Annotated in this window: 53 protein-coding genes and 2 pseudogenes (1 of these 55 running past the window's edge); 33 read left to right on the top strand and 22 right to left on the bottom strand. The window is 71.8% G+C overall.

From position 1 onward, the window contains the following. Positions 1–8: 8 nt before the first annotated feature. From JO379_RS03380 to JO379_RS03370, 3 genes are all read right to left on the bottom strand, one after another. Complete coding sequence (locus tag JO379_RS03380; protein WP_209513765.1) at positions 9–563, bottom strand: hypothetical protein; 555 nt, start codon at positions 561–563, stop codon at positions 9–11. Between the two features lie 301 nt (positions 564–864). Further along, positions 865–2,253: a cytochrome P450 gene (locus JO379_RS03375; protein ID WP_281066568.1), complete on the bottom strand. Its 1,389-nt coding sequence runs from the start codon at positions 2,251–2,253 to the stop codon at positions 865–867. Between the two features lie 326 nt (positions 2,254–2,579). After that, positions 2,580–3,035, bottom strand: a complete 456-nt coding sequence (locus JO379_RS03370; protein ID WP_209513761.1) for a Crp/Fnr family transcriptional regulator — start codon at positions 3,033–3,035, stop codon at positions 2,580–2,582. Positions 3,036–3,426: 391 nt separating this feature from the next. Here JO379_RS03370 and JO379_RS03365 point away from each other — a divergent pair, with 391 nt between their 5' ends. Further along, on the top strand, positions 3,427–4,113 hold the full coding sequence (locus JO379_RS03365; protein ID WP_209513759.1) for a DUF4142 domain-containing protein: 687 nt from the start codon (positions 3,427–3,429) through the stop codon (positions 4,111–4,113). A 6-nt stretch (positions 4,114–4,119) separates the two neighbouring features. Then, positions 4,120–5,544, top strand: a complete 1,425-nt coding sequence (locus tag JO379_RS03360; protein ID WP_209513757.1) for a DUF1996 domain-containing protein — start codon at positions 4,120–4,122, stop codon at positions 5,542–5,544. Positions 5,545–5,669: 125 nt separating this feature from the next. Here the strand turns inward: JO379_RS03360 and JO379_RS03355 are convergent, their stop codons facing one another. After that, entirely contained in the window at positions 5,670–6,518 is an 849-nt protein-coding gene (locus tag JO379_RS03355; RefSeq protein ID WP_245381361.1) for a PucR family transcriptional regulator, read from the bottom strand. A gap of 605 nt (positions 6,519–7,123) precedes the next feature. Here JO379_RS03355 and JO379_RS03350 point away from each other — a divergent pair. The 3 genes from JO379_RS03350 to JO379_RS03340 all read left to right on the top strand — a co-directional run bounded on the left by JO379_RS03350 (position 7,124) and on the right by JO379_RS03340 (position 10,528). Further along, positions 7,124–7,870 carry a hypothetical protein gene (locus JO379_RS03350; RefSeq protein WP_245381360.1) on the top strand — a complete coding sequence of 249 codons (747 nt, stop codon included), beginning with the start codon at positions 7,124–7,126 and terminating at the stop codon, positions 7,868–7,870. Positions 7,871–7,878: 8 nt separating this feature from the next. Beyond that, complete coding sequence (locus JO379_RS03345; RefSeq protein WP_209513752.1) at positions 7,879–9,369, top strand: NADH-ubiquinone oxidoreductase-F iron-sulfur binding region domain-containing protein; 1,491 nt, start codon at positions 7,879–7,881, stop codon at positions 9,367–9,369. A gap of 139 nt (positions 9,370–9,508) precedes the next feature. After that, positions 9,509–10,528, top strand: a complete 1,020-nt coding sequence (locus JO379_RS03340; RefSeq protein WP_209513750.1) for an SCO0930 family lipoprotein — start codon at positions 9,509–9,511, stop codon at positions 10,526–10,528. A gap of 87 nt (positions 10,529–10,615) precedes the next feature. Here JO379_RS03340 and JO379_RS03335 read toward each other — a convergent pair whose 3' ends face one another. From JO379_RS03335 to JO379_RS03315, 5 genes are all read right to left on the bottom strand, one after another. Further along, on the bottom strand, positions 10,616–11,266 hold the full coding sequence (locus JO379_RS03335) for a DUF4360 domain-containing protein (protein WP_209513748.1): 651 nt from the start codon (positions 11,264–11,266) through the stop codon (positions 10,616–10,618). 93 nt (positions 11,267–11,359) lie between these two features. Continuing rightward, positions 11,360–12,001, bottom strand: a complete 642-nt coding sequence (locus JO379_RS03330) for a DUF4360 domain-containing protein (RefSeq protein WP_209513746.1) — start codon at positions 11,999–12,001, stop codon at positions 11,360–11,362. A gap of 113 nt (positions 12,002–12,114) precedes the next feature. Beyond that, complete coding sequence (locus tag JO379_RS03325) at positions 12,115–13,122, bottom strand: quinone oxidoreductase family protein (RefSeq protein WP_209513743.1); 1,008 nt, start codon at positions 13,120–13,122, stop codon at positions 12,115–12,117. A 100-nt stretch (positions 13,123–13,222) separates the two neighbouring features. Beyond that, a complete protein-coding gene (locus JO379_RS03320) occupies positions 13,223–13,660 on the bottom strand; it encodes an Rrf2 family transcriptional regulator (RefSeq protein WP_209513741.1) in 438 nt (145 codons plus the stop codon). 81 nt (positions 13,661–13,741) lie between these two features. Beyond that, positions 13,742–15,097 (bottom strand): aminotransferase-like domain-containing protein, encoded by a 1,356-nt coding sequence (locus JO379_RS03315; RefSeq protein ID WP_307841882.1) that lies wholly within the window; start codon positions 15,095–15,097, stop codon positions 13,742–13,744. An 89-nt stretch (positions 15,098–15,186) separates the two neighbouring features. Between JO379_RS03315 and JO379_RS03310 the strand changes: the two genes are divergently transcribed. Beyond that, positions 15,187–16,572 (top strand): pyridoxal phosphate-dependent decarboxylase family protein, encoded by a 1,386-nt coding sequence (locus tag JO379_RS03310; protein ID WP_209513737.1) that lies wholly within the window; start codon positions 15,187–15,189, stop codon positions 16,570–16,572. 32 nt (positions 16,573–16,604) lie between these two features. Here the strand turns inward: JO379_RS03310 and JO379_RS03305 are convergent, their stop codons facing one another. Continuing rightward, positions 16,605–17,735 carry a PP2C family protein-serine/threonine phosphatase gene (locus tag JO379_RS03305; RefSeq protein ID WP_307841881.1) on the bottom strand — a complete coding sequence of 377 codons (1,131 nt, stop codon included), beginning with the start codon at positions 17,733–17,735 and terminating at the stop codon, positions 16,605–16,607. Positions 17,736–17,874: 139 nt separating this feature from the next. On the opposite strand from JO379_RS03305, the gene JO379_RS03300 reads away from it, so the two are divergent. The 6 genes from JO379_RS03300 (at position 17,875) to JO379_RS03275 (ending at position 24,664) form a co-directional block, all read left to right on the top strand. Further along, a complete protein-coding gene (locus tag JO379_RS03300) occupies positions 17,875–19,020 on the top strand; it encodes a PP2C family protein-serine/threonine phosphatase (protein ID WP_209513734.1) in 1,146 nt (381 codons plus the stop codon). Between the two features lie 386 nt (positions 19,021–19,406). Further along, positions 19,407–21,443 (top strand): RICIN domain-containing protein, encoded by a 2,037-nt coding sequence (locus tag JO379_RS03295; RefSeq protein WP_245381359.1) that lies wholly within the window; start codon positions 19,407–19,409, stop codon positions 21,441–21,443. A gap of 71 nt (positions 21,444–21,514) precedes the next feature. Continuing rightward, entirely contained in the window at positions 21,515–22,108 is a 594-nt protein-coding gene (locus tag JO379_RS03290) for a hypothetical protein (RefSeq protein WP_209513732.1), read from the top strand. Between the two features lie 52 nt (positions 22,109–22,160). Beyond that, complete coding sequence (locus JO379_RS03285; protein ID WP_245381358.1) at positions 22,161–23,015, top strand: papain-like cysteine protease family protein; 855 nt, start codon at positions 22,161–22,163, stop codon at positions 23,013–23,015. A 32-nt stretch (positions 23,016–23,047) separates the two neighbouring features. Continuing rightward, a complete protein-coding gene (locus tag JO379_RS03280) occupies positions 23,048–23,932 on the top strand; it encodes a hypothetical protein (RefSeq protein WP_209513730.1) in 885 nt (294 codons plus the stop codon). A gap of 192 nt (positions 23,933–24,124) precedes the next feature. Further along, complete coding sequence (locus JO379_RS03275; RefSeq protein ID WP_209513728.1) at positions 24,125–24,664, top strand: hypothetical protein; 540 nt, start codon at positions 24,125–24,127, stop codon at positions 24,662–24,664. A gap of 29 nt (positions 24,665–24,693) precedes the next feature. Here JO379_RS03275 and JO379_RS03270 read toward each other — a convergent pair whose 3' ends face one another. Next, complete coding sequence (locus JO379_RS03270; protein ID WP_209513726.1) at positions 24,694–25,827, bottom strand: hypothetical protein; 1,134 nt, start codon at positions 25,825–25,827, stop codon at positions 24,694–24,696. Between the two features lie 128 nt (positions 25,828–25,955). On the opposite strand from JO379_RS03270, the gene JO379_RS03265 reads away from it, so the two are divergent. Further along, the gene (locus JO379_RS03265; protein WP_209513725.1) at positions 25,956–26,798 is read left to right on the top strand and encodes an alpha/beta fold hydrolase; all 843 of its coding nucleotides are present in this window, start codon (positions 25,956–25,958) and stop codon (positions 26,796–26,798) included. Positions 26,799–26,813: 15 nt separating this feature from the next. On the opposite strand, the gene JO379_RS03260 is transcribed toward JO379_RS03265, so the two are convergent. Continuing rightward, entirely contained in the window at positions 26,814–27,275 is a 462-nt protein-coding gene (locus JO379_RS03260) for a VOC family protein (RefSeq protein ID WP_209513724.1), read from the bottom strand. A gap of 290 nt (positions 27,276–27,565) precedes the next feature. Here JO379_RS03260 and JO379_RS03255 point away from each other — a divergent pair, with 290 nt between their 5' ends. The 4 genes from JO379_RS03255 (at position 27,566) to JO379_RS03240 (ending at position 32,063) form a co-directional block, all read left to right on the top strand. Then, positions 27,566–28,426 carry an ABC transporter ATP-binding protein gene (locus JO379_RS03255; protein WP_372449046.1) on the top strand — a complete coding sequence of 287 codons (861 nt, stop codon included), beginning with the start codon at positions 27,566–27,568 and terminating at the stop codon, positions 28,424–28,426. Further along, positions 28,423–29,406, top strand: coding sequence for an iron-siderophore ABC transporter substrate-binding protein (locus JO379_RS03250; protein WP_209513723.1), 984 nt, complete (start codon positions 28,423–28,425; stop codon positions 29,404–29,406). The genes JO379_RS03255 and JO379_RS03250 overlap by 4 nt, the downstream gene beginning before the upstream one ends. Before the next feature lie 4 nt (positions 29,407–29,410). Next, a complete protein-coding gene (locus JO379_RS03245) occupies positions 29,411–31,477 on the top strand; it encodes an iron ABC transporter permease (RefSeq protein ID WP_209513722.1) in 2,067 nt (688 codons plus the stop codon). 262 nt (positions 31,478–31,739) lie between these two features. Next, positions 31,740–32,063, top strand: coding sequence for a hypothetical protein (locus JO379_RS03240; RefSeq protein WP_209513721.1), 324 nt, complete (start codon positions 31,740–31,742; stop codon positions 32,061–32,063). A gap of 68 nt (positions 32,064–32,131) precedes the next feature. On the opposite strand, the gene JO379_RS03235 is transcribed toward JO379_RS03240, so the two are convergent. After that, positions 32,132–32,713, bottom strand: coding sequence for a TetR family transcriptional regulator (locus JO379_RS03235; RefSeq protein WP_209513720.1), 582 nt, complete (start codon positions 32,711–32,713; stop codon positions 32,132–32,134). 67 nt (positions 32,714–32,780) lie between these two features. Here JO379_RS03235 and JO379_RS03230 point away from each other — a divergent pair, with 67 nt between their 5' ends. Together JO379_RS03230 and JO379_RS03225 are read left to right on the top strand one after the other, a co-directional pair. Then, positions 32,781–33,263 carry an SRPBCC family protein gene (locus JO379_RS03230; RefSeq protein ID WP_209513719.1) on the top strand — a complete coding sequence of 161 codons (483 nt, stop codon included), beginning with the start codon at positions 32,781–32,783 and terminating at the stop codon, positions 33,261–33,263. 180 nt (positions 33,264–33,443) lie between these two features. Next, on the top strand, positions 33,444–34,076 hold the full coding sequence (locus JO379_RS03225) for a carbonic anhydrase (RefSeq protein WP_209513717.1): 633 nt from the start codon (positions 33,444–33,446) through the stop codon (positions 34,074–34,076). Positions 34,077–34,171: 95 nt separating this feature from the next. Here JO379_RS03225 and JO379_RS03220 read toward each other — a convergent pair whose 3' ends face one another. Further along, on the bottom strand, positions 34,172–35,257 hold the full coding sequence (locus tag JO379_RS03220; protein WP_209513716.1) for an alpha/beta hydrolase family protein: 1,086 nt from the start codon (positions 35,255–35,257) through the stop codon (positions 34,172–34,174). A 114-nt stretch (positions 35,258–35,371) separates the two neighbouring features. On the opposite strand from JO379_RS03220, the gene JO379_RS03215 reads away from it, so the two are divergent. Next, positions 35,372–36,013: a GNAT family N-acetyltransferase gene (locus JO379_RS03215; RefSeq protein WP_209513714.1), complete on the top strand. Its 642-nt coding sequence runs from the start codon at positions 35,372–35,374 to the stop codon at positions 36,011–36,013. A gap of 35 nt (positions 36,014–36,048) precedes the next feature. Then, positions 36,049–36,894, top strand: coding sequence for a PaaX family transcriptional regulator C-terminal domain-containing protein (locus JO379_RS03210; protein WP_209518468.1), 846 nt, complete (start codon positions 36,049–36,051; stop codon positions 36,892–36,894). 84 nt (positions 36,895–36,978) lie between these two features. Here JO379_RS03210 and JO379_RS33850 read toward each other — a convergent pair whose 3' ends face one another. Then, on the bottom strand, positions 36,979–38,223 hold the full coding sequence (locus JO379_RS33850; RefSeq protein ID WP_209513711.1) for a HEAT repeat domain-containing protein: 1,245 nt from the start codon (positions 38,221–38,223) through the stop codon (positions 36,979–36,981). 79 nt (positions 38,224–38,302) lie between these two features. Between JO379_RS33850 and JO379_RS03200 the strand changes: the two genes are divergently transcribed. From JO379_RS03200 to JO379_RS03165, 8 genes are all read left to right on the top strand, one after another. Beyond that, the gene (locus JO379_RS03200; protein ID WP_209513709.1) at positions 38,303–40,165 is read left to right on the top strand and encodes a right-handed parallel beta-helix repeat-containing protein; all 1,863 of its coding nucleotides are present in this window, start codon (positions 38,303–38,305) and stop codon (positions 40,163–40,165) included. Between the two features lie 46 nt (positions 40,166–40,211). Further along, entirely contained in the window at positions 40,212–40,718 is a 507-nt protein-coding gene (locus JO379_RS03195; RefSeq protein WP_209513707.1) for a hypothetical protein, read from the top strand. A gap of 152 nt (positions 40,719–40,870) precedes the next feature. After that, the gene (locus JO379_RS03190; RefSeq protein WP_209513704.1) at positions 40,871–41,239 is read left to right on the top strand and encodes a VOC family protein; all 369 of its coding nucleotides are present in this window, start codon (positions 40,871–40,873) and stop codon (positions 41,237–41,239) included. Positions 41,240–41,374: 135 nt separating this feature from the next. Continuing rightward, positions 41,375–43,060 carry an MFS transporter gene (locus tag JO379_RS03185; RefSeq protein WP_209513702.1) on the top strand — a complete coding sequence of 562 codons (1,686 nt, stop codon included), beginning with the start codon at positions 41,375–41,377 and terminating at the stop codon, positions 43,058–43,060. 52 nt (positions 43,061–43,112) lie between these two features. Further along, on the top strand, positions 43,113–43,619 hold the full coding sequence (locus tag JO379_RS03180; RefSeq protein ID WP_209513700.1) for a helix-turn-helix domain-containing protein: 507 nt from the start codon (positions 43,113–43,115) through the stop codon (positions 43,617–43,619). Then, a complete protein-coding gene (locus JO379_RS03175) occupies positions 43,616–44,023 on the top strand; it encodes a VOC family protein (RefSeq protein ID WP_209513698.1) in 408 nt (135 codons plus the stop codon). Before JO379_RS03180 ends, JO379_RS03175 begins: the two co-directional genes overlap by 4 nt. A gap of 40 nt (positions 44,024–44,063) precedes the next feature. After that, complete coding sequence (locus JO379_RS03170; protein WP_209513696.1) at positions 44,064–45,710, top strand: MFS transporter; 1,647 nt, start codon at positions 44,064–44,066, stop codon at positions 45,708–45,710. 14 nt (positions 45,711–45,724) lie between these two features. Further along, a complete protein-coding gene (locus JO379_RS03165) occupies positions 45,725–46,105 on the top strand; it encodes a VOC family protein (RefSeq protein WP_209513693.1) in 381 nt (126 codons plus the stop codon). A 68-nt stretch (positions 46,106–46,173) separates the two neighbouring features. On the opposite strand, the gene JO379_RS03160 is transcribed toward JO379_RS03165, so the two are convergent. Genes JO379_RS03160 through JO379_RS03145 form a run of 4 tightly spaced genes read right to left on the bottom strand, consistent with a single transcriptional unit; the run spans position 46,174 to position 49,641 of the window. Further along, on the bottom strand, positions 46,174–47,457 hold the full coding sequence (locus JO379_RS03160) for an ABC1 kinase family protein (RefSeq protein ID WP_209513692.1): 1,284 nt from the start codon (positions 47,455–47,457) through the stop codon (positions 46,174–46,176). Between the two features lie 28 nt (positions 47,458–47,485). After that, positions 47,486–48,646 (bottom strand): FAD-dependent monooxygenase, encoded by a 1,161-nt coding sequence (locus JO379_RS03155; protein ID WP_209513691.1) that lies wholly within the window; start codon positions 48,644–48,646, stop codon positions 47,486–47,488. Further along, positions 48,643–49,146 carry an ester cyclase gene (locus tag JO379_RS03150; protein ID WP_245381357.1) on the bottom strand — a complete coding sequence of 168 codons (504 nt, stop codon included), beginning with the start codon at positions 49,144–49,146 and terminating at the stop codon, positions 48,643–48,645. The genes JO379_RS03155 and JO379_RS03150 overlap by 4 nt, the downstream gene beginning before the upstream one ends. Before the next feature lie 42 nt (positions 49,147–49,188). Then, positions 49,189–49,641: an ester cyclase gene (locus JO379_RS03145; protein WP_209513689.1), complete on the bottom strand. Its 453-nt coding sequence runs from the start codon at positions 49,639–49,641 to the stop codon at positions 49,189–49,191. Here JO379_RS03145 and JO379_RS34070 point away from each other — a divergent pair. The 4 genes and pseudogenes from JO379_RS34070 to JO379_RS03135 form a co-directional block, all read left to right on the top strand. Continuing rightward, positions 49,523–50,041, top strand: a pseudogene (locus tag JO379_RS34070) (Rieske (2Fe-2S) protein); the annotation flags it as partial. The gene JO379_RS03145 and the pseudogene JO379_RS34070 overlap by 119 nt on opposite strands. 96 nt (positions 50,042–50,137) lie before the next feature. Further along, positions 50,138–50,785: a hypothetical protein gene (locus JO379_RS03140; RefSeq protein WP_245381356.1), complete on the top strand. Its 648-nt coding sequence runs from the start codon at positions 50,138–50,140 to the stop codon at positions 50,783–50,785. Between the two features lie 44 nt (positions 50,786–50,829). Next, positions 50,830–51,066: pseudogene (locus tag JO379_RS34065) on the top strand (Rieske (2Fe-2S) protein); the annotation flags it as partial. A gap of 96 nt (positions 51,067–51,162) precedes the next feature. Beyond that, positions 51,163–51,813 carry a hypothetical protein gene (locus JO379_RS03135; protein WP_245381355.1) on the top strand — a complete coding sequence of 217 codons (651 nt, stop codon included), beginning with the start codon at positions 51,163–51,165 and terminating at the stop codon, positions 51,811–51,813. Positions 51,814–51,825: 12 nt separating this feature from the next. On the opposite strand, the gene JO379_RS03130 is transcribed toward JO379_RS03135, so the two are convergent. The 3 genes in view from JO379_RS03130 to JO379_RS03120 are tightly spaced (at most 10 nt apart) and all read right to left on the bottom strand, a layout consistent with a single transcriptional unit that may run on beyond the window. Further along, positions 51,826–53,103, bottom strand: coding sequence for a cytochrome P450 family protein (locus JO379_RS03130; protein ID WP_209513686.1), 1,278 nt, complete (start codon positions 53,101–53,103; stop codon positions 51,826–51,828). A gap of 10 nt (positions 53,104–53,113) precedes the next feature. After that, positions 53,114–54,565 (bottom strand): alpha/beta fold hydrolase, encoded by a 1,452-nt coding sequence (locus JO379_RS03125; protein WP_209513684.1) that lies wholly within the window; start codon positions 54,563–54,565, stop codon positions 53,114–53,116. Beyond that, a protein-coding gene (locus JO379_RS03120; protein WP_209513682.1) for an alpha/beta fold hydrolase crosses the window boundary here: on the bottom strand, positions 54,562–55,148 show its 3' end. 811 nt of this gene lie beyond the right edge of the window; the window shows 587 of its 1,398 coding nt (coding positions 812–1,398); its start codon lies off the right edge, out of view; the stop codon is at positions 54,562–54,564. The genes JO379_RS03125 and JO379_RS03120 overlap by 4 nt, the downstream gene beginning before the upstream one ends.

Genomic DNA, 55,148 nt, shown 5'->3' with positions numbered 1-55,148 from the left:
CCGTTCTCTCATCCCCGGCTCTCGCGCGGCCGGTCGCCGTCGTGGAGCAGCTCGTCGAACAGCGCGCGGTAGTGCACCATCGCGCCCCGCAGCTCCTCCGTGGTCGCCTGATGGCGACTGCTGCGGTCGTTGACCTCATGGGCGGCCCGGTAGTGCTCCAGGGTGCGTCCGTGTTCCACGGACAGGTCCTTCACCTGCTGCTCGTACCCCTCGGTCGGGTACCCGCGCTCGCCCATGAGCGTGGTCACGAGCCGGTCCGCCTCATGGACCGCGTCATCGGGCCGGTCGACGAACTGCTCCTGCACGCGCGCCCAGTCCTGGGCGTAGCGGTCCCGGACAGGTGCCGGCAGTGTCTTGATGTCCAACGCGTCGTGGCGTTCCTGGCGCTCGCGCAACTCGCGCTCGGCCGCCCGGCGGCTGTCCTTGGACTCCATGGTCCGCTCGTACTCCGGTCCGAAGCGCTCCCGCAGTCTCCGGCGGCGCGCGGTGAGCGTCCACGCCGCCACCGCGCAGACGAGCAGCACCAGCACGGCGGCGATGATGATGATGATGGTGAGGGACATGGCATCCTCCGCTCGTAGCCGCATGCTCCCCGAGCGCGGCGACTGCTGCACGCGGCACCGGCCGCCGACGCGGCGCCCACGTTCCCGCCGCTCCTGCCGAGGAGGCCGCTCACAGACCGGTGGCCGGCGGTCGCGGCTCAGCGGGAGCCGGCTGGGGCTGCCCGGCAGGAACAGGATCGCCGGAGACGATCAGGTCTACTCCGAATGGCGCATACCCTCTCGCCCCTTCTCCATCGTCCTCCTCACCTGCCCCACCGGCAAGCATCGCCTGCGGTCCCCTCCGCGGTGTCCCGCCCCGCCCTCACCGGGCCTCGGCCACCATGGGCAGCCGGTTGGGGTGGATGTTCGCCCGGGCGACCACGCGGACCCGCGCGCCGGGGAGCGGGCGCAGCCGCCACCGCCCGCAGACGGTCGCCACCGCCATGGTCATCTCGGCCAGCGCGAACGTCTCGCCGACGCATTTGTACGCGCCCGCGCCGAACGGGATGAACGCCCCCTTCGGCAGGGCACGCGCCCGCTCGGGCAGCCAGCGGTCGGGGTCGAAGCGCCGCGGGGCCGCGAACCAACGCGGGTCGTGGTGCAGCGCGTACGGGCTGTAGAGGAGCTCGGCCCCGCCGGGCACCGACACGGTCCCGAACCGGACGGCGGCCGTCGCGCGGCGCGTGATCATCCACGGCGGGTAGCGGCGCAGCGTCTCCAGCACGACCCGGCCGGTGAACGCGAGGGCCGGCAGATCCTCGAAGCTCGGCGGCCGGCCGCCGAGCACGGTGTCGACCTCGGCGTGAACGCGCTCCTCGATCTCGCGGTGGCGCCCGAGTTCGTGGAAGAACCAGGCGAGGGTCGCCCCGGTCGTCTCCACCGCGGCGACGGCCAGGCTGGTCACATGGTCATGGACCTGTCGGCCCGTCAGGCCACGGCCGTCCGCGTCCCGCTGGGTCAGCAGCAGGGAGAGCATGTCCTCGCGGTCCCCTCCGGTGTCGCGGTGTGCGGCGATCGCCTGTCCGACGAGCCGTTCCATGGTGTGACGGGCGTGGTCGAAACGGCGGTTCGAGGCGACTGGCACGCGCGCCCACCACTCCGGCAGCAGAAGGCGCACCATCATGCCCCGGGAGAGGGCGGGCAGCGCCCGGTGGAATTCCGCGCTGGCGCGGCTTCCCAGGCCCGAGGGAAGCAGGGTGTTCGCGAGCACACCGAGCGAAAGGTCGTTCATCGCCCGGTCCACCGCGACGACCTGCCCCGGGCGCCATTGCGCGACGACGCTTTCGGCGACCCGGCCCATGACGGCGGTGTAGGCGGGGATCCGCTGATGGTGGAAAGCGGGTTGGACGGCCCGTCGGGCCCGGTGGTGAATCCTGCCGGAAGAGGTCACCAGACCCTCTCCCAAAAAGAGGGACGCTTTCTCGAAGAGCCGGCCGCGGGTGAAATCGCGGGCCCCGCCGACCAGAACGTGCTGGACCCATTCCGGATGGGTGAGTGCGTAGCAGGGCAATGCCCCGAGCCGTAGCCGGACGACGTCTCCGTGCGTGGCCAGCGACGTGACGAAGTCGAGGGGCCGTCGCATCAGCGGAACCGTGTGACCGGCGAGGGGCCAGGCGCCCGGGGCCCACGCGACCGCGCTGGTCGTGGCCTTGTCATGACGCGGCGTATTCCGTGTGCGTCCCGGGGTCAGTGTTCGGGATCGAGGGTCCATGGTGTCTCCCACCTCGTATTCACTCGTCACACCGTTGGCCTCCCCATCCAAGTCGAGTGCGTGGGTGCGGATCGGACGCCACCAGGGGTATCGGAAGCACGCGGCGCGGCCCAGCGGTATCCGGGCTCCCCGATTCCCGGCTCCGCGCCCCCTCGTGGGGCCGGGGGGACGGATTTCAAGCGGCCGACGAAGAAACCATCCGATAAATGTGCTCGCTCTATTTAAGGCTCGTGCCATTTATGGGCGCGCGCCTTTGCCGAGACACCGGCCCGAGACACCGGCCCGTGCGGGCCGGGTCACCACGGATCAGCTCTCCACGGATCGGGTCACAACGGCTCGGCGGTGTGCGGGACATAGAGGTCCAGCAGCCGGCTGCGTGCCGTGTGCAGCCGGTGTCCGAGCACCTCGGCCACCGCGCGCATGACGGCGAAGCCGAGCGCGGGGTTCTGCTCGCACAGCGCCCGCGCGTCGGCGCCGTCGAACTCGTACGCCCGCACGGGGCTGAGTGCCTCCGCGCCGAACCCCCACTCGTACGGCGGGAACAGCCAGGACCAGCCGAGCAGGTCGCCCGTGCCCAGCGTCTCCACGGTCACCACCCGCCGCCCGGGCAACTGGAGGTCCAGGGTGACCGCCCCGGAGCGGATGACCCAGAAACGGTCCGCCGTGCCGTGTTCCTCGAAGATCCGGGCGTCCTCCGGGAAGGACACCTCACGGGCGAGCTCCATCAGCCGGTCCCGGTATTCCGCGGGCAGGGACCTGAGCAGTCTCTTCGTTGTCGTCATTGCCGAGAGCCTCCTCGCCGCCCGCGGCGCCGCTCACACGTCGCCGCCCCGCCGGTGGCCCGCCGGGGCCGACGTCCGCCGCCCCGTGCGCGCAGCCTGCTACCTCCATTGACCCACGCCCGCCAGCGGGCGGCATCCCGAGCACGAGACAGGGACACCTCACCTCGCCCCGGCGGACACACCCCAGACAGGAGCCGCACGGTAGCAGCGTCCGGGAGGGCAGAGCCCGGCTTTGTCAGAGGCCGCGAATCCTCGTCTGCCCGACTGCGACGGCGGCTAGCGTCCGTGGGCATTCCGGCGGGGCGGCTTCCGGCAAGGGGCGGCCTCCGGCAGGGCGACCGACGCGGGCGCCCGGAGAAACGACACAACCGAGGTATCCGAGGAAGGTTTCATGCGAACCGTACGTTCCCTGCGTTCCGCGCGTTCCCTGCGCGGTCTGCGGCCCGTCTCCCGGCGGACCCTCGGTACCGGGCTCGTCGTCGGCTCCCTGGCCGCGACGCTCCTGGCGCTGCTGATCCCCGTGTACCTCTTCGGCAGTGCCGAACCCGCGGCGGCGGGCGCGCGCACCGCCTGGAACGACGACGGCGGAGGAATCACGAACACACGGTCCGGTCCGCTGACACCGCTGGACCGGGACTTCGTCCGCCGTGTCCGGCTCGCCGGGCTGTGGGAGAAGCCCGCGGGGAGACTCGCCCTGGAGCGCGGCACGAAGGACACGGTGAAGACGGCCGGCCATCACCTCGTCGACGGTCACACCGAGCTGGACCGGCTGTCCGTCGAAACGGGCCAGGCCTTGGATGTGACCATGCCGCAACGGCCCACCGCCGAACAGCAAGGGTGGCTCGACCAGTTGGAAGGCGCCCGAGGCGCCACGTTCGACCGGATCTTCGCGAACCTCGTGCGTGCCGCTCACGGCAAGGTGTTCGGGCTGGTGGCGCTCGTACGCGACCGCACCGCCAATACGGCGGTGCGGGATCTGGCGTCCCGCGCCAACACCGTCGTCCTCGATCACATCACCGTCCTCGAGAACACCGGACTCGTCGACTTCCCCCACCCAGGTGACAACGAAAAGAAGTGACCCCACATGATGCGACAGGCCCATAAACGCTCGCAATTGAGGACCCGGGCGGTGGTCGCGGCCGCGGCGCTGCTGCTGGGTGGCGGCGGCACGGCGATCATCGCGGCCAACGCCTCCGCCGGCGGTGCACGGGACACCGCGCAACACAACACCGGGCAGACCCCGCACGGCGCCGCCGCGGGCTCCGCCACCGGTGAGGCGACGACCGTCTCCTGCCCCGACGTCGGCGAAAAGCTGCGTGAGGTCCCCGCACCGGCGCGGACCGAGGTCTCCCGGGGCCTCTCCCAGCTCGATGCCCAAGTGGCGGGCGCCTACGAGCAGATGACATCGAAGGGAACCACCCCGGACGCCGTGCTGGGGGAGCTGAAACGCAAACGCGACGCGACCATCGGCCGCATCACCGATTCCATCAAGGCGGCCGACAGCGCCGCCGTGCCCGCGCCCGAGGACCTCAGCGCACTGAGCGGATGCCGGACCCGGCAGATCAGTACGACCGCGGCCGACGACTCCTCCCGCCCCTTGAGCTCCCAACTCGGCGAGCAGGGCAAGCCCGGCGGCCCCTCCCGCGCCGACTTCGCCGACATCAGGACCGCGCCGACGCGGCCCGGCGCGCCCGCGGCCCGCCGCGGCGGCTCGACGGGCACCTTCGCATCCGTGTGCGGTCGCAACGAAAACGGTCACTTCAATCCCGACAACGTGATCGTCACCCCCGGAGTCCGCAACGGCGCCCACCACATGCACGACTACGTCGGCAATAAATCCACCGACGCCTTCTCCACCGACAAAAGCCTCGCGGCGGCGGGAACGACCTGCACCAACGGGGACAAGTCCAGCCACTACTGGCCGGTGCTGCGGAAACTGGACGGAAAGGCGGCACCGGACGCCAATGCCCCGGGCGGCGGCCACGACGGGAACATGGGAACCGTGCTGCGGCCCGCGTCGGTGACCCTGCAGTTCCGGGGCAGCCCGGTGACAAAGGTGACCGCGATGCCCCGATTCCTTCGCGTCATCACCGGTGATGCCAAAGCGCTCACCAACGGCCTGGGCAACGCGAACGCCTCCTGGAGCTGCGCGGGATTCGAGAACCGGCAGTTGAAGGACAAATATCCGATCTGCCCGAACGGCGCGCAGGTCGTCCGCACCTTCGCCTTCCAGAACTGCTGGGACGGGCGTAACACCGACAGCGCCAATCACCGGACCCATGTCGCCTTCGCCCGCGCCGACGGCTCCTGCCCCCGTGGTTTCCAGGCCATTCCGCAACTGGTGCAGCGCATCACCTACGACGTACCGGCGGGCGTCCCCTTCGCCGTGGACAGCTTTCCCGAGCAGCTGCACAAGCCGGTCACGGACCACGGCGACTTCATCAACGTCATGTCGGACGCGCTGATGGCAAGGGCGACGGCGTGCATCAACGGTGGCCGCACCTGCTGACGGCAACCACCGCACCACCCGCGGAACCCCCGGCGCCCGGTGCTCCCCACCCCCACCATCCACCGGGCGCCGGGAAGGCGGCGGCCCCGAACAGCCGAGTTCGGGGCCGCCGCGCGCGCTCGGTCTCACAGGCCGTTGATCCGGGCCCGGCCGGCCGGACTCAGCGGCGCGGCGGCCGCCCCCAGGGCCCGCACCGGGCCGTGCGCCCGTGACCGCAGCTGCCGGGCCTGGGCCAGCAGCCGTCGGCTGCGCAATGCCAGCTCCAGCTCGAAGCGGGTGCGCGGCTCGCGCATCGCCGGCCCGAAGAGCTTCTCGATCTGCCGCAGGCGGTAACGCACCGTCTGGGGGTGCACCTTGAGCGTACGGGCCGCCTCCGGTGCGCCCCCGCTCTCCAGCCAGGCCAGCAGCGTCACCTCCAGCCGCTCGCTCTGCCGGGGGGTGAGGTCCTCCAGCGGGCGCAGCCACCGCGCGGACAGGGCCCGGGCCAGGGAGGCGTCCTGGAGCATGAGCAGCTCGGAGAGGTGGTCGTCGACGAACGTGACGCGTTCGGCCGGGCCGCCCATCGCCGCCGCCAGGGCCAGCAGCCGCCGCGCCCAGCGCAGCGAGGAGGCGGCGTCCACGACCGGGACGGAGTGGCCGACCGCGGCCACCCGGCCGCCCAGCGCCGACTCCAGAGCGGCGCGGGCCCGCGGCCCGGGGTCGGGGATCAGCAGGCACAGGTCGGCCTCGACGGTGCCGGGCAGCCCCTGGCCGAGGGCCGCCGCCAGTTGCGGGGTCAGTGCGGGCGTCGGCTGCGGAACCAGATGGGGCGCCATGGAGTGCGCGTCGTGCGGGCCGGCGAGCACGATGGCACGCACCCGGCGGGGGAGCGGCCAGCCGGCCCGGCCGGCCAGTTCGGTCAGCACGTCGTGGGGGATGTGCCGGTCGTCCGCGAGCGCGGTGAACAAGGCCTGGCGGGCCCGGGTGCCGGGCATGGCGGTGACGACCTGTCCCGGTTTTCGCCGCGGTGTGGGTATGCGCTCCGGCCCCGCGGCGGGCCGCAGTCCCAAAGTGAGCAACAGCGCCCTCTCCACCGCCTCTTGCGTTGCTTCCCTGCCGATGCGCTGTGATACCGCCGAGAAAGCCGGCGTACTGCGCTGCAGTTCTTCGGCCAACTGCGCGGCGACTGCGGGAAGTTCCTTTCTCAGGACCCGGGTCCACTCACCGCGCGGCCGCGACCAGATGCGGTTCAGAATGTCGCACATCGTCTACCTCCGGACTTCCGTACCGGGCGGGAGGGCCGGGAATGCCGCCGGGGTCCTCTCGCCTGAGTGGGCATCATCAACAGCCGATCGCCGCCGTGGGGACGGCCGCGCGTGAATTTGTCACAGCACGATAAACCTTATGAAGATCCTGCGAAGTTGGACGATGCTTCTGCACATTCCACCGCCGGACCATGAGTGCCCGGACGGTCACACCACGTGAATTCGATGATCGCCTGGCCGGCGAATAGCGCCGATGCGAGGGATTTCCGGATTTCTCAGGAACACGGGCAGTCGTGAGGACCACCGCCGACCGCCAGTGGGAGAACCAGATGCATATGTCGCGAACGCAAACGCTCCTGCCCCGCCCTCGGCCCCGTGGCCGGTCCCGCGGGGGAGGCCGCCGCCGGGCCCCCCAGCCCCCGCCGCGCCCCCGACCCCGGCCGCGGGCCCGGCCGCAGACCCGGCCTTCCGCACGCCCCGCCCTGCCGGCGGCGATCCTGCTGCTGCTCGCCGTCGCCGTCCAGGCCGGTGTGGCCGAACGGACGCAGGAGTTCCTCGACTTCGGCGCGGGAGTACTCGCGCTCGTCTCGCTCACCTCCACCGTGCTGTGGGGGCTGGCCGCAACCGACCGACGGCTGCTGGGCTCGGCCCACCGACTCCTCGCCCAGGGCGTGCACCGCGGACTGGCCGTGGCCGGGCTCGGTTTTCTCGCCCTGCACATCTGGGTGAAGGTTGCCGAGGACCGTACCAGTCCGACGGCGGCGACCGTCCCTTTCACCGACAACACGCAACCCTTCCTCATCGGACTCGGCACACTGGCCGGGTATCTCTTCGTCGCGGTGGCGGTCACCGGCGCGGCGCGCAGTGCCTTCACCGGCGTCGGCCGCTCCGGCCTGTGGCGGACCCTGCACATGGCGGCCTACCCCGCGTGGGGTGCGGCCCTGGTGCACGGACTGCACGCCGGCCGGCCCGCGGCCGGCTGGGTCACCGCGGCGTACGCGCTGTGCCTGATCGGCGTCGCCCTGGCCCTGACCCTGCGCATGCGAACCCGGCAGCGTGAGGCGAGGGGAGGACGGCCGTGAAGGGGGCCATGCCGCAACTCGCGACCGTCGGGCCGCCCCGGCTGCTGGCCGGACTGGACGAGAGCGCGTGGATGGACCGGGCAGCGCACACGGCCGTGCACGGACCCGCACCCGAGCTGAACGTGGAGGAGCTGACGGCGCTCGCGGAAGACATCGGCCTGCGCGGCCGCGGCGGCGCCGGGTTCCTGTTCGCCCGCAAGCTGCGGGCCGTCACCGACTCGCTGCGCCGGACCGGCTCCGCCGCCGCCGTCGTCGTCAACGGCAGTGAGGGCGAGCCCGGTTGTCTCAAGGACACCGCACTGCTGCTGTTCGCCCCGCACCTGGTCCTCGACGGCGCCGTCCTGGCGGCCAAGGCACTCGGCGCGCACGAGGTCGCCGTCGGCGTCACCCGCTGGGACGTGGAGGAATCGCTGCGCCGGGCGATCGCCGAGCGCGGCTCCGCCGGGCCGGGCATCAAGGTGACGCGGCTGCCCGAACGCTTCGTCACGGGCGAGAGCTCGGCGCTCGTAAGCGGTATCGACGGCGGCCCCGCGCTGCCGTCCGGCCGCAGGATCCGCACCAGCGAGAGCGGCCTGGGCGGGATGCCCACCCTGCTCTCCAACACCGAGACCTTCGCTCAACTCGCCGTCGCCGCACGGCTCGGAGCCGCGGGCTACGGCGCGGTCGGCCTGCCGACCGAGCCCGGCACCGTCATGCTGACCGTCGCCGGAACGCATGTGGTGGAGACCCCGACCGGACTGCCCATCCCTTATGTCCTGGAGCTGTGCGGCACCGCACCCGGCCAGGGCGTCCTGGTCGGCGGCTACCACGGCGGCTGGCTGCCGCCGGGCGCGGCGCGGGCGGCCACCGTCTCCCGCGACTCGCTCGCCGCGGTCGACGGCGTCCTCGGGGCCGGTGCCCTGCTGCCCCTGCCCGAGACCACCTGCCCGGTCGGCGAGACCGTACGGGTGGCCGGCTGGCTGGCGGAGCAGTCAGCCGGCCAGTGCGGCCCCTGCGCCCTGGGCCTGCCGGCCCTCGCGGACGCCCTCGCCGACGCGGCGGACGGCGGCGGGCAGCGCGCGCTGGACACCGTACGCACCCGGATCGCCGCCGTGGAGCGGCGCGGGGCCTGCAGTCACCCCGACGGCTCCACCCGCTTTGTGTCCTCCGCGCTCAGCGTCTTCGCGGAGGAGTTCGGTGCCCACGCCCTGGGACACGGCTGCGGACGCCCGACCCTCGGCGCGCTGCCGCTGCCCGCCGCGGAACGGACACCGACCACCTCACCGGCAGCCCGTATCGGCGGCACGGCCCCGGCCCCCGCGGAGCAGCTGCTGGTGGACTGGACGTTGTGCAGGGGGCACGGGCTGTGCGCGGACCTCCTGCCCGGGCTGCTGCGGCTGGGCTCGGACGGCTACCCGGAACGGGCCGTCATCCCCGTGCCCGCGCGGATGAGACAACGGGCGCTGCGGGCGGTCCGGCGTTGCCCCGCCCTCGCGCTGCGCATCGAGGTCGCCGGCTGAGCGGCGCGCGCCTGCCTTCCGGCCTGAAGTTTCTGTCCCCCCATGACAAATTCCCGGCCCCGCTGAGCGCACGGCGGACCGGCCCCGTATCCCCACGGCAACGGCGGACCATCGCCGGGCCACGAGCAAAGGACAGTTCATGAACAAGCTGCGTCACGCCTCCCTCGCCGGGGCGGCGATCACGGTCATGATGCTGACGGCGGCATGCGGCGGCGGCGAGAAGGCCGCCGAGGACGACTACGGCAAGGCCCCCGCCGGCAGCAGCTCGAAGATCGGCGACGGATACGCCTCGGGCTCGGGCGGCTACGGTTCCGGCGGTGCCGCCGGCTCCGCCGCCGCGGAGAAGAACGCCCCGGCCAAGCAACTGGCCGTCCGTGAGGCGCCGGGGATCGGCCCCGTCGTCGCGGACGGCAAGGGTCTGACGCTCTACCGCTTCGACAAGGACACGGCCAAGCCGCCGGCCTCGCGTTGTGACGGTGACTGCGCCAAGGCGTGGCCGCCCGTACCGGCGGACGACGCGAGCGCCACGGCCGGCCTGGACGCCGAGCTGGGCCAGGTCAAGCGCGCCGACGGCACCATGCAGCTCACCCTCGCCGGTTGGCCCGTCTACCGCTACGCCAAGGACGCCGCACCCGGTGACACCAAGGGGCAGGGTGTCGGCGGCACCTGGAGCGCCTTCGCCCCGGACGGCAAGAAGGCGGGCGCGGCCGGCGGGGACGAAGGGAAGGAGGGACAGAAAGAGGAGGAGAAGGAGGGAGGCAAGGAGAAGCAGCCCGAGGAGGAGAAACCGGCCGCCGAGGGTGTCTCCGTCAAGGACAACCCGGCACTCGGCAAGATCCTCGTCGATGGCCAGGGCCGCACCCTCTACCGCTTCAACAAGGACAGCGCCTGGCCCATGAAGTTCGCCTGCAACGACGCCTGCCTGGACACCTGGAAGCCCGCCGAGCCCGTCGAGAAGAGCGCGATCCGCGGCGTACCGGAGAAGCTGATCACCACCGTCACCCGGCCCGACGGCACCAAGCAGTTGGCGGTCGACTGCTGGCCCGTCTACTGGTTCACCGGGGACAAGAAGGCCGGCGACACCACGGGCCAGGGCAAGCAGGGCTTGTGGTTCGCCGTCGACGACCAGGGCAAGAAGGTCACCACCCCGGCCAGTTGACGCCCGCCCCCCGGCCGGCCGCCCGCCCCTCCTCCCCGGGGCGGGCGGCCCGCGGCGTGCCGGTGGGCCGTGGCGGACACCTGTCGCTCACGTCGCGGGGCAGGTCTTCCAGGCGAAGTGGTAGAGGGTGTTGATGCTGCCGTCCGTCGAGTCCATCGCCATCAGGCTGGTCGTCCTGGCCGGATCGGAGGTGCCCGCGTCCACCCGCAGCTCGGTGTTGATGTTGAAGTACCGGATGGCCCCGCAGGGTGCGTAGACCAGGGCGTCGATGTCCGTGGTGTCGGACGTCTGCCAGTCGTCGTTGAACGGACCGGCGAAGTGGTGGTTCATGAAGGCTGTCTGCGACATGCCCTGGAAGTAGTAATTGGCTCGCTGGAGACCCGTGGCCCCCTTCTCCAGGCGCGCGAAGCCGCGGTAGTCGGCCTTGGCGATCGCGTAGGTGAATCCCTGCGGGACGCGGACGTTCAGGCCGAGCTGGCAGTTCTTGCGGAAGTCCGTCGGCTTGGAACCGACGCCCACTTGGGCGACGTAGTGGCTGTAGGAGACGGTGAAGGCCGTGTTGTCCGGTGAGACCGTCACGTTGGCCGTCCCGGCGGGGCACCCCGATCCGTTGACGGACACCACATCGATCAGGACCTTGTCCGGTGGGGGCACCCCGTCCGCGGCGACCGCTCTCGGTGCCATCGGGGCGGCGAGCAGCACCAGGGCCGCGCCGCCGGTCATCACCGGTCTCCACATGGACGTTCCCCCTCCAACAGCCCCTGGCGCCCGCCCGTGCGGGCACCCCTGTCGTGCCTGCGGATCACCCGAGGTCCGGCCCGGGCGGCCCGGTCAGGGGCACTCCTTCCAGGCGAAGTGGTAGAGGGTGTTGACGCTGCCGTCCGTCGAGTCCATCGCCATGAAGCTGTTGGTCCTCGTCGGGTCGGAGGTGCCGGCGCTCACCCGCAGCTCGGTGTTGACGTTGAGGATCCGCTGGGTGCCGCACGGTGCGTAGACGAGGGACTCGACGCCCGTGACGTCGGACGTCTGCCAGTTGTCGTTGACCGGACCGGCGAAGCGGTGGGTCACCGAGGTCGTGTGCGACATGCCCTGGAAGTAGTAGCTGGCCCGCTCCATGCCGGTGGCCCCGCTCTCCAGGTACGCGAAGCCGCGGTAGTCGGCGCGGGCGATCGCGTAGGTGAATCCCTGCGGGACGCGGACGTTCAGGCCGAGCTGGCAGTTCTTGCGGAAGTCCGTCGGCTTGGAACCGACGCCCACCTGGGCGAGGTAGTTGCTGTAGGTCACGGTGAAGGCCGTGTTGTCCGCCGCGACCGCCACGGCGGCGGTCCCGGCGGGGCAGCCGGACCCGTTGACCGCCAGCACATCGATGACGACCTTGTCCGGCGGGGGACCTGTGTCCGCGGCCGCGGACGGCATGGCCCCAGCGACCACGAGCACCGCGGCCGCGCCGCCGATCAATACCGGTCTGAACATGGAGACCTCCACGGTTCGGCGCGGACTCGTTCCGCGGTCCATGCCACCACCGGCACCGGGGTGTGTACAGGCCAGGTTGAGCCGACCCTGTGCGCCTCGCCGCTCCGCCCCGGTTACCGCGTGGTGTCCTCCGTGGTCAGCAGAACGCGCCCGAACGGCCGGTCCTCCATCAGGTGGCGCTGTGCCCGCGCCGCCTGCGCGAGGGGGAAGACGCGGGCGACGACGGGGTCGAACCGGTCCTCGGCGAGCCAGTCGATCAGGGTCTGCCGCGCGGCACGCGTCACCTCGGGGGAGAACATGTCGAACATGTAGCCGATGGCGCGTGCGTGCTTCCAGATCAGATCCGTCACGTCGAGCGTGCCGCGGGTGCCCCCGGCGTAGCCGATGGCGACGTAACTCCCGCCATGGGCCAGGCTGCCGACGGCGTCCCGCAGCAGCGGGCCGGCCACACCGTCGAGGACCACGTCCACGCCCCTGCCGTCGGTCAGCCGTGCCACACCGTCGCGCAGGGACTCCCGGGACAGGTCGATGACGTTGTCGAAGCCGGCCGCGCGGGCCCTTTCGGCCTTCGCCGTCCCGCCCGCCGTGGAGATCACCGTCGACGCGCCGAGTCGGCCCGCGACCTGCGCCGCCCCCATGCCGACCGCACCGCCGATGGCGGGGGCGAGCACACTCTGCCCGGGCCGGAATCCGACGAGCTCGGTGAGGGCGAGGTAGGCGGTCGCGTGCCCGGCCCCGGCGGAGAGCGCGGCCATCCGCTGATCGCTCACCGAGGAGGGCAGCGGCGTCAGCGCCTCGGCGGACTCCGCGACGTACTCCCGCCAGGTGCCGTCCGTGGTCATACCCCGCCCCTGTCCGGTGATCGCGACGCGGGTCCCCTCGGCCAGTCCGGACGCGCCCGGCTCGACGACCACGCCGACCGCGGCCCCGCCGGGGATGATCGGCAGCGGCTTGTGCAGGGACGGCGCCATGCGGCCCGCGCGTACGGTGTCGTCGAGGGGGCTCACCGTGGTGTAGGTGATCCGCACCAGAGCCTGCCCGTGCTCGGGTACGGGGACCGGTAGTTCCACCGGTCGCAACACGTCGTACCCACCGTGCTCCCGGTACCGGATTCCCAGCATCGGATCTCGACCTCCCACTGAAGAGAACAAAGTTTGTTACATCAAGAGCCGTGAAAAGCCGCCGGAAGAAGGCGCCGTCGAACGCCTCGCGGGCCGTCCGCTAGCGCTCGCCCGGCGCCAAGGTCTCGCGCAGGACATCGGCGATCGAGGTGCCCTCCAGCGCGCGCCGCGCGGCCTGCTCCACGCCGTTGTACACCTGCTCCAGCGCGGGCCGGATGCCCGCACCGACGGGGCAGCGCTGGTTGGGCTCGCCCCGGTGCAGCCCGAAGAGCGGTTCCGTCTCCACCGCCTGACGGACCTCCGACAAGGGAATCGACTCCGGCTCGCGGATCAGCCGCCAGCCCGCCCCGGCACCGTGCCGGACGTCGACCAGCCCGGCCTTGCGCAATGCGCCCAGGCAGCGCCGGATGACGACCGGATTGGTGTGGACGCTGTCGGCGATCTGCTCCGACGTCACCACATCCCGGCCCCGGTCGCGTACCAGCGCCATCCACACGAGTACGTGAACGGCGACGGTGAGCCTGCTGTTGGCGGCCATCGCACCCCTCTTGCTGTAACTATGTTGGTTACACCTAAGGTGCCGTCAGGAGACTTGTCAAGCGGGCGGGCTTCGTCCTGTTCAGTTCCGGCAGACCTCGTCCAGCACCGCCGCGATGCGGTCGAGTGCCGCAGCCGGCGGGGTGTAGGGCACGCGCAGGTGGTGGGTGAGCGTCGCGTCGGCCGCGAAGAGCGGGCCGGAAGAGAGGTCGATCCGGTGCCCGCGGGCGCGCTCGACGACCACGTCGGACCGGGTGCCCGTCAGCCGCAGCCACAACGACAGCCCACCGGGCGGCACCGTGAAGCGCCAGCGGTCGTCCCCGGCGAGCAACCCGCTCAGATGGTCGCGCTGCCGCCGCAGTTCCGCCCGGCGCCGCCGCAGCACCGGGTCGGGGTCGCCGAGCAGTTCGACGGCGATCATCTGCTGCATCGGCGCCGCGGACAGCGGCCCGCACAGCGCGTTGCCGCTCAGTTCGCCGATGAGCCCCGCGGGGCCGCGGATCCAGCCGACGCGCAGCCCGCCCCACACCGCCTTGGCGGCCGAACCGATCAGCACCGCACGCCGGATCCTCGGCTCGGGGCCCACCGCGTCGCGCAGGTCCAGATCCCTCATGGTCTCGTCCACGACGAGGAGGACCCCGTGCCGGTCCGCCAGTTCGGCGACCGCCCGGCGGGTCACCGGGCTCATGAGCGCGCCGGTCGGATTCTGGAAGTCGGGCACCAGATAGGCGAGCCCGCCGCGCGCCGCCCGCAGGGCGCCGTCGAGCTGGTCCAGGTCCCAGCCCTCCGTGGTGACCCGGCAGCCGGCCAGGCGTGCCCCGGCACCGCGCAGCACGTGGAGCGCGTCGAAGAACGTGGGGATCTCGACGGCGGCGACCCGCGGCCGCAACTGCGCGCAGAGCAGGGTGAGCGAGGCCCGCGTGCCGGAGGTGACGAGGATCTGCTCGGGCCGGGTGGGCAGGCCCTCGCGGGTGTACCGCTCGGCGACCAGGGCACGGAGTTCGGGCAGGCCCGCCCCCGGCTCCCCGTCCTGCGCCAGCAGCGGGGCCATGCGCACCAGCGCTCGTTCCGTCGCCGCGAGATAGGCCGAGCGGGGTGCGGCCGGGACGGCCCGGCGCAGGTCGAGGGAACGACTCTCGCCCGACGCCGAGACGGGAGCGATCCGCTCGGCCGCCCGGGCCGGCAGCCGCACGGTGCTGGCGCTGCCGTGGCGGGTGCGCACCCATCCGTCGTCGCGCAGCCGGCTCAGAGCGGCGGTCACCGTGCCGCGGCTGACACCGAGGGCGGTGGCCAGCCGACGCTCGGCGGGCAGCGCGCTGCCGGTCCGCAGCCTGCCGTCGAGTACCGCTTCGCGCACCGCCCCGGCCAGCGCCCCGGCCAGCGCGACGCCCGGCCTGCGCCACGCGCCCACGGCCCGGACCAGCTGATCCTCACTCACTCGCACTGGTCCAGTTTCCCCCGACTGGACCAGGCCGCCCGCCGCCCCCTCGGGCTAGCGTCGCCCCGAACCGAAGAACGGAGCCAGCAGTGCACCCTCGACTCGCGGCGGATCTCGCCCAGCTACCGGAACTCCTGGAGATCACCCGCCGACACGCCACGGCCTTCCTCGACGGCCTGGACGACGCCCCGGTCGTGCCCCGGACACGGCCCCCGCACCCCGTGCCGCTGCCCGAGCACGGGGTCGGACTGCGGGCCGCGCTGGGGGAGTTCACCGAGCGCTGGGAACCGGGACTGTCGGCCGCCGCCGGACCGCGCTACCTCGGCTTCGTCACCGGCGGTGTGACCCCCGCGGCCCTTGCCGGGGACTGGGTGACGGCGGCCGTGGACCAGAACGCCACATCGTCGTTGGACGCCACGGCTCAGCACCTCGAACGCGAGACGATCGGCTGGCTGCGTGACCTCTTCGGGCTGTCCGACAGCCATGAGGGAGCGTTCGTCAGCGGTGCCACCATGTCCAACACCGTCGGGCTGGCCGTCGCCCGCGAATGGCTCGGCGAGCGGCTCGGCGTCTCGCCCGCCGAGGACGGGGTCGGCGCTCTGGGAGCAGTGCGTGTGCTGTCGGGCAGCCCGCACTCGAGCGTGGCCAAGGGCCTGTCGATGCTCGGCCTGGGCCGCGCCGCCCTCCGCACGGTGCCCACCCTCCCCGGCCGCGAGGCCATCGACCCGGAGGCCCTGGAGCAGGCACTGCGGGAGGCGGACGGGCCCCGCATCGTCGTGGCCAACGCGGGCACGGTCAACACCGTCGACTTCGACGACCTGCGGGCCATCGCGGCGCTGCGGGAACGCCATGACTTCTGGCTCCACGTGGACGCCGCGTTCGGTGCCTTCGCCGGGCTGTCCCCGGACCACGCGCACCTGGTCGACGGCCTGGACCTGGCCGACTCGATCTGTGTGGACCTGCACAAGTGGCTGAACGTGCCGTACGACAGCGCGGTGCAGTTCACCCGCCGCCGGGACCTTCAGGTCCGCGTCTTCCAGAATGCCGCCGCCTACCTGGGCCCCTTGGGTGACACCCCCGACTTCGTCCATCTCACCCCCGAGAACTCCCGGCGCCTGCGCGCGCTCGCGGCCTGGTTCGCCCTGCGTGCCTACGGGCGTGACGGACACCGCGAGATCGTGGAGCGCTGCGTGGACTGCGCGCACACCGTCGGGCGGGCCGTCGAGGCCCTCGACGGCCTACGGCTCCTCGCGCCGGTCCGGCTGAACGTCGTCTGCTTCACCCTGACGGAGAACCCCACCACCGAACGCCTCGCCACGCTCGCCGACGCGCTGGCCGGAGAGGTCTTCCTGACACCCACGGTCCACGCCGGACTGCCCGCGCTCCGGGCGGCCTTCAGCAACTGGCGCACGACCGACGAGGACGCCCGGCTGATTATCGAGGCACTGGAAGCCGCGGTCCGTTCGTTGCGGTAGTGCCTGCGTGCCTTCCTTCTGTGGGACGGAGGTCAGGACACGTCGCGGTGGATGGCCACCACCGCGGCGTCGTCGCCCAGATGGCCCTGGACGTGGGCCATCAGATCCTCGCGCAATTCCCGCATGAAGGCCTCGGGACTGTCCCGGTCCCAGCCCGCCGCCCGTTCGGTGAGCGGGAAGAAGACACCGTCGGCGTCGCGGGCCTCGATGACCCCGTCGGTGTAGAGCAGCAGCAGATCACCCGCCTCGAAGTCGAACGTCTCGTCCTCGTAGTCGTCCGGTTCGTCGAGCCCGCCCAGCGCGCCCAGACCGATGGGCAGATGGCTCACTCCCGGCCGGAGCGTGCTGACCCGGTTGCGGCGGATCAGCAGCGGCGGCGGGTGGCCGCAGGAGATCAGGCGGACCACGGGTTCGTCGTCCGGGAGGTCCAGCAGGATGGCGGTCGCGAAGGATTCGTTGTCGTCCGGTTCACTCGTGCTGCGCCACTGCGTGGTGTCCCAACGCACCGCGCCGTCCAGATGGACGGCGAGACGGGCCAGCGTGGCCTGCCGGTGGGCGGCGGCGCGAAACGCCCCGAGCAGCAGGGCGGCGTGGCTGATCGCGGCCAGGCCCTTGCCGCGGACGTCACCGATGAGCAGGCGAGTGCTTCCGCTCGCCGTGCGCGCCGCCGCGTACAGGTCGCCGCCCATCTCGGCCTCGGCTTCGGCGGGCAGATAGAGACAGACGATGCGGAGCGGGCCGCTGCGGCGGGGCAGCGGCTGCAGAAGGACGTGCTGGGCGACCTCGGCCACGGACTTCACCCGGTACAGTTCCCGCTCCCGGCGGTCCCGCACCAGACAGAAGACGACCAGCAGCGTCGAGACGACGATCAGCGCGGCGACCTGCGCCTGGATATTAGCGGTGCCGATCACTCCTCTCGCCCCGCCGATCACCAGCTGTGCCACGACCGTGAGCACACCGACCAGTGCCGTCAGGCGCGCGCCCGCGAACGCCACCGTGATCGCGGGGGCCGCGACCAGCAGCGGGCCGAGATGGATGTGCCGCGGAGCCAGGATGTCGACCACACAGACCGCGACGATCAGCCCGAGCGGGATCACCACCAGCGCGGGCGCGTGGCCCGGCTGCCAGGTGTGGCGGACGTGCGTCAGTGGCCGAAAGGACACCTCTTCAGTCTGCCATCTGCCTCCGTCCCCGCCCGGCACGCCGTGATCGTCCGTGTCTCCTTGTCACGGTCGCCGCATACCCCGGAGGGCCGGGAGCGGGGAAGTGGAACATTGAGGTCCCGGGGGGCAGCCTGGACTCATGCGGTGGCTTTTCCGCTCAGCCCCACGACCGGGAACGAGCGCCTGCAGCCGGGTCCTCTTCACACTCGGCCAGTGCGTACCGTTCGCGATCGCCCTGCTGGTGGTGGCCATCGAATTCTCACCCGCACACGTTCTGTACACGGGCCCTCTGCTCACCGCGACGCCGGCGCTGGCCGCGGTGACGATGGGGCCCCGCGGCACCGTCTCGGCCGTGGCCGTCGCCCTGGCCGTCAGTGTGGCCACCGCGACCCACAATGACGCGTGGGGCACCCAGCAGGTCTACACCAATTTCCTGGCCCTCTTCCTGGTGTCCGTGGCCGGTGTCACGACGAGCAGTGCCGTGCGGACGCGCAGGCAGAGCGAGCTCGACCAGGTCCGCCGGATCGCCGCGGCGGCGCAAGAAGTCATCCTGCGGCCGGTACCCGTCCGGCTGGGCCCGCTCCGGGCGGCCAGCATGTACCTCGCGGCCGAGGCGGGGGCGCGGATCGGCGGTGATCTGTACGAGGCCGTGCAGACCCGCTACGGCGTCCGGATGATCGTGGGGGATGTGCGGGGCAAGGGGCTGCCCGCCGTGCGCGCGGCCGCGGCCGTCCTCGGCGCGTTCCGGGAGGCCGTGCACTACGAGGACGACCTGGTGGAGGTCATGAACCACTGCGCCGCCGCGCTGCGCCGGGAATGCGCCGTACCGGGTGCGTTCGATCAGGAAGCCGTGGTGGAGGGTTTTGTCACCGCTGTCGTGGTCCAGGTGCCGGACGGGCCCGTGGTCGAAGTGGTCAACCGTGGCCATCCCCCTCCGCTGGTGCTGCACCGGGGCAGGGCCCGGGCATTGACACCGGCTTCCGCGCTGCCGCCGCTGGGCCTGGAAGACTTCATCACCGGTTTTCCCGGCCAGGCGGAAAGCTATCCGTTCGTGCCCGGTGACCGTCTGCTGTTGCACACCGACGGCGTCATCGAGGCCCGCAATCGGGACAACGACTTCTTCCCTTTGCCCGAGGTGATGGAAGCGGTATCCGCCCCCACTCCGCGGGAATTTCTGGAACAGCTGCACCAGGCGCTGGTCCGGCACACGGACGGTGCGCTGGAGGACGATGTGGCGATGCTCCTCATCGAACGGGACCGGGGCGAGGAAGAAGCCGGCACGTAACACGGTGACCCAAATGCCCGAGGTCGGCCGCAATTGCGGTCCATAAGCCGCCCTTTGGGGCCCCGCTGCCGATTCCCCAGTAAGTTGATCAAGGGTGATAGGGCCGCCACGCTGCGCGAGCGCACACAAGTGGACCCACTCGTTCCGTGGTAACGATCTTATTAAGTAAAGCTCATAAAGTTACCCAGGATTGGAATAGACCTTTACTGTCGCCGCCTCCAAGTCCCCTACCGTCAAGGGAAGTTGATTGTTTCCCGAGTGACGCTCGCGGCTTCATAGGAATCATGCTCAACATTTCAGCCCGTCAAACATCCCTGTTTGACGGGCTGTTCGTTCTGGCACACTTCCGGCCACCCACAACTCCCCCACGGAAATGAGGTGTGGCCTTGTCCGGTCGCAGAAGACAGGCGCAGCAGCGAAGACGAAAACGCGGCATACTCATCGCCGCGGTCGCCGTCACCACCGGAGCACTCATCGGAACGGCGGCGCTCGGTGGCGTCTTCGACAACGAGCCGTCCCGGCCGCAGGCCGCAGCCGCCCGGACGGTGGCCGACGGCCCGGCTCCGGCCCCCGCGCACGACAGGACACCGGAACCGGTGACCCGAATACCCGACGACGACCCCACACGCGGCCTGGTCCACAAGGGCTTGCGCCCGGCGCCCAAGGGCGACCGTTGCGTCGGCGTCCTGCGGACCGCCGACGGTCGTTGCACACACGGCCCCGACAAGCCGCCCAAGGGCGTGGACATCACCAAGGACACGCCACCCGCCGCGAAGACACAGGACACGGCCGGAACACCGGACCGCCCCGACACCGGCAAGGCGAACCGGGGACAGCCGGCCGCCGGCACCACCGCCTCCGTCGACGCCCGCCAGGCGGGCACCGCCGCCACCAGGACGCCTCCCGCCGCCCCCACGCGGCGGACCGGGGACGCGAAGGCGGCACCGGCCGGTCAGACGGTGCAGTGCGACGGTGACGGCAGCACCGGCAACCGCGTGCAGGTCGTGTACGTCCACGCCCCCGGCAACGACCGGTACGCCGAGTACCTGGCCTCGTTCCGCAAGTGGGCCGCCGACGCCGACACCATCTACTTCGCCAGCGCCCAGGAGACCGGCGGCGTACGGCACATCAGATACGTGACCGGCGCGGACTGCGCCCCGTCCGTCCTCAACGTCGAGGTGCCGAGCTCGGCACTGGCCGAGTTCGGCGCGATGAACTCCGCGCTCGCGGCGAAGGGCTTCGACCGGCGCGACCGCAAGTACATGATCTTCGCGGACGCCAAGGTCTACTGCGGTATCGGCACCTTCAGCGGTGACGAGCGGCCCGGTGCCGCCAACCTCAGCAACTTCGGCCCCTCCTACGGCCGTACGGACGCCGGGTGCTGGGGCGGCTCGACCGCCGCGCACGAACTGGGGCACAACCTCGGAGCGGTGAACAACAGCGCCCCGAACACCAGCCGCGCCGCGCACTGCACCGACGAGTGGGACGTCATGTGCTACTCGGACGCGCCGTACTACCCCGCCATGCGCGACGTCTGCCCCGAGCGGGGCCACGACGAGCGCCTGGACTGCAAGCACGACGACTACTACCACACCAGTCCACAGCCGGGCAGTTACCTGGCCACCCACTGGAACGTCGCGAACAACCAGTTCCTGATGACCGGGGGCGGCACCAGGCCGGACCCCGAACCGAGCCCCACGCCGACGCCGAAACCCACCGGCAGCAGCGGACCGTCGACGGGCCCCGTCCCGGTCGTCGGACAGCTGACGTCCGACTCGGCCGTGGTCAGCTGGCCCGCCGCCCCCTCCGCCGCCTGGTACGGGCTGCTGCTGAACGGCAGCCACGCGGGCTGGGTGCAGACCAACTCGGCGCGCATCCACCACCTGCGGCCCGACACCGACTACACGGTCGCCGTCATGGTCCGCGACCAGGCCGGACGCGACGCCCGGCCCGGCCGCACGGTCTCCTTCCGCACCCCGCCCGTGGGCAGCACCACCACCAAGCCCGGCACGCGCTACACGCTGACCAACGGGCACACCGGACTGGCGGCCGAGATCTGGGGCGGCAAGACCGCGGACGGCACCGTCCTGGTCGCCTCCCAGCCCAACGGCTTCACACCGCAGCAGTGGTACCTGGACGACGCCGGCGGTGGTGTGCGGCTGCGCTCGGTCGCGTCCGGCAAGTGCCTGCAGCTCGGCGGGGACGCGCACCCCGGCCAGTGGGTCGCCCAGCGGCCCTGCTCCGGCAGCGCCGCCCAGCAGTGGCAACTGACCAAGTCGGGCGACGGTCTGCGCCTCACGGCCCGGGGCAGTTCCCTCGTCCTGGGCGTCGGCAAACGGCCCTACTACGGGGCCTGGCTGCTCGAGCTCCAGAAGCCCGACAGCTCCGGCTACCAGGCATGGTCCCTGCGGAAGTCCGCCTGAACCAACCCCGGGTGGCAGGGGTTCGTGCGGGCCCCTGCCACCCTCCCCCCTCACATCGGAGCCATACCCTCATGCCCGATCGCCGCTCCACGGCAGCGGCCGCCACTGCCACGGCACTGCTGCTCCTGGGCCCCGCCGCAACGGCACACGCCCACGGCGACACCATCCATCTGACCGTCACCGGCGTGTCCGCCGGTCACCCCACCACCAAGGCCACCTGGGAGGACGACGGCCACCCCGTGAACGAGAAGGTCGCCGGCACCCTCGCCGCGACCTCGGCCGACGGCACCACGCTCGGCCCCTGGCGCCTGGTACCCGTACCCGGACAGCCCGGAACGTTCACCACCGCCGAGGCACTGCCCGCCGGCGACTGGACCCTCACGGCACAGACCGCGTTTCCGGCACTCGGCCGCACCGCATCACGGGCCGAGGTGACCGCGGCATCCCTGGCGCACCCCACCGGCGCACCGGCCGGACCGCCCGCCCCCTCGCGAGCGCCCTCCGCCGCGCCCGCGCCCGCCGGGGCACCCGCGCCGGCATCCGCATCCGACGGCGGACGGGCGCCCGGAGCCGTGACCCTCGGCGTCACCGCCCTGGCCCTCGTCGCCGTCGGCATACCAGCCGCGTTCTGGCTGCGGCGCCGCCGCTCCCACCACAACGCCTGACCGGCACCCGACCACACACCTCACCGATACCCGAACGACAGAGGAACCCCCCATGCTCGGATCCCTTAGGCCCGCCCGTACACCGGGCCGCAGGAAGACCCTTCTCTCCACGATGGCCGCCGTCCTGTCCGGCGGACTCCTGCTGGGCATCGCCCCCGAGGCCCAGGCAGCGGCCACCGGCACCGTCACCGGCGGACAGGGCAACTTCCAGACCGTCAACCAGCGTTCCCAGCCCTCCCTGTCCTCCAACGTCATCGGCACCTCACGGGTCGGCGACCGCGTCTCGATGTCCTGCCGCACCACCGGCGACGTCGTCGAGAACAACTCCCGCTGGATCTGGTCCGGCACCTTCTACATCGCCGACGCCTTCATCCGCGAGGACACCGGCGGGCTGCCGGTCTGCTCCACCAGTCGGCCCGCCGCACAGAAGCAACTGAACATCGGCATGCAGAAGCAAGTACGTGACCAGTGGTGCTGGGACGCCTCCGGCCTGACCATCGCCAACTACTGGGGCTACACCAACTACAACCAGTACGACTTCTGCCGACTGGCCGCCCAGGGCAACAGCCAACTGGACTGCAACAACCGCCCCGCCACCCTGGGCGACATGGCCAACGGCCTGCGCAACATGGGCTTCCGCAACAGCGGCACCGACCTGTACCGCAACGCCTCCTTCGGCGAGACCCAGAGCGAGATCGCGAACGGGCGCCCCTTCGCCGTCCGCATCGGCTGGACCTCCGGCGGCGGCCACATGAACGTCATCTACGGCTACGACAGCACCAGCAACATGGTCGCCGTCGGCGATCCCTGGCCCAGCACGCAGACGTACACCTGGTGGAACTACTCCTCCTACTCCGGAAACAACTCCTTCCGGTGGACCCACTCGCGCATCGGCATCCACAGCTAATCCGCATCCACGGCCAGAGGAGAAAAACCACCATGCACCGTACGACCCGACGCGCCGCCACCCTGCTTGCGGCCGCCACCGTCGCCACCCTCTGCGGAATCGTTCCCGCGCAGGCCGCCGACGGACCCGCCCTGTCCAGCCCGCCCGCCGCGACCGACTACGCCGCCGCCCAGAAGGTGCTGGGTTCCGGCAAGGTCCACGACACCGTTTCGCGCTTCCTGACGGCCGCCGAACAGCAGCGGACCCCGGCCGCCGGCGCGGACGGCGGCACAGCGGGCGCCCCGCGCGGCCTGGCCCCCGCCGCCGCGCCCGGCTTCGACCTCAAGAAGCCGGTCCCGCTCTACGAACTCGCACCCGAGTTCGTCACCGGCAAGACCAAGCCCACGGCCGGGTCGGCCCTGCGGCTGTCCTACCTCGCCTCCCGCGTCTCGGCGGCCAACGGCCGCCAGGCCGCCGTCCTGCTCGCACCGGGGAAGCCGGGGGGACCGGGGAAGGGCGCCAAGGACTGGCAACTGGCCGGCATCCGCGACGGCGACACGGACATCAGCGCCGCCGAACGCGGCACCGACCAGGCGCGAACCTTCATGGAGCCGCAGATCCACGGCTGGTACCGGCTGACCGGCAACGGCTCCGTCGAGCCGCTCAACAAGGAGGCCCGCACGGCCCTCCAGGGCAAGCCGCGCGTCACCCTCGCCGCGTACCAGAGACTCGTCGCCGAGCGCTACGGCGACAAGCAACCCGGCTCGTCCTACGACCGCAAGGGTCTCGCCGGCGGTTACGCCCTCGCCGGCGACCAGCCCGCCACCGAGCCCTCCCGCGCGTCCGCCCCGTGGCTCCCCGCCGCCTCCGGCGCGGCCGTGCTGGCGGCAGGCAGCGCGGGGGTCCTCCACCTGCGCCGCCGACGCCGCTCGGCCTGACCCCCATCGCGCCCGTCGGGCCGGTCCCCCAGCGGGGGACCGGCCCGACGGGCGGCACAGGCACGGGCGCGACCGGCACTTCGTGCGCTCTCCGTTGGTCCTCCGCGTCCCTTCCAGCCTCCGCGCGCTCGTATCGACGACGCAGGAGCTGGGCATCGCATCCTTCACGTCACTCACCGCGAAGGAGCCCTCATGGCCGTCAGCAGATCATGGGTGTGCGCTGTCGTACTGGCAGCCCTCACCGCTTTCGGCACGACCGTGCCGGCCACGGCTTCGCCCTCCGGCGGGTCCGACGGGCCGTTCGTGCATGTGCAGTGCCACGGGACGGAGTCGGTCACCTATCACCCGGGAGTCACCCTCGCGCCCCGGAAGATCGACATCACGACCGATGGCCGGTTCGGCTCCTGCGTCGACAGTCAGGGCAAGGTGACGAGCGGGTCCTACGGGGAGCGGTTCACCGTCTTCGCCGGCTGCAACGACCTCCTCGACGGATTCGAGGACGAGCGGACCTTCACCTGGAACACCGGCGACACCAGCGTCCTGAAGGCCACCGGCAGCAGCACCGCCGTGGCCGGCCAGGTGGTCACGACGATCAAGGGAACGGTGACACAGGGCCGCTTCCGTGGCCGGACGGTGGTGCAGGTCGTCACGATTCCCCAGCCGGACCTGGTGCGATGCCTCACCACCGGACTCACCGGCGCGACGGGAGTGACGACGCTCGCCATCACCTGAGGCCGCTCGCGTTCTTGGCCCCCGGGCCGTCAACGACTGTGCTCGAACCACCGAACGATGGCCTCGGCGGCCTGGTGCATGCCGCCCTGGCCGAAGCGGTCCGTCAGGCCCCGGGCTCGGCCCGGCGTGAGGCCGAGTCCGGCGGTCAGTTCCGCCAGACGGCTCGTCAGCCGGGCTCGTGGATGCCGCTCGTCGGACACCTCACGCACGATGCGGCTGATCGCCTGCGAGACCGCGGGCGTGGGAGCGCGGTCGTCGACAGGCAGGCCGATGTCCGCCCAGCCCAGGCACGCGTCACAGTAACCGTTCCGGCAGAGCAGGCGGGCCTGCGCGGGCTGACTGTCGTTGGCGGCCGGTAGCCACAGGGTGGGTACGCCGGTCGCCGCGGCGTCGTAGATATTGCCGAGGCCCGAGGTCATGCAGGCGTACGCGGCGGTGCCCATGAGCTCGAGCATCGTGGCGTGATCGTAGGTTCCGACGTCCGGGTCGTCGAGCCCGGCGGCGACGGTCCGGCTCGCCGCCACGACGAGGGACAGGCCGGCGGGCACGCTCGCGCGGACGGCCGTGAGCATGAGGCGTGCGTAGGCGACGGCGTCGTCCGGCAGCCAGTACGGATTGTGCAGACCGCCCAGATCGACCAGGACGTGCCGACCGGGTTGCCACTCGGGGCCGCGGGTGATGGCGGGAGGAATGATCACGGCGCGTCCGCGCAGTGCCGGGTCGGCGGCGACGCGCTCCCGCACCCCGAAGAAATCCTGGGCGAGATACAGCACCGCTTCATGAGCCACGTCCGGAACGGCGGGCCAGTACCAGGTGAGCGCATCGTAGACGGCCACGTCGAACCCGGCGCGCAGGGCCGACTCGGCCATCTCGAAATCCATGGCCGTGACGAACACGTCATACCGCGGTGCCAGATCCCGCAGGAGGGCGCGCAGTTCGTCCGGTGACCGGCCGGTCGTGTCGTGGACGGCGTGGTAGGGCGGCTCTTCTTGCAGGTCCAGGGTGTGCCCGCCGCCGATGTAGGCCAGCCTTTCGCAGCCGGGTGCGAGTTCCGCGGCGAGGATCGACATGGCCGCCGCCGGCCCGAAGCCGAAGGGCTGGGCATTGAGGAGCAAGCGTGGTGCGGCGGCGGCGTGGTGACCGCCGTGCGGGCGAGCGGGCATGGCATCACGCCTCGGGATGTCGCGGAGCCTGGTGGCCCTACGATTCTGGCGCGCGCCGCTCCGGCTGGCTACGCTGTGGTGGCAAGCCGTGACTCGACGGCGGCGCGTCGGCTCGACCCGGGAGGGTGATGAGCACGCCGGAGACGGGAACGCTGGCGGTAGCGGGCGCCAGGCTTCACTTCGAAGTGCGAGGCGCGGGCCCGCTCCTGTTGCTCATCCCCGGCGGCAACTCCGACGCCGCCGTCTTCGATCCCATGGCCGCCGCACTCGCCGAGGACCACCGCGTCCTGACCTACGATCCGCGCGGCAACTCACGCAGTCCGCTCGACGGGCCGCCCGTCGACCAGCGGCTCGACGTCCACACCGACGACGCGTATCGCCTGCTCGGCCACGTGGCCGCGGCGGGGGAGTCCGTGCAGGTGTTCGGCAGTTGTTCGGGTGGGCTCGTCGCGCTCGAACTCGCCGTCCGGCACCCCGACCGCATCCGGTCGGCCGTCGTGCACGAACCGCCCGCGTTGGCGGTGCTGCCGGACGCCGCGGCCCTCTCGGTGTTCATCGACGATGTCCACGAGACCTTCCGCCGTGCCGGCGTCGCGGCGGCGATGCGAAAACTCAACGCCCTCTTCGGTGGCCGCCCCGCGCCGGTGCTCCCTCAGGCCCACGACAACACCGCCTTCTTCCTCGCCCACACGATGCGGCCGTTCACGCGTGTCGTGCCCGACTTCGCGGCAGTGGCTGCGGCGGCGGGGCGGATCGCGGTGGCGGGAGGACGCGCGTCGAGCACGCAGGTCATCTGCCGTCCGGCGGCCGTCCTCGCCGAGCGGATCGGCCGGGAACTGACGGAGTTTCCCGGCGGTCACATCGGCTACGCGACATGGCCGGTCGAATTCGCCGAGCGGCTCGTCGGGGTGTTCGCGGCCATGCCCGCGCCCGGGGGCGTTCCGGAGCCCGCCGAGGCCCGGGAGACGTAGCGGGGCCGGGCTGTGTCAGTCCAGGCAGAATTCATTGCCCTCAGGGTCGGTCATCACGAGGAAGCCGGCGCTCATCGGGGGAGCGGGCTCGTCGCGGCGTACCCGCTTCGCTCCCAGTGCGACGAGCCGTTCGCACTCGGCCTCCAGTGCCGCCATCCGCTCCTCTCCCTGTAGTCCGGGAGCCGCGCGGACGTCGAGGTGGACGCGATTCTTGGCGGTCTTGTCCTCCGGCACCTGCTGGAAGAACAGGCGTGGGCCCTGTCCGTCGGGGTCCTCGATGGCCGATTTCGTGTTGCGCTGTTCCTCCGGCACGCCGAGCCGGGCGAGGAAGTCGTCCCAGGCTGCCAGCGGGTCGGCGCCCTCGGGCAGATCGACCCCGGGCGGGCCGGGGTGGACGTAGCCGAGGACGTCGCGCCAGAAGGACGACAGCGCTCGCGGGTCATGGGCGTCGAAGGTGACCTGGATGTGGCGGCTCATCGGATTGCTCCGTTCATGGCGGGATTCAGGTGCGGGGAGAAGTCGCGCAGCAGACGGACCTCGGACAGATGGTGGATCAGCGCGCGGTGGATATGCGACATCTGGTCGGGTATGGGCCCGTCGGAAGGGGGCTTTTCCTCGCGGATCGGTCCCCTCCGTCCGCCCGGTTGCGGGCGGCCGGGTTCAGCCGGAACATCCAGGGTCTGCGCAAATATGGCTAGTTTTCGTCTTGTGGTTCTGCCGTACAGCCCTGGTTTCGCGCGCCCTAAGGTTAGGCTAACCTTCGCTCCGTGAACGTTGCTGAAGAGACCTCCGACGCCAGGCGTGCCCACGGTCATGAGCTGTCGGCCATGGGTGTCACCGTGGCGTACGAGGGCGTCGACGTCGTGCACGACGCGTCGTTGACGCTGCGGCCCGGCGAGGTGACCGTCCTCGTGGGGCCGAACGGCAGCGGGAAATCGACGCTTCTGCGTACGCTCGCGCGGCTGCAGCGACCCCGGACCGCCACCCTCGTCATCGATGCCGACACCGACGGCCTCGCGCTGTCCCCCCGCGAGTTCTCACGCCGCGTGGCCCTGCTGACCCAAGGGCGCCCCACCCCCAGCGGGCTGACGGTGCGCGACGTCGTCGAGTTCGGCCGCTACCCGTACCAGGGCCGTTGGGGCAAGGCGGACCCGGGGGGCCGGGCCGCTGTGGACCGCGCGCTCGCCATGACGGGCATCGAGGAACTCGCCGAACGCGGCGCCGAGCACCTCTCCGGAGGACAGCTCCAGCGCGTGTGGCTCGCCGGCTGCCTCGCGCAGGAGACCGGCGTACTGCTCCTCGACGAGCCGACGACCTACCTCGACCTGCGGTATCAGGTCGAGCTTCTCGACCTCATGCGCGACCTGGCGGACGACCACGGCATCGCCGTCGGCGCCGTCCTGCACGACCTCGACCAGGCCGCGGCCGTCGCCGACCGGATCGCGCTGCTCCACAAGGGGCGGATCGTCGCCGACGGCCTCCCCGAGGACGTCCTGACACCCCAGCGACTCACCGACACGTACGGCATCCCCATCGAGGTCGACCACGACCCCACCACGGGCCGGCTGCGCACCCGCGCGATCGGCCGGCACCACGCACGTAACGAAAGGCTCAGCACCACCTCATGAGACGCCTCCTCCTCACCGCTGCCGCCACCGCCGCGGCCCTCGCCCTGACCGCCTGCGGAACGACCGAGCCCGCCGCGGACGACGCGAAGAAGAAGACCGCCGAGCCCATCACCCTCACCGACGTGAAGGGCGCGAAGGTCGAGCTCGACGGCCCGGCCAAGAAGGTCGTCGGCACCGAGTGGAACGTCGTCGAGAGCCTGGTCTCGCTGGGCGTCGCCCCCGCCGGCGTCGCCGACGTCAAGGGCTACAAGACCTGGAACACCGCGGTCCCGCTCAAGAACGACCCCAAGGACATCGGCACCCGCGGTGAGCCGAGCACGGACACCATCGCCGCCCTGTCGCCGGACCTCATCGTCGCCACCGACGACCTCAAGCCGGCCGTCGTGAAGCAGCTGCGCAAGGTCGCCCCGGTCCTGGAGGTGCGTGCCGCCGACGCCTCCGACCCGATCGGGCAGATGACCAAGAACCTCGACCTCATAGCCAAGGCCACCGGCACCACGCAGCAGGCGGAGAAGCTCAAGAAGGACTTCCAGGCGAAGCTGGGCGAGGGCAAGAAGGCGCTCGCCGACGCCGGTCACGGCGGGGCGAAGTACGCCTTCGCCGACGGTTACGTCGTCTCCAACCAGGTCTCGATCAGGCCGTTCACGAGCGGTTCGCTGATCGGAGCGGTCAACGAGAAGCTCGGTCTGAAGAACGCCTGGACCGTCGAGGGCGACAAGAGCTACGGGCTCGGCTCCACCGACGTCGAGGGCCTCACCAAGCTCGACGACGACGTGCAGTTCGCCTACATCGGCAGCGACGGCGACAAGAACAGCACGCCGTTCGACGGTGTCCTGGCGAAGGACTCCGCGTGGACGTCGCTGCCGTTCGTGGAGAAGGGCAACGTCCACCGGCTGCCCGACGGCATCTGGATGTTCGGCGGCCCCCAGGCGATGGGCAAGTACGTCGACTCCGTCGTCGAGGCCCTGAAGAAGAAGTAGCACCATGACCGTCACCGCCTCACCTCCCGCAACCCGTCCGCCGGCGGCCGCCTCCCGGACGGGCGCGGCCACGGCGGTGGCCGTTCTGGTCCTCCTCCTCGTGGGCCTCGCGCTCGCCGACATCACGCAGGGCACGGCCGCGGTGGGCGCCCCCGAAGTCTGGAAGGCGCTCACCGGCCGGGCGGACCCGGGCGACGCGTCCGTCGTCATCTCCTCCCGGCTGCCGAGGATGGCCGCGGGGCTGCTCGTCGGCGTCGTACTCGGCATGGCGGGCGCCGCCCTCCAAGCGGTCAGCCGCAACGTACTCGCCTCGCCCGACACCCTCGCGGTCAACGCCGGTTCCTATCTGGCCCTCGGCCTGGTCTCGGTCACCGGCGTCTCGCTCCCCCTCTTCGCGCACTCCGGCGTCGCGTTCGTCGGCGGCCTCGCGGCGGCGGCCGTCGTGCTCGGCCTGTCCGGCCTGGGCACGGGCGCCGTACGGCTCGTCCTCGCCGGCAGCTCCCTCACCCTCGGCCTGACCGCCGTCACCGAAGGGCTGCTCCTGCTGTTCCCCCAGCAGACCGAGGGCCTCTTCCAGTGGAACCAGGGCAGCATCGCCCAGCACGGGTTCGACGCCGTGCTCCAGATGACGCCGGTCGGCATCATCGGGCTCGTCGGGCTGCTGCTCGTCGCCCGTCGCGTCGACGCCCTGGCGCTCGGCGACGACGCCGCCCGGGGCCTGGGCGTCCCCGTCCGCGGCACCCGGATCACGGTGGTGGTGCTCGCGACGCTGCTCTCCGCGGCCGCCGTCACGCTCGCCGGCCCGATCGGCTTCGTCGGCCTGTGCGCTCCCGCCCTCGTCCGCCCCGTGGCCCGCAGGCTCCGCGCGTTCACCCGCGCGCGTGCGAGCATTCCGGTCGCGGGCCTGGCCGGTGCGGTGCTGGTCCTCGGCTCGGACGTGCTCCTGCGCGCCTTCGTGCCGGCGGACGTCGCCGTCGCCGTGCCGACGGGCGTCGCCACCTGCGTCGCCGGCGCCGTGCTCCTGATCGTGATGGCCACCCGGGTCAAGGACACCGCCGGAGCCACCGCGACCGAACGTCTGCGCATCAGGAGCAGGGCCGTCTTCCTCGCGACCACAGCCGTACTGGCGGTGGCTCTCGTCGGCGTGATGATCGCCGCCGTGCTGCTGGGCGACAGCAAACTGCTGCTGGGCGACGTGGTGAACTGGGCCCAGGGCAGGGCCGGCCGGACCGTCGGCTTCGTCCTCGACACCCGGGTGCCCCGGGTCCTCGCTGCGCTCCTCGCGGGCGCGGCGCTCGCCCTGGCCGGGACGCTCGTCCAGGCCGTGACCCGCAATCCGCTCGCGGAGCCCGCCACCCTGGGCGTCTCCGGCGGGGCCTCCCTCGGCGCCGTGCTCGTCGTGACGACGGTGCCGTCGGTCGGCTCGTGGGGAATCGCCGGAGCCGCGTTCGCGGGTGCCGCGGTCATCTCCGTCGTCGTCTTCGGACTCGCGGCGCGGGGCGGTTTCCAGCAGAACCGGCTCGTCCTCGTCGGGTTCGGCGCCGCCACCGGGACCTCCGCCCTGATCAGCCTGCTCATCGTCCTCACCGACCCGTTCAACGCGACGAAGGCCCTCACCTGGCTGTCGGGCTCCACCTACGGGCGGACCCTGCCGGACGTGGCGCCGCTCGCGGCCGTACTCGCCGTAGGTCTGCTCGTCGCGGTGCTCAGCCGCACCGAACTCGACCTCCTGGCGCTGGACGAGGACACCCCCCGGCTCCTGGGGCTCGACCTGGCACGCGGGCGCCTGGCCTTCCTCCTGCTGGGCGTCCTGCTCAGCGCCACCGCCGTGGCAGCCGCGGGCCTGATCGGCTTCGTGGGTCTGGTGGCACCGCACGCGGCCCGGGCCCTGGTCGGCCGTCGGCACGCCCGGGTGGTCCCGGTCTCGGTGCTGCTGGGCGCCCTGCTCGTCTGCACCGCGGACCTGGTGGGACGAACCGTGATCGCGCCGGCCCAGCTGGGCGCCGGACTGATGACCGCGGTGATCGGCACGCCGTACTTCCTGTATCTGCTCATGCGCGGCCGCCGGTAGGACGCGTACGCCCTCGCTCACGCACGCCGAGGCGCCGGGAACCCGCTTCGGGTTCCCGGCGCCTCGGCGTTCAGGCATGCTCCGTGCGCGCCATGGCGCGCATGCCTGGGGGCCTTCGAGTGGCAGTACCGGGTTTCGGGCCGGTGATCCGCACACGACCGCTTCCCGGCCAAGTTCCGCTTGCGCACTACCGAGGCTCCGGGGGCCTGGCTAGCGTCACCTCCCGTAGCAGTCGAACTCTCGTCAGGGGAAGGAGCTCACCATGAGGATCCACTCACGTATCGCGGCGGTCGGGACAGCTCTCGCCATCGCGGGCGGAGGGATGATCGGCGCGGTGCCGGCTTCCGCTTCGAGCACGACCGCTGATCTCTCCTGCGACGCGTGGCGGTACCAGCGAGGCGCCAGTGGACGCCATGGCGCGTCGATCACGTGCCACGGCAGTTCGTTCACCGGGTTTGTCATTTGCCACAAGCCCGACGGTTTCCTGTACGGCAAGCTCGGAAACCGTGCCCGCTCGGGTGGCACGTCGACCGCCTGGTGCGATGTCAACGCCGAGGCCATCGACGCCGGGGCGTTCCCCAACTGATCGCACCACAGAGCCAGGCACCCGCGTGGCCGCGCTTCCGTCCAACACCCCCTGGCCGCAGGGGTGCGTCAGGTGAGGAGCGCCGCCGTGCACTCCTCGGCGAGGTCCTCCGCGTGACCGGGGAGGGCCTCGCCCGCCCGTAGGTGGCGGCGGACGAGCGAGAGCGGCAGATCGATCACGGCGAGGGAGACGCGTTCCCGGGCCGCGGTGTCCGTGGCGCCCAAGGCGGTGGCCAGGCCCGCGACCGCGTCCCGCACCCGCCGGTGGCCGCGGTCGGCGCGGTCGGCCTGCTCGCCGGGCCACTCGGCGCGGCCGAAGTCCCGGGCGCCGTAGAGGAGCAGGGCGGCCTCCTGTGGATGCGCGCGGCTCCAGGCGACGACGTGGCGCGCTGCCGCGCTCCCCGCCCGCCGGGGGTCGGTCTCACCTTCGAGGGCAGCGAACCAGCCCTCCTGGAAGTGTTCGACCGTCCGCAGCCACACCTCGGCCAACAGTACGGTCCGCCCGGCGAAGCGGTGGTACACCGAACCGCTCGGAGCCCCGACCTCCTTCGCGACCGCGGACATCGTCACACCGGCCGGCCCGGAGGCCGCGGCGAGCCGTACGGCGGCGTCGAGGAGCTGGGCGAGGTCGAAACGGGGTGGTCGGGCCATGAATCAGAGAGTACTCTCCACAATATTAGAGAGGGCTCTCTATATTGTGTGGTGAGACGGAGGAACCATGGACGTCCACAACGTGCACGAGCGCGTGTTGCCCGTGACGGAGCGTGAGGCGGGTGCGCTGATCGACGGCCTCGCGAGCGAAGGCGACCGGCTGTGGCCGCGCGGCCCCTGGCCGCCGATGGAGTTCGACCGGCCTCTCGGGCCGGGGGCGACCGGCGGTCACGGCCCCGTCCGCTACAGCGTCGCCGCCTATGTCCCCGCCACGTGGGTCCGCTTCACCTTCACCGGGCCGCGCGGGTTCCACGGCTTCCACGAATACGCCGCCCTGCCCGCCGGTGACGGACGCACCGTTCTGCGCCACACCCTCTCCATGGCCGCCCGCGGCCCGGCCCGCCTCGCCTGGCCGCTCTTGTGGCGCCCGCTCCACGACGCGTGTCTGGAGGACAGCCTCGACCGGGCCGAACTCGCCTGCACCGGGGCGGTGACGAGGCCCGCGCGCTGGAGCCCGTACGTCCGATTGCTGCGGGCCCTCGTCCGCTGACACCGGCCCGGGGGCCGTAGGGAATCGGCGCGTCCGCGCCCGTTGTCACCGCTGTCCGTGAGTGCTCCAGGGGTGATTTTCGGTCACGGCAGGGCATTCCGCCTTCGCCTCCTTCCGGAGGGGGATCTGCGGCGGACCGGGTGATCAAGGCGCCCTGGGCCGCGTCGTATTCTGCCGTGCATGACTGATTCCCTTACTGTCCAGGGCGCCTTCGAGATGTTGATGGCCGGCAACAAGCGGTTCGTCGCCGGTTCCCCGGAGCACCCGAACCAGGATGCCGCGCGCCGCACCGAAGTCGCGCCTGGCCAAAACCCGTTCGCCGTGATGTTCGGATGTTCCGACTCCCGCCTTGCCGCCGAGATCGTCTTCGACCGCGGTCTCGGTGACCTGTTCGTCGTACGCACGGCGGGCCACGTCACGGGCCCGGAGGTGCTCGGCAGCATCGAGTACGGGGTGAGCGTGCTCGGCTGCCCCCTGGTCGTCGTGCTGGGCCACGACTCCTGCGGCGCGGTCGCGGCCACCCGGTCCGCCGTGCAGGACGGCACGACCGCGAGCGGGTACGTCCGGGACGTCATCGAGCGGGTGACCACCAGCGTGCTCGCCGCCCACGCGGCCGGCCGCACTGAGGAGGAGGACTTCATCGCCGAGCACATACGGCACACCGTCGACCTGCTCCTGGACCGCTCCCGCACCCTGGCGGAGGCGGTCGCCGAGGGCCGGGCGGCAGTCGTGGGCCTGTCCTACCGGCTGGCCGACGGCACTGCCCGCCTGGTCACCGCCAAGGGCATCGACATGAAGGACGCCGCAGCCTGATACGGCTGTGAGCGGCGACGACCTGCCCGCGGTGTGCCCCCGCGATGACTGCGGGGGCACACACGCGGGGCCGGTCCATGCGGCCGGGGCAGGACTCACCGAGCGCGAGGCGATGCGGCGTCGCTGCCTCGGCTGCCCCGGCCGAGTGCCTTGAGGAAGCCTGGTTGGTCCGCCAGGAATCCGTCCGCGAAGAGTGAGCGGGGGGAGAAGAGCGCGGTGAGAGTGATGGAGAGGTCCGACTGTTCGACGGACTGCTTGAGCAGTGAATGGGTCGCGTCCGGGTAGCGCCTGACCGTCAACGCGCCGTCTGCGTCCAGCACCTCGCGGTAGACGCGCTCCGTGTCGGCGGTGTCCACGTTGATGTCATGACCCGCGAGGGTCAGCAGCACCGGTATGCCGCGCAGGGCGCGGAGGTCCTGCGTGGCGTCCGCGGTGTAGTTCTTGGAGATGAAGACCCAGCGGCCGGCGGTCATGCCGTCCGCTTCTCCGCCCATGGCCTTGACGTACTCCTCGAAGCTCGCGCGGCGTGCCAGCAGCCGGCGGGTGGTGTCGCTTTCGGCGATCGCGGCCTCGGTGCGGGCCGCCGACGCGCCGTCGGCGCGCAGCTCGGCGAGGAGGTGGTAGCGGCCCTGCCGGAGCCAGTTGATCGCGGGCGAGACGGCGATGACGAAGCTCACCGACGTCCTGGAGGCGATCTTCGGCAGGACCCAGCCCGCCTGGCTGGCGCCCCAGAGCCCGATCCGGTCACCGTCGATGTCCGGACGGGCGCGCGCCCAGGCGATGGCGGCGGCTGCCTCGTCGGCCCGGTCGTCCATGGACTGGTCGAGCCAGTCGCCGGGTGCGCCGGCCACGCCGGGCTTGTCCCAGGACAGGGAGGCGTACCCGGCTTTCGCGTTCGCTTCCCACATGGGTTTGTAGCCGTCGTCGTGAGTGGCGTCGAGGGGGCCGTCGCCGTGGACGTACACGACCAGGCCGTGGCGCTCGCGCCCGTCCCTGGGGGTGGCCAGTACGCCGTTGAGGGTGTGGCCACCGTGATGGATCGACACCCGCCGCTCGTCGATGTCGTAGGAGTTCTGCCAGAGCACCACGCCGACGAGGCCGGCGGCCACGACCAGGACCGCGACGCATGACCACACGATGATGCGGAGTGCGCGCCGCCGGGGCTGGATCTTCGGACTCATGGATCTGACCGCCTCTGTTGGGGTTGACGCGACCCTGAAACTATCATTTCAAGCACGGCCGTAGCGAGAGTGATAGTTTTGAGCCGAGGTTACCGCGAGAGAGGGGGCACGGACATGGCACTGGATGCGACGGGCATGGGCACGGGCACTGGGCCGGTGACGGTCCAGCGAGGGGTTCCGGCCGGAGCCGAGCGGCGGGCGGCCGAGCTGTACTGGGACGCCTTCGGCCGCAAACTCGGCCCCGCGCTGAACCCGCCGGACAAGGCGGTGCCCTTCATCGCCGCCCACCTGAACGCCGACCGGGCGGTGTGCGCGCTCCTCGACGGACAGCTCGTCGGCCTCGCCGGCTACCAGCTCGGCGGCCGGACTTTCACCGGGGGATCGGCCGCCGACGTGCTGCGCGCGTACGGACACCTGCGAGGGCTGCACCGGCTCCTGCTGCTCGCCCTGTTCGAACGCCACCCCGCCCCCGGGCAACTGGTCATGGACGGAATCGCCGTGGACCCCAACCTGCGCGGCCGCGGCGTCGGGAGCCTGCTCATTGAGGAAGTGGCCGCCGTGGCGGCGGAGCAGGACCGCCGGGAGATCAGACTGGATGTGATCGACACCAACCCGCGGGCCAGGGCCCTGTACGAGCGGCGCGGCTTCACGGCCGTGCGGACCGAACGCACGCCCTACCTGCGCGGACTGCTGGGCTTCGGCGCGGTGACCACCATGCGCCGTGCCGTCGGAACGAGAGGAACGGGAGAACGGTGAGCACCGGGACGGACCACGTCGAGGTCCCCACGCGCATGCTCGTCCACGCGCTGATCCGCGAGGACGGCACCGTGGGCGCGGACGAGCTGTACACCGTCGCCAACACCCTGGGCATGAGCGACCAGCAGGTACGGCTGTGCGTCAAACGCCTTGTGGCCGAAGGCCGGTTCACGCACGAGGGCCGCGGCCGCAAGGCGGAACTGCACGCGACCGCGGACACCACGCGTGCCCTCGCCCCCAACGCGGACTTCCTCCGGCACGCGTTCGATCAGGACGCCGGACGCGCGCCGTGGGACGGCGTCTGGCACCTGGCCGCCTTCGCGGTACCGGAATCGGCGCGCGCCGCCCGGGACGCCCTGCGGGAGACGCTCGTCCACCTCGGCGGCGCCCCGCTCCAGGGCGGACTGTACGTCTGCGCCAATGCCTGGGAACCGTACGTCGAAGAAACGGCCCAACGCCTCGATGCCCATGGCGCACTCACCCTGCTCACCACGACGGACCTGCGCAGGGGTGACACCCAGGAGCCTGCCGAACTCGCCGGCCGTCTGTGGCCCCTGCAGGAGATCGCCGACCGCTACCACCGCCTCAGCCGCATCGCCCAGCCCCGCCTCGACCGGCTCACCGGTCCGGCCGCACTCTCCCCGTCCGAGCTCCTCACCATCGCGGTCGAGCTGGCCGCCGAACTCACCCGCGCCATGGAGCCCGACCCGCTGCTCCCGCCTCAGCTCCTTCCCCGGCCCTGGCCCGGCACCCAGGCCCGGAAGCTCGTGGCCCAGTGCTGGGCGGCCCTGCGCGAGCGGGACCCGAGCGAAGCGGGCCCGGTGCTCTTCCGCCTCTACGCCGATGTCACCCGAGAGGCGGCAGCCCGGGCCACACGCTGAAGACGAGCCGTCGGCGCGGGTGCCGTCCACGACGCCGCGCAGCGGTCCGCCCCGAGGCCCGGAGGCGAACCGGCTGTCGGACGCTCACTCGGCGGGGTGCAGCGCCCGGTCGTGATACCGGACGTCATGGAACTCCGCGAAGTAAGGCGAGTCGTCGTCGACGGGGCCGAGGTCACGTAGTACCTGGTCACCGCGCGGGTCGTCGCGCACGAACAGCGGGATCGCCGCCGCGACCCGTACGGCCTCGTCCTCGTCGTTCAGGCACCCGGCAAGAGCGTCCGAGGAGGCGGAGGAATCCTTGGGGGCCATGCCGAGCGCTCTGCATGCCCCCGCGCGTACCAGGGCATCCGCGTCCCGGGCGCACGCCATGACGGTGGCGAGTGCCTCGGGATCCCCCTGCGCGACCAGCCGGTGAAGGCCGGACACCGCCCAGCGCCGAACCTCCCGGTCGTGGTGGCGGGTGAGCGCCGGCAGTGGCTGCTCGGCCCGGGGATCCATTGCCCCGGCCAGGCCGGCGGTGAGTGCCCGCATCACCCGTGGATCCTCCTCTCGCGCTGCCCAGGGGAGGAAGAGGTCGACGAGCGGCCCGTCAAAGAGGTCGTCCTCGCTCTCGTCGAAGAGGTTGACGAGCCGCATCACCTCGGCGCCGCAGTATCGCTCCAGAGGGTTCGCGCGGTCGCGCAGGGCAGCGGCCTGCGCCCAGACGGCGGGGGCGTGGCGTCCCTGGAGCGTGAGCGTCGTCGCCGGCCAGACGGGCTGGTCGACGTCCGGCTCGGTCAGGGCGCGGCCCATCAACTCCTCGAAGGGGGGTGCGATCCCGTACCGGGGCTCCAGCTCGGTGAGGATCGCCGTGTGGCCGTTGCGGACCGTCAGGCCGCCGAGCGACAGTTCTGCACAGACGTTCCCCCACCCGTCCAGGACCCTCCTGCACACGACCGGCTCCGACGCACCGGTCCTGCGGCGCAGCTCGGCTTCGGCGCCCGCGAGGTGCCAGTGCCGCGCCAGTTCCAGGGCATGACGCCCCTCGGCGTCCGTGAGCCCCAGGTCTGCTCCGCCGCTGATGAGCACGGACGTGATCTCACAGGCGCCACGGTCGACCGCGCGCAGCAGAGGCGTATGGCCGTCAGCGGCGGTGCAGTTCAGCCGGACCGGCCGGGCCGACATCATCAGCTCTTCGATGACCGGAAGGTCGAAGGCGTCGACGGCCAGACACAGTGCCGGAGTGCCGTGCTCGTCAACGGTGTCGGGGTCGGCGCCGGCCGCCAGCGCGGCCGCGACCGCTTTGGCGTCCCCGCTCCGTACCGCCGCTATGAGCGAGTCCCCACCCACGTCTCGGTAACCGCCTTTCCTTTCGTCCCGGATGGAGCACCCGGCATGCGAGAGACCCTAGCCCGGCACACCATGGAGCATGGCTTCTGCTGCTCCCGACCGCACGGTCTTCGTCACCCCCGAGTCGCACGCCGGCGGTGTCATGACCGTGCAGGCGGCGGTGGACTCGGTCGCGGAGGACGGCGGCACGGTCTGTCTCGCCCAGGGCGTCTACCACCTCGGCGAGGAACCCGTACGGATCCGGGGGGCACGGTCGGTGCGGGTCCACGGGCAGGGCCCCGGCACCCTGCTCATCGGTGAGCGGGGCGGCTTCGACATCAGCCTCTCGGCCTTCGTCACCCTGGAGGACTTCGCGCTGATCTCCGGCAGCCACCGGCCCGGGATCAAGATTTCCATCACGGCCGAGGTCACCGTCCGGCGGCTCACCGTGCTGATCGTCGGCGGGGGAGAAGACAGCGGCCAGGGCTCCGCCATCCAGCTCTCCAACGCGTCCCTGCGGACCCGCATCCAGGACTGCGACATCGCGGGCCGCATCGGTATCGAGGCCCGGGAGTACCTGGACGACGAAGGCGGCGGTCTCAGGGCACACCTGCTGACCACCGATCTGGAGATCAGTGGCAACCTGCTGCTGTGCTGGTGGTCGGGCGTGGAGTTCCGCGGCAGTGCGGCCCACATGCTCCGCAACACCATCCGCGGCAACACGGTGATGTTCGCGCGGGGCGCGGGTCTGCGGTTGCTCGGCGCCCTTTCCCCCTGGGCCTCCTTCGACATCACCGACAACCATGTGCAGAGCAAGGGGGTCGGCATCGAGGTGGGGGCGAGCGGATACACCGTCCGGGACAACACGGTCACGGGCGACCCGGATCCGGACTCGGACCCGGAGGCCGGCTCGAGCCACGGGATCGCCCTGCGGAGCGGCGTGTCCGGCGTGCTGCGCGGCACCACCCGTATCTCGGGCAACCGCATCAGCCGGATCGGGGGCGTGGGCATCCTCGTGCCGGTGCCCACCGGCGACCTCGACGTCTCGCACAACACGATCGAAGGAGCCGGCGAGGGAGGGATCGTGGTCACCGAGCGGGGCCGGCTCGCCGACGCCGTGATCGCCGGCAACACGCTGCGGGACATCGTCACTCACCGCGGCGGCGAAACCGTCGGCACCAACGGCATCCGAGTCGTCGGCGCGACCCACGCACGCGTCGGATCCAACACGGTCTGCGACCTCACCACCGAGTCCGACGATGGCGAGGAGGGCGGCAACCCGGACCACAGGACCGGGGTGGCCGTGCTGGCCTGCCGGGAGTCCCGGGTCCACGGCAACACCGTCGAGCGGATCGGCCGGGCCGATCCCGCCGAGGACGAGCGATGCCTCGGCATCCACGTCTCCGTCTTCGCTCGCACCACCATCGAGGGCAATGTCTGCCGACGGATCCCCGAGGACGTCGACGACGACGGGCACACCCCGTGGAGCGGCCTGCTGGTGGGCGACGACTCCAGGGACGACGACGGAAACCCCGGTACCCCGGACCTCCGCACCGGGCACATCGGCCCGTACGTCTCCGTCGTCGGCGACCGGGTCTCGTACCTCATCGGCCGCCGCACCGCGTTCGCCCACGCCTCGCTGGACGTCAGCGCGATCGTCTCCGCCAACACCTTCACCGGCGCTGCCAACCACCCCGCGGCGCGGATCGACGTGGCCGGAGACGCCGTCGTCTCCGGCAACCAGTTCCGCCAGCACGGCGACTCGGACCCGGCCGCGCTCGCCGTACGGGCCGGGACCGCGACCGTGACCGGCAACCGTGCCAGGGGCGGCCTTCCGTCGATCCACCTCGACGTCGACCCGCGAGGGCTCGCCGTGCTCGGCAACATCACCAGCGGCGGCATCGACCCGGAGGGCGACATCGACCCCAAGTGGCTGAAGCTCAATGTCAAAGGTGTGCTCTGACCCCTCGCCTCGACCTCCACGATTCAACCTCCGGAAGGACCGCACGATGCCGATCGTCGTCGTCGAGCAGGAGAAGACCGTCGCCGCCCTGGCTGCCCGGCTCGTGGAGGCCGGCACATCCGAGGCGGCGACGGAAAGGGCCGCCCAGGCGATCCGCGAGGCCAACCCGGGCCTCGACCTCGACCATCTCCGACCGGGGATGGTCGTGGTCGTGCCACCGTCGGCGGAGGCGCGCTACGACGTCCCCGATGTCGTGGGCGGGGCACTGGACGCCTACTTCGAGCAGATCCACCGGGAACTCATCACGTTCATCCAGACCGCCCAGAGCGCCCTGGAGGCCGACACGACCGAACGCGCGGCGACGGCCGAGGTGCTCGACGCCGAGGCGGTGCAGGCCGCGGCCCAGTACGACCCCGTACTGCGGAACAACCTGGAGCAGACCCGCCGGACGCTCGCCGACGACGGCCGGATCGCCGTCGAGATCACCGAAAGCCTGATCACCGGCACCGAGCAGTGGCTCACCGACCTCGACGACCTGAGCACGATGTGGTGAGGGCCCGACAGGGACTGGCAGGGGGCAGGTACGGCTTTCGTAGCGAGCCGACGTGGCCAGGCCCGATCCCTTGCACACGGGCGGTTGAACGTGCCCGCCACCTGGCGTGGCTACGCCGGGAAACCAGCTGGTAACTCCTAGCGTCGTCCCCTATGGCGATCACACATGTACAGCTCTTCTCGGTGCCGGTGGCGGACCAGGAGCGGGCCAAGAACTTCTACGTCGACACCGTCGGCTTCGAACTGCTGGCGGACCAGCCGGGGGTGCACGGGCGCTGGCTGCAAGTGGCGCCGAAAGGCGCCGACACCAGCATCGTGCTCGTGGACTGGTTCCCCACCATGCCGCCCGGTAGCATCCACGGCCTGCTGCTGAGCACGACGGACGTCGAGGCCGACTGTGCCCGTCTGCGCGAACGCGGCGTCGACGTCGACGGACCGAAGGCCACACCGTGGGGGCGGCAGGCCACCTTCAGCGACCCCGACGGCAATGTCCTCGGGCTCAACCAGCCCGCCGGAGGCTGAAACCGGCTTCACTCTTGTCGCAGGCATGCGCCACTGCTAGGAATATTGCTGCACGAACGCATAGCGATTCTGCCCCTCTTGTCACCGCGCGTGGCAGTTCCCCGTGGAGCCCGCCACGCGGTAGGAGGAGAACGCATGGCCGACGCGCGACGACTTCAGGGCGCTGTACCGGATCGCGGCAAGCCCGGCCGTGCGGGCGGCGGCTTCCCCCGGCCCGTTTTCTTCTGGGCCGGGGCCGCGGCCTGCACGGCCGGGGCCCTGCTGCACCTGCCGATGTATCTGCACGCCCGTCACATGGGCTACCACATGGCCGGCATGCCCATGGACAACGCCATGTTCACCGGCATGGCTCTCGTCGTCGTCGGCACGGCCGCCGTGATCGCCGGCCTGCTGCCCCGGCACGCGTCCACCGTCCGCCGGCAGGTCGCCTCCGCACGGGTCCGGGCCGTGGACGACGCCCCGTTGCGCCCCGCCCACGTCGCGCTGCTGGTCGTGCTGTCACTTGCGGTCACCATCGATGTGATGAAGCCGATGACGCTGTCCTTCGTCGTCCCCGGCGTCGCCAAGGAGTACGGGCTCGCCTCCCCGCTCAACCCCGGCGGCTCCATCCCCGTGTCCTGGCTGCCGCTCGCCGGCATCTCCGGCACCATGACCGGCTCGTTCCTCTGGGGTCGGCTCGGTGACCGCATCGGCCGCCGCGGCTCGATCCTCCTGGCAGGGATGCTCTTCGCGACCACCGCGGTCTGCGGCGCCATGCCCGGCTTCGCCTGGAACGTCGCCATGTGCTTCCTCATGGGCACCGCCGCCGGCGGACTCATCCCCATCGCCTTCACCCTGCTCGCGGAGACCATCCCGCAGCGCCACCGCGGCTGGCTCATGGTGCTCATCGGCGGCAACGTCACCCTGGCCTACATCCTCACCAGCTGGCTCGCCGCCTCGCTCACCCCCACGTACAGCTGGCGCATCCTGTGGCTGGCGGGCCTGCCGACGGGTCTGCTGCTCATCCTGCTCAACCGCTGGATACCCGAGTCCCCGCGCTATCTGCTCGCCACCGGCCGGCCCCGGGAGGCCCGCGAGGTCCTCGCCCGTTACGGCTCCACCGTCCAGCAGATCGCCGAGGCCGAGGAGGAAGCGGAGGCCGCGGCGGCCCGCGCCGCCGGGCCCGGCGCGGCCCCGCCCACGGGCTACCGGCGGCTGTTCACGGCCGCCTTCCGCGGCCCCACCCTCGCCCTGACCGTCCTCGCCATCGGCGCCGGTCTCATGGCCCACAGCTTCCAGATGTGGCTGCCCACCAACCTCGGCCGGCTCGGCATCACCGAGGTCTCCTCCGACCGCGTCCTGCGTGACAGCGCCCTGATCAGCCTCCCGCTCAACGTGCTGACCGCCCTGCTCTACGGGCTGTGGAGCAGCCGGCGCACCGTCATCACCCTGACCGGCCTCACGGCGACCGCCCTGGTCGCGCTCGCCGTTCTCGCCGACAGCGTCGCCGGACACGGCGTCTGGCTGCGGCTGTTGCTGCTGGTCCCGCTGTGGGGCATCAGTGCCACCGCCGCCGTCATGGCGGCCTACAGCACCGAGGCGTACCCCACCCCGTTGCGGGCACGGGGCACCAGTTGGGCCGCGGGCATCAGCAAGGCCGGCGGGGTCGCCATCCTCGCGCTGTCGGTCGCGGCTGTGGCGGTGCCCCCGTTGGGGGTGACGGCGCTGCTGGGCGCCGTGCCGCTGGCTCTGGCCGCCCTCGCCTTCGCGCTGTTCGGTCCCGAGACCCGGGGCCGCCGACTCGACGAGATCGCGCCGGAACGGATACCCGCCCGTGCCTGAGCCGTCCCCCTACCGGCGCACCCGTCGTCGGCACCCGCCCGATACTGAGGGCATGCCGGCCCAGGAACCCCTGTCCTCCGCACTGTTGCCGTACCTGCTGCGCGCCAAGGACCTCATCGACCGCTCGTACGCCGACCCGCTCGACCTCGCCACGCTGGCCGCCGAGGCCGGATGCTCCCGCTTCCACTTCTTGCGCTCCTTCCAGGCCGCCTTCGGCGAGACCCCGGGCCGCTATCTCACCCAGCGCCGTATCGAACGCGCCCGCGACCTGCTCCGTGCCACCAACCTGACGGTCGCCGAGATCTGCCACCTCGTCGGGTACTCCAGCATCGGCTCCTTCAGCTCCCGCTTCTCCGACGTCATGGGCGTCTCCCCGACCCGTTACCGCGAGCAGATCGTGCGGGAGGGCGGGCCCCCGCCCATCCCCGGCTGCTACCTGTTCATGTGCGCCCGCCGCACAGGCACAAGCGGAACGCAGGTCCGCAATCCAGGAGATGTCCCCACCGGGAACGCGTCGATAGCGTCTGATCACAGCTCACCCCCGGAAGGAAAGCCATGAGCACGCGTCTGTCACACGTCACTGTCCCCGTCCTGGACCAGGAGTCCGCGAAGACCTTCTACACCGAGAAACTGGGCTTCGAGGTCCGCGACGACCTGACACTGGGCGCACTGCGCTGGCTCACGGTCGGGCCGAAGGACCAGCCCGACGTGGTGCTGGTCCTTCGCAAGGTGGGCCCGCCCGAGTACGACGAGGAGACCGCCGCCCAGCTGCGGGACCTCGTCGCCAAGGGCGTGATCGGCGTCGGGGTGCTGCATGTCGACAACGTCCGGGTGCTGTACGAACGGCTGCGTGCCGCGGGCGTGACGTTCGTACAGGAACCCGTCAAGCGTCCCCACGGCACCGAGGCGGTGTTCCGGGACGACTCCGGCAACTGGTTCAGCGTCACCGACTCCCGCGGCTGAACCCACCGTCGGCGTACCGAGAAGAGAGCAGGCTCGAGCCATGGCTCACGATCCGCACCACGCCTCGCACGACGAGGCGCCGGCCGGTCCCGTGACCGCCGACGGCGGCACGGCCGACCCGGCGGGCACGACCCGGCGCGGCCACGGCAACCCCTGGGTGGTGCTCGCCGCCGTCGCCCTGGGCACGATGATGGAGGCCCTCGACGGCACCGTCGTCGCGGTGGCCAACCCCGTCATCGCCGTCGACCTCGACACCGAACTCACCACCCTGCAATGGGTGACCAACGGCTACATGCTGGCCGTGGCCAGCTTCCTGATCACCGCGGGCAAGATCGGCGACCGCTACGGGCACAAGAAGGTCTTTCTCATCGGCATGGCCGGCTTCGCCGCCAGCTCCGCCCTCGCGGGCCTCGCCGACAGCATCGGGGCCCTCATCTTCTGGCGGGTGGTCCAGGGCATCAGCGGCGCGTTGCTCGCCCCCAGCGGACTCGCCGTCCTCAAGTCGACCTTCCCCAAGGACAAGCTCAAGATCGCCATTGGCGTCTGGAGCGGCGTCAGCGCGCTGGCCATGGCGGCCGGGCCGTTCATCGGCGGCGTGACCGTGGACCTGCTCGGCTGGCGCTGGGTCTTCTACGTCAACGTCGTGGTGTGCGCGGCGGCACTGGCCGTCGGCGGCTGGGCGATCCGGGCCACCCGGCCCGAGGGCGCCGGCCGGCCCTTCGACGTCCCCGGCGTGCTGCTGCTGACCGGTGCGTTGTTCTCCCTGGTCTGGGGCATCATCCAGGTGCCCGGCCACGGCTGGGGGCACGCCTACCCGCTCGGCTCGTTCGCCGTGGCCGTCGTCCTCGGCGTCGCGTTCGTGCTGCGCGAGCACCGCACTCGCGAGGCGCTGCTGCCGCTGTCGCTGTTCCGGCTGCGCACCGTCTCCACCGGCACGACGGTCCTGCTCATCGGAGGCTTCGCCACCTTCGGCGCCTCCTTCTACCTCGCTCTGTACCTGCAACAGGTGCACGGCTTCGGTCCCTTGCGGGCCGGGCTCGGTCTGCTGCCGTTCACGGTGCTCTTCGGCGTCGGGGCGCCGACGGGCGCGGTCCTCAACCAGCGCTTCGGTCCACGGGTGCCGCTCACCCTGGGCCTGGTCCTCATCGCCGGTGCGCTGCTGGGCCTGTCCGGGATGACCGAGGACTCCTCGTACCACGCCATGTGGCCGTTCCTGGCCCCGCTCGGGGTCGGCATGGGCATGGTCGCCCCCACGGCCATCGAGATGATCGTCAGCAGTGCGCCGGGGCACCTCTCCGGCGTGGCGTCCGGGCTCCAGCAGACGGCGCTGATGCTCGGCGGCGTGCTGGGCACGGCGGCCCTCGGCTCGATGATCTCCTCGCGGGTCTCCGGTGTGCTGCCGGGGCGCCTGGCCGACGAGGGCGTCGGTGATCCCCTGGCAGGAATCCTGCGGGGGGCCACGGAAGTCATCGCACAAGGCGTCGTGCCCGTACCACCCGGCACGCCACGCATGACGGCCGAGGCGGCCGCCCGGGCCGGGCACGCGGCCTTCATGGACGGCTTCCAGATGGCCATGCTCGGCGGCACGGTGATCGTCGTCATCGGGGCGCTGATAGCCCTGCTGGCCCCTCGTCTGGAGACTGCCCCCGCGGACCGGCCGGGCGAGGCCGTCCCAACGACCCACTGAAACAGGAGGATTCCATGATCTCGCACATCGGAACCGTCGACGTCTTCGTCAACGACCAGGACAAGGCAGTCGACTTCTACGTCAACATCCTCGGCTTCGAGCTCCGCGCCGATCACAACCTCGGGCCCATGCGCTGGATCGAGGTCGCGCCGGCCGGCTCCCAGGCCCGGATCGTGCTGTGCACCAAGGACTTCCCGGTCTACCGGGAGGGCAACATCGGCCGGTTCACCGACATCCAGCTCGTCACCGAGGACATCAAGTCCACCCACGAGGAGCTCGTCCGGCGCGGAGTGCGCTTCACGCACGAGCCGCAGCAGATGCCGTTCGGCGTGACGACCGCGACGTTCGCCGACCCGGACGGGAACGAGTTCAACCTGCTGCAGCCGGCCGGCTGAGGCCCACCGCCGCTGCCGCCGCCTTCCCCCGGGGCGGCGGCAGTACCGCGTCCGCAGCCCGTCGGCCGTCAGCAGCCGGCCGACGATCCCACCTGCTGGAAGTCCACCCCCGGCCACAGGCCGCGGACCGTGCTCTCCAGGATCATCAGGGACATGACGGGGAAGGCGAAGTCCGCGGCCGCGTAGAGGCGGTGGGCGCTCTGCACCTCGAAGACGCCGTTGCCGAAGGACGCCATGTCGAAGGCGCGTCCGGGCCCCGCCGAGCGCTCCACCAGCGCGGCGATGTCCGCCACGAACGCCTCCCCGGCCCGGCCCGGGGCGTGCCCGGGCCGCCCCGCGTCCGGTGCGTCGGCCATGCTCGCCAGCATGATCTCCCCGCACCGGCGCCCGTCGCCCAGGGCCAGGCAGGTGAAGAACTCACCGATCAGCTTCCGTACGTCCTCCGGCAGCCGGACGCTGTAGCCGGCGTCCAGAATCACGGCCCGGCCCCGCGGCAGCACGTAGACGTTGCCCGGGTGCAGGTCGCAGTGGACGAAGCCGTCCACGAACATCATCTTGTGCGCGGCGGCCAGTACGGCCGATGCGAGGCGGGCCCGCACCGCGTCCGGCAGGGCTTGCGGGGTACCGGCGTCCAGGTCCGGGATGTAGTCGAACACCAGGCAGGTGGGGCGGGAGAGTTCCGGGTGCAGAGCGGGGATGTCCACGTCGGGAACGCGGGCGAGGTTCTCCCGCAGCGTCACGATGTTCGCGGCCTCCCGCTGGAAGTCGAGCTGCCCCAGGATGGCCTCGCTGACGTATCCGACGAGGTCGGCCACCGGCATGCCGCGCAGCCGCGACAGCCGTTCGGCCCCGCGCGCGAGCCGGCGGATCAGAGCCAGGTCCGCGCGCATGACGCGGTCGATACCGGGCCGCTTGAGCTTCAGAGCCACCACGCGCCCGTCGGGCAGCACCCCGCGGTAGACGCAGGCGATGCTGCCGCCCGCCATCGGGCCGGGGTCGAGCCGGGCCAGGAACGGCGGGACGGGCCGGCCGTACGCCCGGCGCCACGCCCGCTCCGCCTGGCGGCGCGAGACGGGCCGGACGCGGTCGTGCAGCCGGGACAGCTCGTCGCACAGGTCCGGCGGCAGCATGTCGCGCCGACTACCCGCGATCTGGGCGAACTTCACGAAGGTCGGGCCGAGCGCCTGCACCCGGCGGGTGAGCCGGCGGTACACCAGCCGCCGGGCCCGCGACCGGCCGGCGACGACCCGGACGCACGCGTAGGCCGGCAATGTCACCGCCGATTCCACGACCGCTGCCACACCCAGGGCGCACGCGCGCAGCAGCATCCGGTGTGCGGGGACTCGGTCCATGGCGGCTTCCCTCCGGGGGGCGGTCGGCTCACGTCGGGTCGAAGGCGAACATGGTGCGCAGGGCGCGCACCTGTGCCGCCGTGGGGGTGGCCCGGACCAGGCCGTCGCGCACCGCACACAGCACGGGGGCCTGCCACTGCCCGAGCCGGCCCGTCCAGCGGGACTGGCGGGTGACACCGTGGGCCCGCCGCCTGCGCCGGGCGGTGTACGCGCCCAGGGCGGACGGCACGTCGTCGGGACCGTCGGCGCCGGCCAGGCAGCGGGCCAGGACGACCGCGTCCTCGAGGGCCTGGCAGGTGCCCTGCCCCATTGCCGGGGCGCTGGGATGTGCGGCGTCCCCGACGAGCGTCACCGCGCCGCGCCCCCAGTGCCGCAGCGGGCGGCGGTCGTGGATGTCGGTGACCGTGACGTCCGCGGCGCCGGTGGCCGCCAGCACCTGTGGAATCGGGGCGTGCCAGCGGCCGAAGCGTTCCGCCAGGAACGCCAGGCACCCCGGGCCCGCCTCGGCGGTGCCCTCGGGAGCGGCGAAGGCCGCGAACCAGTACATCCGTCCGTCCGGCAGGGGGAAGAGCCCGAACTGCCGGCCCCGGCCCAGAGTCAGCAGCGCCGGATGTCCGGGCTCTGCCCGGTGGGCCACGCCGCGCGCCACCGCGTAGCCGCCGTAGCGCAGGTCGTCACCGCCGAAGAGCGCGCCCCGTACCCGTGAGCGGATGCCGTCCGCGCCGATCAGCACGTCGGCCTCGGCCGCCGTGCCGTCGGCGAGCACGGCGGCGACCGTCCCCCGCTCCTGGCGCACACCGACGCAGTGCGCCCCGTGGCGTACCGCGCCCGGCGGGTGCAACGAGCGGAGCGCGGCCATGAGGTCGGCGCGCAGCAGCGCCCGGCCCGTACCCCCGCACCGGGCCTCCATCACGGCGGGGGAGAGGTACTGCAGGGTGGTGCCGCGCGCCGTGCGCATCGCGAGGCCCGCCGCGGGCGCGCTGCGGGCCCGTACCGCCTGCGCGGCACCGATCGCCGCCAGGGCGGTGAAGGCGTTGGGCCACAGGGTCAGCGCGGTGCCCCGGGCGACCGCGGTGCCGCCCGGGTCGCGTTCCAGCAGCAGCACCTCCAGCCCGGCGCGGCGCAGCAGTGCCGCGGTGGCCAGGCCCGCCGGGCCGGCCCCGACGACCACGGCGCGCAGGCGTCTCACGGGCGCCCTCCGCTGCCCGGCGGCGCGTCCGTGTCCCACATGGACGCCCAGCCGCCCTCCCGGCCGGGGGCCGGGGCCAGCAGGTCGGGGATCTTCGCGACGTCGAACACGCCCCAGTGCTCGGCGATCCGGCCGGCCCGGAAGCGGAAGGTGTTGGAGCCGCCGATGGTGAAGGTGCGGCCGGTGGGCGGCAGGCCCATGAACTCGCCGGTGTGCTCGAAGTGCAGCAGGATCGCCTGGGCGAGGATGTCCGCCTCGCACACCGAGGTGAGCACCTCCACCCGGCGCGTGGTCAGGGCGTGGGCGGCCTGCGCGAAGCGGTGTGCCACCCCGTCGCGGCCCGGGGGATCCCAGGGCGGGGCGAAGTGGTCGGTGAAGTCCGGCGTGAGGACCTCGGAGACCGCCGAGAAATCCCGGGTGAAAAGCACTGCCCTCCGGAATCGGCGGACCGTTTCCTCGTATGCGGATTTCCGGCTTGCCGCGGTGGTGTCGTGCGTCATCGTGCCGACCCCCAGGCAGAGGTTTTCGGACGGGGAATTGGTTCAGGCGGTGGCCCGCAGCAATTCGGGCGGCAGCAGGCCGAGCTGCTCCAGCAGGTACAACCCGTCCGCGACCCCCCAGTGCTCGACGACGGCGCCGTCCACGATGCGCAACTGGCCGAGCAGCGGACAGCGCACCGTGCGGCCGGTCGGCGGCAGGCCCAGGTACTCGCCCTTGTGGGTGGCCTCCACGGTGAGCCGGGTCGCCACCAGGTCGCCCTCCGCCACCAGGCTGTGCACGGTGAAGTGCAGGTCGGGAAAGGCCTGCATGAAGCGGTTCATCTCCGCGGCCACGTCCACGGCCGCCAGCGGCCGGCCGTCCCGGCCGTGGTGCACCATGCCGGGCGACCAGAAGCGCGTCATACCCGCCAGGTCACCGCGGTTCCAGGTGTCGATCAACTGCCGGACCAGCGCCTTGTTCTGCTGCCGGGTGTGCTCCTGCTCGGTGGACCCCATTCCGACTCCTTCCGAAGCCGTCCGCGGTTTCGGAAAAAGGCTAGTGGGGCGCTCCGGGGCCGACTTCTCCCAGATTGCTGTGCCACCCGGGTGTTCGGGCGGGCCGTTGACGCCCCGGGAAGCCGTGGAAACAATCTCGCAGGGACAGCGGGAGGGAGTCGTCATGGCCGGTCTCGAGTGCTCCGAAAACGTTCCCCGCGAGGGTGAGGGCGGGGTGTTCAGTCAGAGTTGGTTTCCGTTGTGTTTGTCGTCGGAGTTGTCTGCGGGTTCGTTGCGTGGGGTGGATTTTCTGGGTGGGCGGGTGGTGGTGTTCCGGGGTGCGGGGGGTGGTGTGGCGCGGGTGTTGAGTGGTTATTGCGTGCATGTGGGGGCGGATCTGTCGGTGGGGGAGGTGGTGGGGGATCGGTTGCGGTGTCGGTTCCATGGTTGGAGTTACGACGGTGAGGGGGTGTGTGCGGCGACGGGGATCGGTGATCCGGTGCCGTCGGGTGCGCGGTTGTTCCGTTTTCCGGCGGTGGAGCGGCACGGCATCGTCTGGGCCTTCAACGGCGAGGAACCTCTCTTCGACATCCCCCACCTGCCCTATCCCGAGGAGGAGATGGTCGTCCGGCGCACGGTCCTCAAGGAGATGCCCGTCGAGCCCTGGCTGGTCCAGGCCCACACCATGGACCTCCAGCATCTCTCCCTGCCCCATGACTTCACCCTCGACGAGGACCCCAACGACTCGGTGCGGGTCGGCCCCTACTCCGTGGGATTCGACCTGCGGGCCCGGCTGCGCGGCGGACCGCACTTCGACGTCCGCGTCGACATCCACGGCACCAACATCTTCTGGCAGACCGGCACCCTCGACGGCCGCTGGTTCTTCTGGATCGCCCCGCTCGCCATCCCCGGCCCCGGCCGCTCCCGCGCCACGTTCGTCTACGGCGCCCGCCGCGAGGACGGCGAGGACACCGCGGCCACCGAGGCGTTCCTCGACCGGGCCCGCACGGCGATGATGGCCCTCTTCGACGACGACACACCCGTCCTGGGCACCATCCGCTTCCGCCCCGGCCTGCTCACCCACAGCGACCGCACCCTGGCCCGGTACCTGGAGTACGTACGGAAGTACCCGAGGGACAACCCCGCCCGCGCCTTCCTCACCTGAACCTCACCTCAACCTCATCTGAACCTCACCTGAAGGGAACCGTCATGACCACGCGTCCGCTCGGCCGCCCTGTCCCCGCCGAGGGTGAGGGCGGGGTGTTCAGTCAGAGTTGGTTTCCGTTGTGTTTGTCGTCGGAGTTGTCTGCGGGTTCGTTGCGTGGGGTGGATTTTCTGGGTGGGCGGGTGGTGGTGTTCCGGGGTGCGGGGGGTGGTGTGGCGCGGGTGTTGAGTGGTTATTGCGTGCATGTGGGGGCGGATCTGTCGGTGGGGGAGGTGGTGGGGGATCGGTTGCGGTGTCGGTTCCATGGTTGGAGTTACGACGGTGAGGGGGTGTGTGCGGCGACGGGGATCGGTGATCCGGTGCCGTCGGGTGCGCGGTTGTTCCGTTTTCCGGCGGTGGAGCGGCACGGCATCGTCTGGGCCTTCAACGGCGAGAAACCCCTCTTCGACATCCCCCACCTGCCCTATGAGCAGGACGAGTTGCTGCTGCGGCACACCGTGCTGGACGAGGCTCCCGTCGACCCCTGGCTGATCGCCGCCCAGACCATGGACGTCCAGCACTTCCTCCTGCAGCACGGCTTCACCTTCGGCGACCCCAACGACCCCAACGACGAGGTCACCGCCACCGGCTACTCCATGGGGTACCCGCTGCGGTTCGACACTCCCGACGGCAGCCGTCTCGACCTGCGTGTCGACATCCACGGCACCAACATCTTCCGCCAGACCGGCACCCTCGACGGCCGCTGGTTCTGCTGGCTCACGGCCCTGCGGCCGGTGCGGCCCGGCGTCTCCCGGCCGTACTTCGTCCTCGGCGCACGGCGGGCCGGCGCCGACGCGGCTGCCGACGAGGCGTTCCTCGACCGGGCCGCGGGCGTGATGGCGGGCATGCTCGCCGACGACGCCCCCGTCCTGCTCACCCTGCGGTTCCGCCCCGGCCTGCTGACCCGCAGCGACCGCGCCCTGGCCCGGTACCTGGAGTACGTACGGAAGTACCCGAGGGACAACCCCGCCCGGGACCACATCACCTGACCCCGGCCGGTGTCACCGGCCGGCAGGAGCCACCGGAGTGAAGCGCACCGGCAGCGCCTCCAGCCCCCGCAGCACGCCCGTGGGCCGCCAGCACAGGGGCCCGGCCCTCTCGTCGAGCGCGAGGTCGGGCAGTCGGCGCAGCACGGTGCCCACCGCGATCTGCCCCTCCATCCGCGACACCGGGGCCCCGACGCAGAAGTGAATGCCGTGCCCGAAACCCAGGTGGGAGCGGTCGACCCGGGTGATGTCCAGCCGGTCCGGCTCCGGGTACCGCGCCGGATCGCGATGGGCGGAGGCGACGCCCACGGTGACGATGGCGCCTTTCGGGACGAGCACGCCGCCGATCTCCACGTCCTCGGTGGCGACCCGCAGCATCGCCCGCTCCACCGGCCCGTCGTAGCGCAGGAACTCCTCCACCGCCTGAGGCAGCAGCTCGGGCCGCGAGCGCAGCAGCTCCAGCTGCCGCCGGTCCTTCAGGAGGGCCAGCAGGCCGTTGCCGATGAGGTTGACCGTCGTCTCGTGACCGGCGACCAGCAGCAGGCCGGCCGTGGAGATCAGCTCCTGTTCAGTGAGCCGGCCGTCCTCGGTGGAGGCCACGATGAGGGCGCTCAGCAGGTCCGGCTGTGTCTCCGTGTCGTCACCGGCCGCCCGCAGCGCCCGGCGGCGTTCGGTGACGAGGGCGGTGAAGTACTCGCGCAGCAGCCGGTTCGCCTCGTGCGGTGGCATCGTCGAGCCCTCGGTGTACGTGGGCGTCAGGGCCGCCGTGCTCCAGACGCGGAAGTCCGCGCGGTCCTCCACCGGCACTCCGAGCAGCTCGCAGATCACCGTGATGGGCAGCGGGAAGGCCAGCGCCGGGATCAGGTCGGCGGTGCCGTGCGGGGCGACGGCGTCGATCAGGGCGTCGGTGATCTGCTGGATGCGCGGCCGCATGGCCTCCACCCGGCGGGGCGTGAACGCCTTGGCGACGAGCTTGCGCATGCGGGTGTGGTCGGGCGGATCGCTGTTGAGCAGGTGCGGTTCCGAGCCCTCCCCGCCCTCGGGATAGAGCCCGGACCGGCGCAGCGCCTCCCAGGCGTGCTGCGGATCGCGCGAGAGCCTGTTGTCGGCGAGCGCGGCGCGGGCGTCCTCGTAGCGGGTGACCAGCCAGTGCTCGATGCCGTTCGGGTCGCGGATCAGGTGCACGGGCGCCTCGCGCCGCAGCCGCGCGTAGACCGGGTACGGGTCGACGCGGGCCTGGGGCGTGTACATCTCGTGGGCATCGGGCTGTGGACCGTTCCCCGGACCGGGCATGTCGGCTCCCTCAGATCTGCGGCTGCGGATTGGGGCAGATGACGTCGGCCGCCGGGAGCGCACCGTCGGTCAGGTAGGTGGTGACGAGCTCGTCGGCGCCGGGGTTGCCGTAGAACGGGAAGACCCGGTGGTGCGCGGTGTCCGCCACGGTGACCAGTCGCGAGTTGTGCCGCAGCACCTCGCGCATGCGCACGGCGGCGGCGTGCGGGGTGGACATGTCCTCCGCGGACTGCACGAGCAGGATGCTGCCGGCGCGGTTGCCCGGCCCCAGCGGCGTCACCGGCTCGCTCGGAGGCACCGGCCAGAACGCCGTCGCCTTGATCCCCGACAGCGCGGCCCCGGTGAAGGGGTACCTGCGGGCCGCCTGGTTCATGTCCCGCTCGTACGGGCCCAGTCGGCGCGGCCAGGCCCAGTCGCCGGCGAGGATCGCCAGCTGGGCCACCGTGCCGCTCTCCTCCTTGGGCTGCCCGAACATGCCCGCGAGGAAAGCCAGCGTCGGCGGTTCCAGGGCGGCGCCGTGCACGGCGGAACGCAGGACGTCGCCGAGGTGGTCGTAGTTGAGGTCGCTGTTGAGCATCCCGACGACGACGAGACGGACCAGCGTACGGTCCAGGGGGAAGCCCGCCACCGAGACGTCCGCGCCCCCGTCGGCCCGCGCCAGCAGCCGGTCGTAGGCCGCCCGCACCTCGCCCGGGGTGCGGCCGAGGCGGAGCTCGGCGTCGCGGCGCGCGGCCCAGCGCGTCCAGCGGGACAGGGCACGCTCGCCGTTGGGCGGGAAGTCGGTGAACAGGCCGCGCCACACCCAGTCGGGGCTGCAGATGCTGTCGAGCACCACCCGGTCCGCGTGCTCGCCGAACATCTGCGTCCACACCGCGCCGAGGTACGTGCCGTAGGAGTAGCCGAGGTAGGAGAGGCGCTCCTCACCCAGCGCACCGCGGATGACCTCCATGTCGCGGGCGATGTTGCGGGAGTTGGCGTACGGCAGGATGTCCAGGGCGTGCTCGGCGACCTTCGCCGCCACCTCGGCCTGGAAGCGGACCTCATGGGCGAAGTCGCGGGGCTGGTGGAAGACCCACAGGCGTTCCTCCGGCTCCAGCCCGCACACCACCGGGCTGCTGCGGCCCATGAAACGGTGGTCGAACGCCACGACGTCGTACTGGGCCAGCACCTCCTTCGGCAGCGTCCGCACCAGCTGGGCCCCGAGCAGGGTGCCCCGGTTGCCCAGATCGTCGCCGGGCCCGACCAGCAGCACGCCGCGCCGCCGCTCGGACGAGGTCGCGAGCGAGCGCACCAGGCCGAGGGTGAGGGCACGGCCGCCGGGGTCGGCGTAGTCGAGCGGTACGGCCAGCTCCGCGCACTCCAGGCCGTTCAGGGCTTCCTCGTCGGCGGGTGACCAGAGCAGCGACTGGGACTGGAAGTCGCGGATGGCGTCGGTACGCCGGTCGGTGCGCAACTCGTTCATCGGCCGCTCTCCTCCGCCGTGAAGGTCGTGTCCGTGTCCGGCAGCTTGCCGGTGAGCAGGTAGGCGGTGACCGCCTCGTTGATGTGCCGGTCGCCGTAGAAGGGATAGACCCGGTGGTGCGCCGCGCCGGCGAGGGTGACCAGGCGGGAGTTGTGCGGCAGCAGCTCCCTCAGCCGGGCCGCGCCCCGGGCGGGGGTGAACATCCCCCGCTCCGAGCGCACCAGCAGCACGCTCTCCGCTCGGTTGCCGGGGCCGAAGGCGGTCACCGGCTCCAGCGGTGGCCGGGGCCAGAAAGCGCCGGCCTTCGGTGCGGCCATCGCCGGGCCGATGAACGGATGCCGGGCGCGGGCGGTGGCCATGTCGCGGCGGTAGACGCCCAGGTCGCGCGGCCAGGGCGCGTCGGCGCCGAGGACCGCCAATTGGGCGACGGCCCCGCTCTCGTCCTTGCCGCGCCCGAACATGGCGCCCAGCGCCAGGCGCGTCTCCTCCCGCGCCTCGGTGCCGTGGGCCGCGGCGCTCAGCACGTCGCCGAGGAAGCCCCACGCCCGGTCGCTGCTCAGCAGCACCATGGTGACCAGCCGCA

The organism is Streptomyces syringium, assembly GCF_017876625.1.
GTDB classification, from domain to species: domain Bacteria; phylum Actinomycetota; class Actinomycetes; order Streptomycetales; family Streptomycetaceae; genus Streptomyces; species Streptomyces syringius.
Note: the sequence above shows the minus strand (reverse complement) of the source record. Positions and strands in the feature narration are given on the sequence as shown.

Bases quoted from the DNA above. Each gene is read 5' to 3' on its own strand.
- JO379_RS03280 (WP_209513730.1), top strand. From the start codon at position 23,048: ATGCACCGTACGACCCGACGCGCCGCCACCCTGCTTGCGGCCGCCACC.
- JO379_RS03345 (WP_209513752.1), top strand. From the start codon at position 7,879: ATGCCGCAACTCGCGACCGTCGGGCCGCCCCGGCTGCTGGCCGGACTG.
- JO379_RS03240 (WP_209513721.1), top strand. From the start codon at position 31,740: ATGAGGATCCACTCACGTATCGCGGCGGTCGGGACAGCTCTCGCCATC.
- JO379_RS03220 (WP_209513716.1), bottom strand. From the start codon at position 35,257: ATGAGTCCGAAGATCCAGCCCCGGCGGCGCGCACTCCGCATCATCGTG.
- JO379_RS03170 (WP_209513696.1), top strand. From the start codon at position 44,064: ATGGCTCACGATCCGCACCACGCCTCGCACGACGAGGCGCCGGCCGGT.
- JO379_RS03340 (WP_209513750.1), top strand. From the start codon at position 9,509: ATGAACAAGCTGCGTCACGCCTCCCTCGCCGGGGCGGCGATCACGGTC.
- JO379_RS03300 (WP_209513734.1), top strand. From the start codon at position 17,875: ATGCGGTGGCTTTTCCGCTCAGCCCCACGACCGGGAACGAGCGCCTGC.
- JO379_RS03365 (WP_209513759.1), top strand. From the start codon at position 3,427: ATGCGAACCGTACGTTCCCTGCGTTCCGCGCGTTCCCTGCGCGGTCTG.
- JO379_RS03275 (WP_209513728.1), top strand. From the start codon at position 24,125: ATGGCCGTCAGCAGATCATGGGTGTGCGCTGTCGTACTGGCAGCCCTC.
- JO379_RS03260 (WP_209513724.1), bottom strand. From the start codon at position 27,275: ATGAGCCGCCACATCCAGGTCACCTTCGACGCCCATGACCCGCGAGCG.
- JO379_RS03325 (WP_209513743.1), bottom strand. From the start codon at position 13,122: ATGCTGGGAATCCGGTACCGGGAGCACGGTGGGTACGACGTGTTGCGA.
- JO379_RS03285 (WP_245381358.1), top strand. From the start codon at position 22,161: ATGCTCGGATCCCTTAGGCCCGCCCGTACACCGGGCCGCAGGAAGACC.
- JO379_RS03125 (WP_209513684.1), bottom strand. From the start codon at position 54,565: ATGAACGAGTTGCGCACCGACCGGCGTACCGACGCCATCCGCGACTTC.
- JO379_RS03200 (WP_209513709.1), top strand. From the start codon at position 38,303: ATGGCTTCTGCTGCTCCCGACCGCACGGTCTTCGTCACCCCCGAGTCG.
- JO379_RS03350 (WP_245381360.1), top strand. From the start codon at position 7,124: ATGTCGCGAACGCAAACGCTCCTGCCCCGCCCTCGGCCCCGTGGCCGG.
- JO379_RS03360 (WP_209513757.1), top strand. From the start codon at position 4,120: ATGATGCGACAGGCCCATAAACGCTCGCAATTGAGGACCCGGGCGGTG.
- JO379_RS03175 (WP_209513698.1), top strand. From the start codon at position 43,616: ATGAGCACGCGTCTGTCACACGTCACTGTCCCCGTCCTGGACCAGGAG.
- JO379_RS03230 (WP_209513719.1), top strand. From the start codon at position 32,781: ATGGACGTCCACAACGTGCACGAGCGCGTGTTGCCCGTGACGGAGCGT.
- JO379_RS03265 (WP_209513725.1), top strand. From the start codon at position 25,956: ATGAGCACGCCGGAGACGGGAACGCTGGCGGTAGCGGGCGCCAGGCTT.
- JO379_RS03375 (WP_281066568.1), bottom strand. From the start codon at position 2,253: ATGGACCCTCGATCCCGAACACTGACCCCGGGACGCACACGGAATACG.
- JO379_RS03250 (WP_209513723.1), top strand. From the start codon at position 28,423: ATGAGACGCCTCCTCCTCACCGCTGCCGCCACCGCCGCGGCCCTCGCC.
- JO379_RS03290 (WP_209513732.1), top strand. From the start codon at position 21,515: ATGCCCGATCGCCGCTCCACGGCAGCGGCCGCCACTGCCACGGCACTG.
- JO379_RS03320 (WP_209513741.1), bottom strand. From the start codon at position 13,660: ATGGCCGCCAACAGCAGGCTCACCGTCGCCGTTCACGTACTCGTGTGG.
- JO379_RS03355 (WP_245381361.1), bottom strand. From the start codon at position 6,518: ATGCCCGGCACCCGGGCCCGCCAGGCCTTGTTCACCGCGCTCGCGGAC.
- JO379_RS03145 (WP_209513689.1), bottom strand. From the start codon at position 49,641: ATGGGGTCCACCGAGCAGGAGCACACCCGGCAGCAGAACAAGGCGCTG.
- JO379_RS03185 (WP_209513702.1), top strand. From the start codon at position 41,375: ATGGCCGACGCGCGACGACTTCAGGGCGCTGTACCGGATCGCGGCAAG.
- JO379_RS03225 (WP_209513717.1), top strand. From the start codon at position 33,444: ATGACTGATTCCCTTACTGTCCAGGGCGCCTTCGAGATGTTGATGGCC.
- JO379_RS03165 (WP_209513693.1), top strand. From the start codon at position 45,725: ATGATCTCGCACATCGGAACCGTCGACGTCTTCGTCAACGACCAGGAC.
- JO379_RS03270 (WP_209513726.1), bottom strand. From the start codon at position 25,827: ATGCCCGCTCGCCCGCACGGCGGTCACCACGCCGCCGCCGCACCACGC.
- JO379_RS03335 (WP_209513748.1), bottom strand. From the start codon at position 11,266: ATGTGGAGACCGGTGATGACCGGCGGCGCGGCCCTGGTGCTGCTCGCC.
- JO379_RS03150 (WP_245381357.1), bottom strand. From the start codon at position 49,146: ATGACGCACGACACCACCGCGGCAAGCCGGAAATCCGCATACGAGGAA.
- JO379_RS03215 (WP_209513714.1), top strand. From the start codon at position 35,372: ATGGCACTGGATGCGACGGGCATGGGCACGGGCACTGGGCCGGTGACG.
- JO379_RS03210 (WP_209518468.1), top strand. From the start codon at position 36,049: ATGCTCGTCCACGCGCTGATCCGCGAGGACGGCACCGTGGGCGCGGAC.
- JO379_RS03195 (WP_209513707.1), top strand. From the start codon at position 40,212: ATGCCGATCGTCGTCGTCGAGCAGGAGAAGACCGTCGCCGCCCTGGCT.
- JO379_RS03235 (WP_209513720.1), bottom strand. From the start codon at position 32,713: ATGGCCCGACCACCCCGTTTCGACCTCGCCCAGCTCCTCGACGCCGCC.
- JO379_RS03180 (WP_209513700.1), top strand. From the start codon at position 43,113: ATGCCGGCCCAGGAACCCCTGTCCTCCGCACTGTTGCCGTACCTGCTG.
- JO379_RS03380 (WP_209513765.1), bottom strand. From the start codon at position 563: ATGTCCCTCACCATCATCATCATCATCGCCGCCGTGCTGGTGCTGCTC.
- JO379_RS03245 (WP_209513722.1), top strand. From the start codon at position 29,411: ATGACCGTCACCGCCTCACCTCCCGCAACCCGTCCGCCGGCGGCCGCC.
- JO379_RS03160 (WP_209513692.1), bottom strand. From the start codon at position 47,457: ATGGACCGAGTCCCCGCACACCGGATGCTGCTGCGCGCGTGCGCCCTG.
- JO379_RS03370 (WP_209513761.1), bottom strand. From the start codon at position 3,035: ATGACGACAACGAAGAGACTGCTCAGGTCCCTGCCCGCGGAATACCGG.
- JO379_RS03130 (WP_209513686.1), bottom strand. From the start codon at position 53,103: ATGCCCGGTCCGGGGAACGGTCCACAGCCCGATGCCCACGAGATGTAC.
- JO379_RS03330 (WP_209513746.1), bottom strand. From the start codon at position 12,001: ATGTTCAGACCGGTATTGATCGGCGGCGCGGCCGCGGTGCTCGTGGTC.
- JO379_RS03190 (WP_209513704.1), top strand. From the start codon at position 40,871: ATGGCGATCACACATGTACAGCTCTTCTCGGTGCCGGTGGCGGACCAG.